The 45,926-nt window shown below is 42.6% G+C and carries 60 protein-coding genes (1 of these 60 only partly in view); 24 read left to right on the forward strand and 36 right to left on the reverse strand.

From position 1 onward, the window contains the following. The 26 genes from VXQ11_RS12460 to VXQ11_RS12585 all read right to left on the reverse strand — a co-directional run. Positions 1 to 141 carry the beginning of a hypothetical protein gene (locus tag VXQ11_RS12460; protein WP_416706161.1) on the reverse strand. The gene continues 165 nt to the left of window position 1, outside the view, so 141 of the gene's 306 nt are visible here — the first part of the coding sequence; it begins with the start codon at positions 139 to 141; its stop codon lies beyond the left edge, outside the window. Between the two features lie 7 nt (positions 142 to 148). Beyond that, positions 149 to 1,066: a phage BR0599 family protein gene (locus VXQ11_RS12465; protein WP_416706162.1), complete on the reverse strand. Its 918-nt coding sequence runs from the start codon at positions 1,064 to 1,066 to the stop codon at positions 149 to 151. Beyond that, a complete protein-coding gene (locus tag VXQ11_RS12470) occupies positions 1,066 to 2,277 on the reverse strand; it encodes a hypothetical protein (protein ID WP_416706163.1) in 1,212 nt (403 codons plus the stop codon). The genes VXQ11_RS12465 and VXQ11_RS12470 overlap by 1 nt, the downstream gene beginning before the upstream one ends. A 33-nt stretch (positions 2,278 to 2,310) precedes the next feature. Next, positions 2,311 to 5,826, reverse strand: coding sequence for a tape measure protein (locus VXQ11_RS12475; protein ID WP_416706164.1), 3,516 nt, complete (start codon positions 5,824 to 5,826; stop codon positions 2,311 to 2,313). Between the two features lie 58 nt (positions 5,827 to 5,884). Next, the gene (locus VXQ11_RS12480) at positions 5,885 to 6,403 is read right to left on the reverse strand and encodes a hypothetical protein (RefSeq protein ID WP_416706165.1); all 519 of its coding nucleotides are present in this window, start codon (positions 6,401 to 6,403) and stop codon (positions 5,885 to 5,887) included. A 220-nt stretch (positions 6,404 to 6,623) separates the two neighbouring features. After that, a complete protein-coding gene (locus VXQ11_RS12485; RefSeq protein ID WP_416706166.1) occupies positions 6,624 to 7,151 on the reverse strand; it encodes a phage tail assembly chaperone family protein, TAC in 528 nt (175 codons plus the stop codon). Between the two features lie 60 nt (positions 7,152 to 7,211). Continuing rightward, positions 7,212 to 7,748: a phage tail tube protein gene (locus tag VXQ11_RS12490; RefSeq protein WP_416706167.1), complete on the reverse strand. Its 537-nt coding sequence runs from the start codon at positions 7,746 to 7,748 to the stop codon at positions 7,212 to 7,214. A 51-nt stretch (positions 7,749 to 7,799) separates the two neighbouring features. Further along, a complete protein-coding gene (gp17, locus tag VXQ11_RS12495) occupies positions 7,800 to 8,165 on the reverse strand; it encodes a tail completion protein gp17 (RefSeq protein ID WP_416706168.1) in 366 nt (121 codons plus the stop codon). Next, on the reverse strand, positions 8,162 to 8,653 hold the full coding sequence (locus VXQ11_RS12500) for an HK97-gp10 family putative phage morphogenesis protein (RefSeq protein WP_416706169.1): 492 nt from the start codon (positions 8,651 to 8,653) through the stop codon (positions 8,162 to 8,164). The genes gp17 and VXQ11_RS12500 overlap by 4 nt, the downstream gene beginning before the upstream one ends. After that, positions 8,635 to 8,994: a phage head closure protein gene (locus VXQ11_RS12505; protein WP_416706170.1), complete on the reverse strand. Its 360-nt coding sequence runs from the start codon at positions 8,992 to 8,994 to the stop codon at positions 8,635 to 8,637. The genes VXQ11_RS12500 and VXQ11_RS12505 overlap by 19 nt, the downstream gene beginning before the upstream one ends. Before the next feature lie 7 nt (positions 8,995 to 9,001). Next, on the reverse strand, positions 9,002 to 9,241 hold the full coding sequence (locus VXQ11_RS12510; protein ID WP_416706171.1) for a hypothetical protein: 240 nt from the start codon (positions 9,239 to 9,241) through the stop codon (positions 9,002 to 9,004). A 1-nt stretch (position 9,242) separates the two neighbouring features. Then, positions 9,243 to 9,452 carry a hypothetical protein gene (locus tag VXQ11_RS12515; RefSeq protein WP_416706172.1) on the reverse strand — a complete coding sequence of 70 codons (210 nt, stop codon included), beginning with the start codon at positions 9,450 to 9,452 and terminating at the stop codon, positions 9,243 to 9,245. Position 9,453: 1 nt separating this feature from the next. Continuing rightward, entirely contained in the window at positions 9,454 to 9,756 is a 303-nt protein-coding gene (locus tag VXQ11_RS12520) for a head-tail connector protein (protein ID WP_086044501.1), read from the reverse strand. Positions 9,757 to 9,831: 75 nt separating this feature from the next. Further along, on the reverse strand, positions 9,832 to 11,136 hold the full coding sequence (locus tag VXQ11_RS12525) for a phage major capsid protein (protein ID WP_416706173.1): 1,305 nt from the start codon (positions 11,134 to 11,136) through the stop codon (positions 9,832 to 9,834). A 76-nt stretch (positions 11,137 to 11,212) separates the two neighbouring features. Continuing rightward, positions 11,213 to 11,950, reverse strand: a complete 738-nt coding sequence (locus VXQ11_RS12530) for an HK97 family phage prohead protease (RefSeq protein ID WP_416706174.1) — start codon at positions 11,948 to 11,950, stop codon at positions 11,213 to 11,215. Then, a complete protein-coding gene (locus VXQ11_RS12535; protein WP_416706175.1) occupies positions 11,940 to 13,226 on the reverse strand; it encodes a phage portal protein in 1,287 nt (428 codons plus the stop codon). Before VXQ11_RS12535 ends, VXQ11_RS12530 begins: the two co-directional genes overlap by 11 nt. Further along, positions 13,223 to 15,067: a terminase large subunit gene (locus VXQ11_RS12540; protein WP_416706176.1), complete on the reverse strand. Its 1,845-nt coding sequence runs from the start codon at positions 15,065 to 15,067 to the stop codon at positions 13,223 to 13,225. Before VXQ11_RS12540 ends, VXQ11_RS12535 begins: the two co-directional genes overlap by 4 nt. Positions 15,068 to 15,077: 10 nt before the next feature. Next, positions 15,078 to 15,593, reverse strand: a complete 516-nt coding sequence (locus tag VXQ11_RS12545) for a P27 family phage terminase small subunit (RefSeq protein ID WP_416706177.1) — start codon at positions 15,591 to 15,593, stop codon at positions 15,078 to 15,080. A 132-nt stretch (positions 15,594 to 15,725) separates the two neighbouring features. Beyond that, positions 15,726 to 16,169 (reverse strand): hypothetical protein, encoded by a 444-nt coding sequence (locus VXQ11_RS12550; RefSeq protein WP_416706178.1) that lies wholly within the window; start codon positions 16,167 to 16,169, stop codon positions 15,726 to 15,728. 91 nt (positions 16,170 to 16,260) lie between these two features. Then, positions 16,261 to 16,848, reverse strand: coding sequence for an HNH endonuclease (locus VXQ11_RS12555; RefSeq protein WP_416706179.1), 588 nt, complete (start codon positions 16,846 to 16,848; stop codon positions 16,261 to 16,263). After that, a complete protein-coding gene (locus tag VXQ11_RS12560) occupies positions 16,823 to 17,005 on the reverse strand; it encodes a hypothetical protein (protein ID WP_314102827.1) in 183 nt (60 codons plus the stop codon). The genes VXQ11_RS12555 and VXQ11_RS12560 overlap by 26 nt, the downstream gene beginning before the upstream one ends. A 178-nt stretch (positions 17,006 to 17,183) precedes the next feature. Further along, on the reverse strand, positions 17,184 to 17,654 hold the full coding sequence (locus tag VXQ11_RS12565) for a hypothetical protein (RefSeq protein ID WP_416706180.1): 471 nt from the start codon (positions 17,652 to 17,654) through the stop codon (positions 17,184 to 17,186). 325 nt (positions 17,655 to 17,979) lie between these two features. Continuing rightward, positions 17,980 to 19,752: a DUF5906 domain-containing protein gene (locus VXQ11_RS12570; RefSeq protein ID WP_416706181.1), complete on the reverse strand. Its 1,773-nt coding sequence runs from the start codon at positions 19,750 to 19,752 to the stop codon at positions 17,980 to 17,982. Continuing rightward, positions 19,749 to 20,654, reverse strand: coding sequence for a primase-helicase zinc-binding domain-containing protein (locus VXQ11_RS12575; RefSeq protein ID WP_416706182.1), 906 nt, complete (start codon positions 20,652 to 20,654; stop codon positions 19,749 to 19,751). The genes VXQ11_RS12570 and VXQ11_RS12575 overlap by 4 nt, the downstream gene beginning before the upstream one ends. Before the next feature lie 21 nt (positions 20,655 to 20,675). Further along, positions 20,676 to 21,164 carry a phage regulatory CII family protein gene (locus VXQ11_RS12580; protein ID WP_416706183.1) on the reverse strand — a complete coding sequence of 163 codons (489 nt, stop codon included), beginning with the start codon at positions 21,162 to 21,164 and terminating at the stop codon, positions 20,676 to 20,678. Between the two features lie 2 nt (positions 21,165 to 21,166). Further along, complete coding sequence (locus VXQ11_RS12585) at positions 21,167 to 21,406, reverse strand: ribonuclease D (protein ID WP_416706184.1); 240 nt, start codon at positions 21,404 to 21,406, stop codon at positions 21,167 to 21,169. 104 nt (positions 21,407 to 21,510) lie between these two features. Between VXQ11_RS12585 and VXQ11_RS12590 the strand changes: the two genes are divergently transcribed. The 11 genes from VXQ11_RS12590 to VXQ11_RS12640 all read left to right on the forward strand — a co-directional run bounded on the left by VXQ11_RS12590 (position 21,511) and on the right by VXQ11_RS12640 (position 25,403). Next, on the forward strand, positions 21,511 to 22,152 hold the full coding sequence (locus VXQ11_RS12590; RefSeq protein ID WP_416706185.1) for a LexA family protein: 642 nt from the start codon (positions 21,511 to 21,513) through the stop codon (positions 22,150 to 22,152). Positions 22,153 to 22,257: 105 nt separating this feature from the next. Next, entirely contained in the window at positions 22,258 to 22,578 is a 321-nt protein-coding gene (locus tag VXQ11_RS12595; protein ID WP_416706186.1) for a hypothetical protein, read from the forward strand. Further along, positions 22,575 to 22,736 carry a hypothetical protein gene (locus VXQ11_RS12600; protein WP_416706187.1) on the forward strand — a complete coding sequence of 54 codons (162 nt, stop codon included), beginning with the start codon at positions 22,575 to 22,577 and terminating at the stop codon, positions 22,734 to 22,736. Before VXQ11_RS12595 ends, VXQ11_RS12600 begins: the two co-directional genes overlap by 4 nt. Beyond that, a complete protein-coding gene (locus VXQ11_RS12605; RefSeq protein WP_336018791.1) occupies positions 22,736 to 22,897 on the forward strand; it encodes a hypothetical protein in 162 nt (53 codons plus the stop codon). Before VXQ11_RS12600 ends, VXQ11_RS12605 begins: the two co-directional genes overlap by 1 nt. Beyond that, the gene (locus tag VXQ11_RS12610; RefSeq protein WP_075167512.1) at positions 22,897 to 23,088 is read left to right on the forward strand and encodes a hypothetical protein; all 192 of its coding nucleotides are present in this window, start codon (positions 22,897 to 22,899) and stop codon (positions 23,086 to 23,088) included. Before VXQ11_RS12605 ends, VXQ11_RS12610 begins: the two co-directional genes overlap by 1 nt. After that, a complete protein-coding gene (locus tag VXQ11_RS12615; protein ID WP_174893593.1) occupies positions 23,085 to 23,378 on the forward strand; it encodes a pyocin activator PrtN family protein in 294 nt (97 codons plus the stop codon). Before VXQ11_RS12610 ends, VXQ11_RS12615 begins: the two co-directional genes overlap by 4 nt. Beyond that, the gene (locus VXQ11_RS12620; protein WP_416706188.1) at positions 23,368 to 23,877 is read left to right on the forward strand and encodes a hypothetical protein; all 510 of its coding nucleotides are present in this window, start codon (positions 23,368 to 23,370) and stop codon (positions 23,875 to 23,877) included. The genes VXQ11_RS12615 and VXQ11_RS12620 overlap by 11 nt, the downstream gene beginning before the upstream one ends. Next, complete coding sequence (locus tag VXQ11_RS12625; protein WP_416706189.1) at positions 23,874 to 24,488, forward strand: 3'-5' exonuclease; 615 nt, start codon at positions 23,874 to 23,876, stop codon at positions 24,486 to 24,488. Before VXQ11_RS12620 ends, VXQ11_RS12625 begins: the two co-directional genes overlap by 4 nt. Next, positions 24,489 to 24,857 (forward strand): hypothetical protein, encoded by a 369-nt coding sequence (locus tag VXQ11_RS12630; RefSeq protein ID WP_416706190.1) that lies wholly within the window; start codon positions 24,489 to 24,491, stop codon positions 24,855 to 24,857. Next, positions 24,857 to 25,186, forward strand: coding sequence for a hypothetical protein (locus VXQ11_RS12635; protein WP_416706191.1), 330 nt, complete (start codon positions 24,857 to 24,859; stop codon positions 25,184 to 25,186). The genes VXQ11_RS12630 and VXQ11_RS12635 overlap by 1 nt, the downstream gene beginning before the upstream one ends. Further along, complete coding sequence (locus VXQ11_RS12640) at positions 25,173 to 25,403, forward strand: hypothetical protein (RefSeq protein ID WP_416706192.1); 231 nt, start codon at positions 25,173 to 25,175, stop codon at positions 25,401 to 25,403. Before VXQ11_RS12635 ends, VXQ11_RS12640 begins: the two co-directional genes overlap by 14 nt. Before the next feature lie 30 nt (positions 25,404 to 25,433). Here the strand turns inward: VXQ11_RS12640 and VXQ11_RS12645 are convergent, their stop codons facing one another. Next, positions 25,434 to 26,468, reverse strand: coding sequence for a DUF4917 family protein (locus VXQ11_RS12645; protein WP_416706193.1), 1,035 nt, complete (start codon positions 26,466 to 26,468; stop codon positions 25,434 to 25,436). After that, the gene (locus VXQ11_RS12650; RefSeq protein WP_416706194.1) at positions 26,468 to 27,466 is read right to left on the reverse strand and encodes a tyrosine-type recombinase/integrase; all 999 of its coding nucleotides are present in this window, start codon (positions 27,464 to 27,466) and stop codon (positions 26,468 to 26,470) included. Before VXQ11_RS12650 ends, VXQ11_RS12645 begins: the two co-directional genes overlap by 1 nt. 319 nt (positions 27,467 to 27,785) lie before the next feature. Here VXQ11_RS12650 and dusA point away from each other — a divergent pair, with 319 nt between their 5' ends. Next, positions 27,786 to 28,814 carry a tRNA dihydrouridine(20/20a) synthase DusA gene (dusA, locus tag VXQ11_RS12655; RefSeq protein WP_416706195.1) on the forward strand — a complete coding sequence of 343 codons (1,029 nt, stop codon included), beginning with the start codon at positions 27,786 to 27,788 and terminating at the stop codon, positions 28,812 to 28,814. A 51-nt stretch (positions 28,815 to 28,865) separates the two neighbouring features. On the opposite strand, the gene VXQ11_RS12660 is transcribed toward dusA, so the two are convergent. Together VXQ11_RS12660 and coaBC are read right to left on the reverse strand one after the other, a co-directional pair. Continuing rightward, positions 28,866 to 29,378: a hypothetical protein gene (locus VXQ11_RS12660; RefSeq protein WP_416681887.1), complete on the reverse strand. Its 513-nt coding sequence runs from the start codon at positions 29,376 to 29,378 to the stop codon at positions 28,866 to 28,868. A 233-nt stretch (positions 29,379 to 29,611) separates the two neighbouring features. After that, positions 29,612 to 30,886 carry a bifunctional phosphopantothenoylcysteine decarboxylase/phosphopantothenate--cysteine ligase CoaBC gene (coaBC, locus tag VXQ11_RS12665; RefSeq protein WP_144725285.1) on the reverse strand — a complete coding sequence of 425 codons (1,275 nt, stop codon included), beginning with the start codon at positions 30,884 to 30,886 and terminating at the stop codon, positions 29,612 to 29,614. A gap of 113 nt (positions 30,887 to 30,999) precedes the next feature. On the opposite strand from coaBC, the gene radC reads away from it, so the two are divergent. Together radC and VXQ11_RS12675 are read left to right on the forward strand one after the other, a co-directional pair. Further along, positions 31,000 to 31,701, forward strand: a complete 702-nt coding sequence (gene radC, locus VXQ11_RS12670) for a RadC family protein (RefSeq protein ID WP_144725287.1) — start codon at positions 31,000 to 31,002, stop codon at positions 31,699 to 31,701. A 64-nt stretch (positions 31,702 to 31,765) separates the two neighbouring features. Continuing rightward, positions 31,766 to 32,677 carry a bestrophin family protein gene (locus VXQ11_RS12675; protein WP_064095227.1) on the forward strand — a complete coding sequence of 304 codons (912 nt, stop codon included), beginning with the start codon at positions 31,766 to 31,768 and terminating at the stop codon, positions 32,675 to 32,677. A gap of 80 nt (positions 32,678 to 32,757) precedes the next feature. Here the strand turns inward: VXQ11_RS12675 and VXQ11_RS12680 are convergent, their stop codons facing one another. Next, complete coding sequence (locus VXQ11_RS12680) at positions 32,758 to 33,609, reverse strand: PHP domain-containing protein (RefSeq protein ID WP_416706196.1); 852 nt, start codon at positions 33,607 to 33,609, stop codon at positions 32,758 to 32,760. Positions 33,610 to 33,653: 44 nt separating this feature from the next. On the opposite strand from VXQ11_RS12680, the gene VXQ11_RS12685 reads away from it, so the two are divergent. The 4 genes from VXQ11_RS12685 to mnmC are packed head-to-tail and all read left to right on the forward strand — an operon-like array spanning position 33,654 to position 37,049. Continuing rightward, positions 33,654 to 34,265, forward strand: coding sequence for a septation protein IspZ (locus VXQ11_RS12685; protein WP_064095229.1), 612 nt, complete (start codon positions 33,654 to 33,656; stop codon positions 34,263 to 34,265). A 28-nt stretch (positions 34,266 to 34,293) separates the two neighbouring features. Then, positions 34,294 to 34,596 (forward strand): YciI family protein, encoded by a 303-nt coding sequence (locus VXQ11_RS12690; RefSeq protein WP_416681881.1) that lies wholly within the window; start codon positions 34,294 to 34,296, stop codon positions 34,594 to 34,596. Positions 34,597 to 34,601: 5 nt separating this feature from the next. Then, a complete protein-coding gene (locus VXQ11_RS12695) occupies positions 34,602 to 35,111 on the forward strand; it encodes a hypothetical protein (protein ID WP_416681880.1) in 510 nt (169 codons plus the stop codon). 39 nt (positions 35,112 to 35,150) lie between these two features. Further along, the gene (gene mnmC / locus VXQ11_RS12700) at positions 35,151 to 37,049 is read left to right on the forward strand and encodes an FAD-dependent 5-carboxymethylaminomethyl-2-thiouridine(34) oxidoreductase MnmC (protein ID WP_416706197.1); all 1,899 of its coding nucleotides are present in this window, start codon (positions 35,151 to 35,153) and stop codon (positions 37,047 to 37,049) included. Positions 37,050 to 37,145: 96 nt separating this feature from the next. Here mnmC and VXQ11_RS12705 read toward each other — a convergent pair whose 3' ends face one another. After that, on the reverse strand, positions 37,146 to 37,460 hold the full coding sequence (locus VXQ11_RS12705) for a rhodanese-like domain-containing protein (RefSeq protein ID WP_416706198.1): 315 nt from the start codon (positions 37,458 to 37,460) through the stop codon (positions 37,146 to 37,148). A 91-nt stretch (positions 37,461 to 37,551) separates the two neighbouring features. On the opposite strand from VXQ11_RS12705, the gene VXQ11_RS12710 reads away from it, so the two are divergent. Then, a complete protein-coding gene (locus VXQ11_RS12710; protein WP_064095234.1) occupies positions 37,552 to 38,040 on the forward strand; it encodes a YajQ family cyclic di-GMP-binding protein in 489 nt (162 codons plus the stop codon). Between the two features lie 25 nt (positions 38,041 to 38,065). Further along, the gene (locus VXQ11_RS12715; RefSeq protein ID WP_064095235.1) at positions 38,066 to 38,569 is read left to right on the forward strand and encodes a DUF4442 domain-containing protein; all 504 of its coding nucleotides are present in this window, start codon (positions 38,066 to 38,068) and stop codon (positions 38,567 to 38,569) included. A gap of 56 nt (positions 38,570 to 38,625) precedes the next feature. Here VXQ11_RS12715 and VXQ11_RS12720 read toward each other — a convergent pair whose 3' ends face one another. From VXQ11_RS12720 to VXQ11_RS12730, 3 genes are all read right to left on the reverse strand, one after another. Further along, on the reverse strand, positions 38,626 to 38,997 hold the full coding sequence (locus VXQ11_RS12720) for an acyl-CoA thioesterase (RefSeq protein ID WP_218955192.1): 372 nt from the start codon (positions 38,995 to 38,997) through the stop codon (positions 38,626 to 38,628). Between the two features lie 74 nt (positions 38,998 to 39,071). Further along, complete coding sequence (gene trxC, locus VXQ11_RS12725) at positions 39,072 to 39,503, reverse strand: thioredoxin TrxC (RefSeq protein ID WP_064095237.1); 432 nt, start codon at positions 39,501 to 39,503, stop codon at positions 39,072 to 39,074. Continuing rightward, positions 39,504 to 40,400, reverse strand: coding sequence for an alpha/beta hydrolase (locus tag VXQ11_RS12730; RefSeq protein ID WP_416706199.1), 897 nt, complete (start codon positions 40,398 to 40,400; stop codon positions 39,504 to 39,506). Positions 40,401 to 40,527: 127 nt separating this feature from the next. On the opposite strand from VXQ11_RS12730, the gene VXQ11_RS12735 reads away from it, so the two are divergent. From VXQ11_RS12735 to VXQ11_RS12750, 4 genes are all read left to right on the forward strand, one after another. Then, positions 40,528 to 40,863 (forward strand): TIGR01244 family sulfur transferase, encoded by a 336-nt coding sequence (locus tag VXQ11_RS12735; RefSeq protein WP_064095239.1) that lies wholly within the window; start codon positions 40,528 to 40,530, stop codon positions 40,861 to 40,863. Continuing rightward, on the forward strand, positions 40,856 to 41,278 hold the full coding sequence (locus VXQ11_RS12740) for a beta-lactamase hydrolase domain-containing protein (RefSeq protein ID WP_416706200.1): 423 nt from the start codon (positions 40,856 to 40,858) through the stop codon (positions 41,276 to 41,278). Before VXQ11_RS12735 ends, VXQ11_RS12740 begins: the two co-directional genes overlap by 8 nt. Positions 41,279 to 41,481: 203 nt before the next feature. Continuing rightward, positions 41,482 to 42,678: a hypothetical protein gene (locus VXQ11_RS12745; protein WP_416706201.1), complete on the forward strand. Its 1,197-nt coding sequence runs from the start codon at positions 41,482 to 41,484 to the stop codon at positions 42,676 to 42,678. Between the two features lie 78 nt (positions 42,679 to 42,756). Beyond that, the gene (locus VXQ11_RS12750) at positions 42,757 to 44,136 is read left to right on the forward strand and encodes a dihydrolipoyl dehydrogenase (protein ID WP_416706202.1); all 1,380 of its coding nucleotides are present in this window, start codon (positions 42,757 to 42,759) and stop codon (positions 44,134 to 44,136) included. On the opposite strand, the gene VXQ11_RS12755 is transcribed toward VXQ11_RS12750, so the two are convergent. Then, the gene (locus VXQ11_RS12755; protein WP_416706203.1) at positions 44,102 to 45,721 is read right to left on the reverse strand and encodes a Na/Pi cotransporter family protein; all 1,620 of its coding nucleotides are present in this window, start codon (positions 45,719 to 45,721) and stop codon (positions 44,102 to 44,104) included. The genes VXQ11_RS12750 and VXQ11_RS12755 overlap by 35 nt on opposite strands. Positions 45,722 to 45,926 lie beyond the last annotated feature (205 nt).

Genomic DNA, 45,926 nt, shown 5'->3' on the forward strand with positions numbered 1-45,926 from the left:
CTTTTTCATTTCGAGGAAGGTGTAGACACCGACCGCTACAGATAGAGCAGCAAGCCCAATACCAACCGCGAGCCAAATAATTGCATCTAAGTGCTGCAGCTGATTCGCATCAAAACCAGCCAATAAAATATCAATATTCATTTTTATCCTACTTAATCAACTGAGTTTCCAATGGGTTTTCGGTCGGCATATTTGGATGACCACCAAAGCGTTTATGATTGTTGAATTTTTCATGACACATTTTCAGTGACTGATCGCAGCCTGGTGCCACTCGCACTACATCACCCACCTTCAGGCCGATATGCTGGCGATACAGTCGAGCACTATTGCTTCCACCGTTAATAATGAAGGTAAACACTCCATCCTTTTTCAGCACACCGCGATTTAACCAGCCAGACGGATAGGATTTGATTTCCATGATTGGATCACCATCTTCGAAAGTCGGATTGCCTTCACCATCCAAAACAGGCTGACCCAGATCATCGAGTACCGGGATCTGCTCAAATACCAGATTGCCTTCCTCATCTTTGACTTGAGTTGGATTCACCGTAAAAGCCACACTAAGGCCATTGATCGCGGTCACAGTCACATCAAATGACCACTCATCAAAATCAAGGCCGCAGTACTTGTCATAAATGGTATTTGGGCAGGTGCGCTGATATTTACGGGTCAAGATTTTGCGACGCATAAAACTTTCTGCGGTCGAGCAAACCAGCGTCATCGTATTGTCGCGGTCATCGAATTTTGGCTGAGTCACACGTCCTTTAAACAGCACCAGTGATTCAGATCCATCCAGTTCAATCAGGGTGAAATACACCGATTCCAGATAAATCTTGTTGAGAAAGACCTGAGTGAAATTGTCATCAGCATCATTGAAAAGCGGATATGGATGCGGAAAAGTCAGCTCGACTTCACACTTATCAATATCTGCATCTTCAATATTTCCCCGGCTTAAACCGCGCACCGGGTAATAGGTGATTTCATTGTGAGTAATCGCTTTACGTGCACTGGTGAAAAACCACTGCTTATCCCCATGCTTAAATTGATAAAGTTCTACACGTGCCATTAGTTATCAATCTCCACAATTGGAACAGTAATTCTTGATTTACCAGCACCTAAAAATTGAAACTCGATACGATCTGCATCCAGGCGGTGCAGCCCTAAATAACAGATGGTTTGAATATCATTTCGATGCGTATTGATTGCCGGCAAAACCGTGAGTGAGCCACCAGTCCGGCCGGTAATTTCATGCGCTGACCAGCTGCCATCCTTGCGCTTGACTGCAATATGTTTGCGGTCGGCTTCAACGATGTATTTGGTATTGGTGCTTAAACTGGTGGTGATGTTGCCGGTGTTTAAAATATTCAGATGTTTTTCATATAGCGGCATCCAGAAAGCCCGGGACCGGCCAGACCGACGAAACAAGAACCGGCGATAAGCATTGAACTCTAACCAGTCTTTCAAAACCGAAGTAAACGGCTTGAGATACTTGGGTTTTGCATGATGGGTATACTGCTGAAAGCCGCCAACTGAGCCATCCACGATGTTCTGGTGCTGCGTCAGTGTCATTTCCAGTGAACTACCATCTAAGATCAATGGTTTCCAGTACAGATCATTTCCCTTGTATTGATCTGGAACATCCCCTTCATGCTCTGGTAAATCCTCTGCCAACACCCGGAAAACGATTGAAGCATTGGACCAGAAACCACCCGCATTGATTGAGGCATCCCCATCAATGATGCAGATCCGTAGCGGCATAATCACCGCATTGGTCACAGTCACATTGTCAGCCAGTCGAAAGCCATCCTGGTATTCAGTAATGAGTTCCTGAATTACCTCATCCGTTTCCGGGTCCCGAATTTCTTCCTGGATGATGATGTAGCGGCCACGATCAATGATCTCGACCACCTGACCACCTTCACTGCTATCAATAAAAGCAAAACCGACTCTAAGGTCGGCTATGGTGTCTGCTGCATCGAGAATGATGTAATCATCATCAACGATATCTGGAATGCTTCGCTTCACCTGACGCAGCGGAATACCCCACTGCCCGCGCAAATTAGCATAGAGCATGTGGAACAGATCACCCATGGCTTTACGCAGCTGGGTGTAATTAAAGTTCAGGATCTGGCGTGGTGCTTCACGTAATGGATAACGCTCTTCACTACCATCAAATGATTCATGAACTTCGGTCATCCATTCCAGGCTTTCAGTTGAATCCAGTAGAGGGCAATTTGTTAATACGTGCACCTCGCCATATGACGTTTGTATTTTCATTTTGTCCTCATAAAAGAAACCCACCGAAGTGGCTCATATTTTGCTGCGATTACGCTTCATGTGATACAGGAATGCTTTCTCGCCATCTGGACTGTACAGCCAGTCTTTGGCTTCATCCTCATCCTTAACCATAATCACGCGTAGGTTGTTGTCGATAGTCTGAGGCTTATGGTTTTGATTCACAGCTGTACTCGGCAACCCATTCCCAACTTTAGGCGTCAATGCAGTACTTTGACGCTGTGGAATTTCGCCATAACGGTTCATATAGTTTAGATCCGCAATCCCGATTTTCTGGGTTGCCGCATATCGCATCATGAATTCGCCATTTGACGCACGGATTGGAATGTCATCACTGGTACCCGTTCCTGGTCCCGTAATCAGACCACCGGTGGCATATGCTCGGGGTGACAATGCAGATACAGCAGCTTGGAGTAATCCCGTTTCCATGGTCGCCATGCCGACTGCCGGCAGGTTATATGGAAACGGTGCTGAAGCCCATGCAGCAGAAATAGCTGTATAGCTGTTCATTGCTGTCGAAAATAAAGCTGCACCTTTTTGAATACCGCCCAGCACTGCATAAGCAGATGATGTTTCTGACACCATGCCTTGCATTAATCCAGCAAACTGAGCACCATAACCAGCTTGCAGCCCAATTGATTTCGACTGCCAGTCAGTCTCAATCATCTGCATCCGATCATGGTGTGCTTGCCAGATTGCTTCACGTTCAGCAGCTGTTTCAGCCAGAGCCATAGATGTATCAAATACATCTTGAGACTCATCAGTACGTCTAAAGCGGGTTTGATCCAAACTGTACTGATCACGAGTCCCGGTCATTTCAGAGAAAGTACCACCCCAGTTTGCAATCGCATCCTGATTCATCTGACGCTTTTCAAGATCCTGGGCAGCTTTCGACAATGCAATCAATTGTCGTTTTTCATCCTTGGCATATTCAGAATTCAATTCAATACGACGACGTTCATAATCATATTGAATATCTAGGTTCTGAATATCAGTCCTTAATGACTCCCCAGCATCACTGATCCGCTGCTGTACTTCCAATTTAGCCCAGGCAATATTTCGCTCATGCTCTTCATTTAAAGCTTTACGTCTTGTTTCACGCTCTCCTTTAAATGATTCAGCCATCAAGCCAATACGTCTATTTTCAATTTCACGCTGAACATTGAGTTTTTCCTCTTCATTCATTTTGAATGCATAGAGTTCATAGCCAAGTTCAATTTCGTAAAGCTGCTTTTCCGCATCATGCTTTTTCTGTGCCCAGGCAAGATAATTGGCCATCTGTGCTGGACTATCAGAAAATGCTTTTCTGATCTCGGACTTTTCCTTTTCAAGATCGTATTGCAACTGAACTTCACGGGTACTATAGCGATAATTCACTTCATACTTGAGTTGAGCAATTTCTTCATTAAGACGTTTCGCTTCTTCAGCCTGGCGTTTGGCTTCACTGGCATCGGCTTTTGCTGATGCACGTGCTAATTTTGAAGCTTCAGATTCTGCTTTACTTCGCTGTTCAGCAATTTTTCCCTGATTAGCGATTTCAGTAATGAGTTTTTTCTGCTCAATCGTAACGCCCTGAATGCCTTTCTTCTCGTTTTCACGATAAGCTTCCAACAATAAACTGGCTTCTTCTGCGGTCTTGCCACGACTGATAACACCATTTTTAAAGGCTGCATCAAATAATTTACTCTGCAGTGAAGAAGTGTATTCACGGTTAGCTGCTGCTGCATCACGCGTATTGGCTGCATCGGTGGTCATCGCATTGGCTTTACCACGGACAGCCCCAGCCGTACCATTGGCCGCTCTGGTAGTAATATCCAGCTGACTATTGACCAAGCCAGCAGCCTGAGTATTTTTATCCAGCCCAGCTTTACTTTGATCAAGCTTGGTTGTTAAACCTGCAATTTCTTCAATGATATTGCTACTTAAACCAAGCTTATTAAACTCAGCCAAAGCTTCATTGCCGGTGATTGCTCCATTTTTCAAGTCTTCTAAAATACTGTTGTATTTTGTCCACTTTGAAACATCAAAACCCAAATCCCAAGTGACTTTCAACTCGCCCAAAGATTGAATGGTCTGTTGAATTTCATCTCGATTTTCAGCCATGGCATTCTTGATTTTGGTACGTTCAGTAATCAGCTGCTGTTCATTGAGTTTTTGATAAGCATCAGTCAAATCACGTACAGCCGGAACCTGACTTGCCAGTGAATCAGTCGCCTTTTCTGTATTATCACGCATCATCAGATAACCCGCTGCGACCGTAGCAACGGCTATGCCCAAGCCCACAGGCCCTAGCAACATTCCCATCGACAGACGGCCAGCTGTAGCTAATCTGGTTTGTGATGCGGTATATACATCAGTGGCCACAGTTGAACGCTTGATTTGAATTTCGTGTGCAATTTCTGCAGCAGTCAGACGCTGTACAGCTGCTGCACGGGCAGTCGCAGTAGTCGCTGCATTATATTCAGCACGTGCCATATTGACTTCAGTAGCTGCCAAAGCGACCAATTGCTTTTGACGCAATGCTTCAGCACCAGCGGCTTGAACCTGTGCTGCTGTATCTGCAAGAGTAGCCTGGCGTGAGGCCATTGATGTGACAATATCTTCTTTCAAAGCCACAGTTTTCGTTACGATTGCAGTAGTTAAATAACCCACCCCAACTACTGCTGCACCACCAGCTACGACATCAATATTATCTGCAACAATTCCCAAACTATCAGCAAAGACACCTGTCGCACCTGTCCCACGGTTAAGTTCCCCAACAACACGTGAAATAGCATTTGATAGTTTTTGAGCACCATCGGCTGCACTGTTGACCATGGCATCCGCCAAAGCTTTATTGCCATCAGCACCAAGTAATAAGCCTTTGTGCAGATCTGTCGCTGCCAGCTTACCATCAGCACCCAGTTTACGAATCTCGGCCGTACTTTTACCAGTAGCCTTAGATACATCATTTAAAATGTTCGGTGCAGCTACCATCAAGCTGAACCAGGCATCTGCTTCAACCTTGCCTTTATCCAAAATCTTGCCATAGGCATCCATAGCCGACTGTGCTTTATCTACAGAAGTCGCATTATGTACAAATGAATAGGATAAAGAATCTGAAATAGCTAAAACCTGTTGGGTGTTATAGCCTAATTCTTGTAAGCCGCCCGATGTGGAAAGATAAACTTCCTGGGCTTCTTTTAATGAACGGAAAGTCCCATTGGCTGTATTGTACAAATGCTTTTGCACCATATCGTACTCTTCAGCACTTTTGGTGGCCTGGGAAATACGCGCTGCAGTCTGGGTATATTCATCAGCAATACGCACTACACTGCCAATCGAAATTGCTGCCAGTGATGCCTTTAAGGTTGTACCAAAGGCACCAATCGCCCTGCTGGTCTCTTCACTCTGTTTTTCAACTTTCTCCATTGAAGAAACAATGTTTTTACTGGAAGTACCGGCTTGCTGTTCTGCTTTTTTTAGTGGCTGTTCAAAGTTGACAGTTTTGGCAACCAGATCGAGAGTTAAAACACCTAAACTTCCTGACATCACTTTTCTCCAGGCATAAAAAAACCCCACTTATGTGGGGAGTTAATTTCAAAGAATCTCATTGAATTTGTTTAGAAAATCTCTGTAAGGCTTTAAATGCTAAGGTGTCTTTTCCATTATCAATTAAATATGTTTCAATGTAGCTACCATCAGTTCTATCAACCTTAAACCAAACTTTCTGAGCAGTAAGCAACTTATCAAAGTCCGATTTTTTAATAACAAACCGCTGAAAGGATTGTTTATATAATCCAGTGAGCTTTAAATCAGATGCTTCTGTCACTCTAGTTGCTCTAATGATCTCACCATCAATATTAATTAACAGATCAGACATAATTACAAAATCACGTAATACATGTAAATCTAAGCCAACTAAATCATTTAATGAGCTTTTCCATACAGCTCCAACAGATAGACATGTTTGCTTCATATTCAAGCATGAGGAAGATCCATAGGGTTTTAGAGATACCTCTTTTGTCCCATCAAATCCACTTGTTTTTATGCTCACGCCTTTGGGATCTGCATGTGCCGCTACAGTTAAAGAAGCAAGTAATAACCCTATACTTAATATTTTTTTCAAGACCCTAACCCCTTAATTATAAGAGGTTAGATTTTATTCTATTTTTTTGGATTGCCCTAATCTTCATCACCACCATATTGAGCAAAAGCAGCTTCAAAGGTCAGCTCTGGTGCATCGTGATAAGGCAAGAAATCCCATATATCGACATCAGTGACCCCATTGCTCTGCATGGCCATCAACTTCAATTCAGCAAGGGATTCATCCAGCCTCAATCCAAAATTCAGGCTTCCGCGTCTGTTTCGGTAGTTTTGCCAGAAGGCGTATTCCCACTGTGAGATTTTGCTTTTGATTTCGGTGATGCTGTTTCCACAGATTCCGTGGATTGCGAGTTCTGCAAAGATTTCGTTTCGTTCGAAGTCTTCGTCACTGACTTTCCCCAGAACAGGTTAATGCTATTTGATGCATCCCAGAAGGCACGACACATATCTGGCCCACACTGGAACACCTGTTCAATATTTTCAAAAAATGGCGTACCTTTTTCATCAGTACAAATTGTGGCAAAAATATGGGCAGCTTTTAAACGGGAAACATTAATTTTTTCAAGCTGCATAAGGCTTTCATCTTCTTCATGCGGCTTCCATGTATAGGCTTTTTCTAGTTCATCGGCATGGGTATAACTTATTTTTTTGACATAAACCTGACCAGGAATTTCCACACCCTGTTCAATAAATTTGACATTAACCAGAACAGGGAGCTGATTAATATTTTGTTTAATTTTTGCTTGTAATGCTTTCGGGTCTAAAATCATGGCAGTTTCCAATTAACAGAAAAGAAAGCCCCTAGTTCTAGGGGCAATATAGAGATTGAATTAAGGGCCAACTGGTGGCACCGGTACCGCTGTTTCACGAATCCATTCAACTTTTGACTGACGCTGAATAGTCACTGTGGTTTTCACAATGGTATTGGCATCAAAATCCAGCGGGAATGATTCAACATAACCTTTGAACTTGGTCCAGCTGCGCTGATTTGAAAGTGTCAAGTCACCTGTAGCTTCATCAAGAACAGGAACAATGTGCTTGACTGTGCCACGTTTCTTGCCTGGCCAACCCTGAACGAACACTGCAGATTCACCGCTATCCTGCATATCATATAAGCGGCCATGGCTTGCATTAGTCGGATCTGCATTAATTCCGAATGTAGCGGTACCGGTATCGGATAAACCACCTCCTTCGAGATACGTTTTATTGTGTTCCTCTTCCAAACACGTATCTTCAATTTTTTCTTTTGAATCGGTGCCCGGCTTAATATCGGTCGGACAACCAATTTTTACCAGTTCAAATTTGGTCGGATCAGCTACTGCCTGAACGACCATCCACAACATACTGCCTTGAGTACGACGCGACATTTTTGATACTCCAAAAAAAACCGCCTCAAGGGCGGTCATGTGATTAATAATTTAAGGTTCTTCAAACCATCGGGTGTCTAAGCGAATACGCCACAAGTTTGACGAATCACGTTCATTTCCTGTGAAACCTTCGACATAACAATGTTCTGAAATGGCATTTCTCAACAATTTGGCAATCTGTCGATTTTCTGCCTTACTTTTGCTGTAAACATCTATCTGCACCAGGGCTTCATCCATATCGGATGGATCGGACAAGTAGTGCTGGCCCTCAGCATGAATAATTTGCCAGCAAACATAAGGTGGGCTTTGATTGAGATCTGCATCAAACTCAGCGACTTTTAGGCCGACACTGTCTGTCAGTAGACCTCGTAATAAGGGTTCAGCAGAACAAAGTTCCTCTAGAGGAATAATAATCATGTTCGAATATCCTCTAAAATGCTTTTCTTTAAGTCTTCAGTGAAAATCTGTTCAGCCTCACCTTTTTTTGCAGCGAATGCTGGACGCAAATAAGGTTGAGCAGCAGTTTTTGCAGTTCCAAATTCGACCAGCCAAAAGTGCCGGGTATCATTGGTCAAGGGAGTATAGTAAGGGCTTGCTACTCGCCCCTTGCCTTTACGCTGCATCTTCTTATTAGTTTTCCAAAACTCACCCCCACCTTTGACCCCGACTCGTACTTTAATTGAGCCTTTATCTTTGGTTTTACCGGATCGAATGACAATATTTTTATGAATGGCAGCACTGGTATCAGGATCATCAATTTTTTTAGCATTCTCCCTAGCAGCATCTTGAAGTGTTTTAGCTGCTTTACGAGCTGCTTTACGTGCATGTTTTTTTTGAGTGTTTAATCTCATTTTTTCCATTTGTTTAAGGACTTCATCAAGCCCTGTTAAATTGGTTCTAACCATACCGCGCTCCCACTCTCGCAGGCCAAGGTTATCCATTCCTTGCCAGATTTATTATCGGGCAATGCCCCAATAATTTTATAAACCTGTTCATCACAAAGCAGTCGATAATCTTGCCACTGAATATTTTTTGGAACATCGCTAAAACGCATCACAATACGATGACTGACTTTGACCTGATTGGCTCGAGCACCGATAAACTCACTGACACTCACACCCTGAATATCAGCCCAGACTGGAAATTCGGTAACATAACCTTCCACCCGATCACCAGATCCATCCTTTGCCTGAACAATGGCCTTTTTTTGCACTTCGACATAATCGGTTAATTTGCCTGTTTGCATGGTTCACCTACCCTGTCATCAACTCTGGGTTTGAACCTTTATCATTTGGATCTGGTTCAAATGAAAATTTAACATCTAAAGGTTTTTCAAATAAAACAATAGTTTCGTATTTGTATCGGGCTTCTTTGTCTACATTTATGCTGATGCTTAAAATTTCTAAACCTTTGCGCTCTGCATGCTTATTTACAACATCTGCCAATACAGCAGCCGTTGAACATGCAAATTTTTCTAAGAATGTTCTTGGCATGCTAATCTCCCAGCTCATGAATACCAGCTGTCCAATCGAGTGATTCTTTAAGATCATGTTCAATATCGGCAAGAAGCTCATTGATACAGCCTGTTGAAACTACAACTTCGCCTTCTCTCATTTTCTCTTGAAAAACCAAAACCTTTTTTAATGCATTTTCTTGAGCAATAATTGAATGCATTGATGCTTTTTTTATTAAACGTTTTGACATATTAAATTCCCATTTTGCGGTAAGACATCATCAAGTTTTCCAGGGTTTTATTGGTGGTCATGATGGTGCCAACCACTTGAGATTCCCGGTTGTTATATAAATCACCAATAATCAGCAGGGCGGCATATTGCAGATCCTCAGGCAACACACCGTCCACACAAACATCCACCAGAGGTTTATCCAGGAAGTTTTCGATGTGTTTTAAAGCTGCTTTAATGAGCAATCGAATATGTGCATCTTCACGATTGTGCAGCACACGCAATTGAAACTTTGCGCTTTCAAGTGTGACCAGTTCTTCGCTCATGAAAATAGCCTTTTTTTGACGGAAAAAGAGGTATAAAAAAAGCCCTCAAATGAGGGCTTTTTTCACATTAACCAATTAAGGATCGGTTGGATCTACAACTGGAGCAACGACTTCTGGAAGATCACCGGCAACGTTAGCATCTGGCACGATCACACCACCAGCTGCACGCATTTCTGAACGGACAGTAGCAAGGTTTTTACGGAAGTTATCACCATCTTCAAGTGATACTTGCGTATCCACATCTTCACGAATGTAACCATCAAAACCAATTGATAAGTTACCACACCAGTATTTGCCTAAAGCCTGCACTGGACTGAAACGGACAGGAAGTCCCCATAAGTACGCTTGAACACCAGTTCCTGTCGGGACACCAATGATGTAGTGACCATCAGAACCTTTTAAGCGCTCAATATCACCCCAATCCTGCGGGTTTAATACATAGCATTCAGGCTGCAAGAATGACAACGCAGCTTTGTATTTTGCTTTGTTTAATACATCAAGTGCTGTATCACCGGCATCTACAGCCACAGTGTCATGGTTGCCAGCTTCCATTAAACCACTGAAGTTTTTTGGCTGACCTGGGGCTGGAATATGCCCGTTCACTACAAAGTATTCAAGTTTATAACGAATACCATAAGCTAAACGGGTTTCAATATAGCTGGCCAGCATTGGCATATCTGCCAAGACCTGATTTGATACCTTAATCCAGTGTGCAATCACACCTACGTTCAGTACCAATGGGCCAAATTCGAGACTTGATTCCGGCTTTTCTTCACCTTCCGGTACAATATCAGCCATCAAATCGTATGCTGTTTCACGCAATAACGTTACGATGTCATTGGTTAATGGTGCCCAGCTAATCAGATCAACCAGACTTAATGGCTGAAACGGCACACGATTTAGGTCATTTTTTGCATACTGGTAGTTTTCACCCAGGCTACCTAAAGTCACGATATTACGGGCTTTCACACCATCAAAAGACACAGAGGTATTCTTTTGACGTTTTTCAAGCATGGTTTTTGCAATTTCGATTGATTCAGTATTACGAATCAAAATTCCCGCAATGGTGTCCGATTCTTGTTTACTACGGGTTTTGGCCTGATTAACCAGATCTGTTTGCAACTGTTCAACTTTAGCTGACAGGTCCTTAATTTCTTTAGAACGTGCTTCAAGATCTGCTTTTTCTTCAGCAGTCAAATTGACCATACGCTGTTGACGCTCTTCGAGCATGGTATCCAGCTTGGCCAATTTTTCTTTAAGCTGTTTACCCAATTCATCCATTGAATCGCCCTGAGTATTACGCGCAAAAATCGGTGTTGATACTGCAGCTGCTGCTGACATACCCAGTGCTACAACGGAAGGGTTTAAACGTGAATTCATATTTTTTTCCTTGCAAGAAAAAACCGCCTCAGTGGGCGGTCATGTGATTAATTAAGTTTTAAAAAAATGTGGTGAATTAAAGCCAGCTAAGTGCGGCCAGCGGATTTTTTTCCGGTTCAGGCGGTTTACCTATAGTCTGCACACGCTGTATCAATTGATCAGCTAGAGCATCATCCAAATTGAAACGTTTCAGATACTTTTTGAGGTCTTCTTCTGTTTCAATGTTGCGTAGATCCGTATCGCTTAAACGGGCATTGCGGTCACTTGGTTCATCGCATGGACTGATTTCATATAAGCTCACACGTTTGATCAATACATGATCTTCAAAATGTTCAACATCCATCTGATCAGGCTGACGAAACGCAATAGATAATCCATCAACTGTTTTATGCGCAATCATTGCAGCTACATCTTTGGCAAGACTCATACCTGGTGTAGTTTCACCAACTACTTTCAGGCCAGTATCATCTTCAGTAAGTTCAAGCCATTTACCAATGCGCATTGCAAAGATTGGATTGATATACACAAAGTTCCAACCGTGGTTGTAATACATATGACAACGCTGGGCACCTACTTTGACCGCATTGATATAGTCAGCAAAGGCACCTTTTTGGAATTTTTCACCATGACTGTTGACGCTATCCCATTTGACCGCATAACCTTCAAAACGAAATGGTGCATTTGGGTCTTGCCCCTCTTCCACTCGAATTTCCAACTCTTGTAAAGGTACGAAACGCATCTCTACATTTGGTAAATTTCGATGATTACGAGCCTGAAGCGTCTTCAACTCATGCCGCAATACTTCATGATTCATTGGTTTTACCCCCTGTTTGCCCTTTCACGACACGATCAAGGGTGATTAAATTGGCTGCGACTAAAGGCTGATCACCCCAATCAAGTGGTAAATCACCTTCATCACGACGGATCTCATTAATAGTTTTCTGGCCACTTTCGATCAAGGTTTTATTATTTGCGACCCGTGCTGTAAATGAAGCACGAAGCAGATCTTTAATCTTGAACTCGAATTCGTAGTCATCCCAATCAGCACGATCCAACAAGTTCAAACGCGCTGATTCTTCAATCCGTTCAAAATAAGGACGCAATCCAAACTTATAGAAGGCTTCTACAAGTTCAAATATCCCGCTGCCCCAGGTGGTCGATCCGTTGGTGTCATTAATCAAAACACTCGGTACACCATAAAAACGGCAAACTTCTTCAACGGTAAACTGACGGGTAGACAGCAATTCGATATCTTCAGGTGTAAGGCTGATTTGTTCAAATTTCAAACCACCTTCGAGCACTGGTAAGAACCAGTCTTCACCCTCAACCATCGCGGTCATTTCTTGACGCAGTGCATCTCGCTGAGCCTGTTTAAGCGTTTTATCCGTACTCAGAGCACCAGACGGTTTTGCTCCATTCTCCATCACACGGCCAACCTTGTCGTCAGCAGCTAAACCGATACCAATCGAACGTGCCCCATAGGCCAAAGGTGACATCCCAACTAACCCAGTCCCAAATAACTTGAGATGCCAGATTTCTTTGTCGGTCAAAATCTCTTTTTTACCGTCAAAGTGCGTGATGTGATATTCCTTTTTGCCCTGGTCATTCAGCCTTGGATCTACTGAAGCATTGTTTATCACCACAAGCTGGTTCAGCTCTTTATGATAGTAATACTTGCGAACATAGGCATTTCCACCCATCAGGTTGAGCATCAGGGTTTCTTTGAACTCAACATTGGTCTGGTCATCATTCGGCTTATTCCGGAACAACTTGGCAAGCTGATGATCAAAAATCTGTGAACGGTTGCGCTTGGAATCAAAGATAAACATTTCAAGTGGCAAGCTTGCCACGGTTTCAGCCAGGATTTTATGACAGGCAAAAACTGCACTCAGTGTCATAGCCCGGTCAAATGTGGCAGTATTTGCAATTCGGCTGATACTTTTTGGAGAATCGCTTAATTTCCCCTTTCTAGGTCCCGCAGGACCTGTACTCCGGCTGTGGATCTTTTTGGCTTTATCCACAGCTTGCGCTCTGGCTGCATCATGATCGATGCATGCCATTACACGTTGTTTAGCAATTTTTGCACTCATCGTCTTACTACCACCATATTTGAAATATATTCATCTGCATCCCATTCATCTCCACCCTGACCCGGCACTAAATCAAATACCGATTCATCATCATGAAAACGCGCACGTGAGGCAGCAATGATGATTGCCACCATGGCATCAATCTTTTTCGCAGATGAAATCTTTCGCGGGAAAATATTTTCCTTAGCGTCTTCTTTCACCACAACGTTAGTTGCACACCAAGTAAACACCGGATCGCCACAATGATGAAAACGACCTTCGGCCATCAATACTTCAATCCAGCGCATGGCCGGACTTAAATGTTCGGTTTTTTGCGGTACTTCAACGACATTGATACCTTCATCTAGCAGATTTGCGGTCAACTGCTCTGCATGATATGGATCGTGCCCAAATTCATAGAACGGATTCTTGACATGGGCATCTTCAATATCCCGTTGAATGCGTTTGTAATCGGTAGATTCACCTGGTGTGGCAATCAGCCAACCGTTATCACGCCATACTGGATATTCATCTGGGCGTTTTTCACCGTTAATGGCTTCTTTGGTTTCCAGAACACGCTCATTGATATAAGAATGTACAAAGGCATACCAGTGAATCTTGCCATCGGCTTCCATACGTGGAATCAATTCACCCCAATCTGCCAAATCCAGACGGCTTGCCAGGTCATAACCACCGAAGCGGATCTGGCCATCCAGCTCTTTTAATTTGACATCTTTGTAGCAACGCTCCCAGACCGAAGGCGAAATCCATCCATTCAATGCCCCGACCCATTCATTCAAATGTTTTTGCCGGAAAAAGGCTTCAGAGGATGGGGAAATCAAGACTTTCTTGAATTTCGCTTCCAGATAATTGGTCGTGACCGAAATCCCGTAGTTTGGATTGGCTTTTGGCCAGTTTTTTGGGTCCTTCCAGTCATCACCACGGTCAAGGCAGAAAATCATCCCGAAGTACTGCTCATGCTTGGCTTTGCCACGTAATACGTTTTCTACCGTAGAACGTTCGCGGTAACACACGCCCAGGTTGTCATCACCGGCGGTACTGATTGCACCGACCAGGGGCTGATCCCGCGCTGCAATACCATCGGCAACAATGTCATACATGCTTGAATCTTTATGCGCATGTAATTCATCAATTACGCCCATATGGACGTTCAAGCCATCCTTAGTCCCACCCCGATCTTGAGATAACGCCTTAAAGACCGAATTGCTAGACGACTGAAAAATCGAATATTGCGCTGTTTCGATACCAAAACGCTGACGCATAAACGGTGAGTAATCCACCATCGTCTTGGCCGTACCGAAAATAATATTGGCCTGTTCCCGCGAAGTAGCTGCTGAATAGACTTCAGCACCCGGCTCACCATCAATAAACGCCATATACAAGGCAACGGCTGCAATCCATGTAGATTTTCCATTCTTTTTGGCCACCTCAATATAGAAGTAAATGAATCGTCGCAGCCCTTCCGGGTTCAACCAGCCAAAGATATTGACCGTGATGAATACCTGCCATGGCTCCATGACCAACATATGCCGTTTACCATTGGGCTGAATTTTTGCCAGAGTTCCCGTGGTATGCGGACAGGTTTCAATGAAGAAACAGGCATGTCTGGCACTTTCAATATCGAAGGTATAATCGAAATGAATATCGGCCGGTTTGGTCCCAACTTTCAGAGTTTTTAATAGTTCTTCGAGTTCTGGATCATCCGATACCACTGGATAGCCTGATCGGGTCAAGTCGTTTAAGAAGCGTTTGGCTGCAAGTTTTTCCAACTGCCCTGCAGTACGCACTCCGGATCGCACGTCATGGCAGTACTGGAGCGCGATTTTAAAATAATCACGCATAGAAACTCACTTATGAACGCGGCACATATCCCGCATAGGGGTCGTTGTCTACATTGGTGGCTTGGTCAGCACCCAACAAACTGAGCTGCTTGGCTTTATCCACTTTGACACTTGAACGGGCAGCTGGCGTTAAGCCAAATTCCCGGGCAGTTTTAATAATCAATTCTTGCAGTTTGTTGCGCACCTGAAGCCAGGCGGCCTGAACTTCAAAACCGTTCGGGGTTTTAGAAATCCAGTCGTCTATTTTTTCGAGCTTTTCACAAACCTGTTCATAGGCTGCAATGTTGTCGCAGTGAAGGCCAAAGACATCGCCATCCACCACACTCAGCAAACCGGCCTGAACCAGTTTTGGGCCTAATACGTCCCAGTGTTTTTTTGCCGCCCCCTTTATCCATCGTGGGCAAGGTGGCATTCCCAAATCGACTGCTGCATTTGCCACTTGAGCATTTGCATCACGGTCATCACGGATTCGTGCACCGCTTAAAATCTTTTCTTGCAATGATTTGGCCGGTCGTCCTGCTGTCATAGGAACCTCCAAAAGTGAAACTTCATAAAATCTGGAGGTATACCCCCCTATGGAATTTTGACCATGTATAAATTTGTCGGGGGGGCGGTCTTTTATATGAAGTCATTTTGGACTTTAGACCCCCTATCCCCTTCAAGGACTAGGAAATGCAGAAAATGAAATTATTAAAATTAATAAAATTATTATTCCAATCGCGACCCAGACCTGACCATCTGTTAGTGCATCATCACAGTCATCGCTCTCTGGATACTTAACAAGTGATTGCAGTCTTGGTGGAACTGGACGGATGCATGCTTCACCCTGTGGAACGATGATTGACTTGGGTTCACCATCACCCAATGCCGTGATATCTATTTCAACAAGTTCAGCAAGTAACTCCTCACGCTGTTGTTTCGATAGCTTTTCAGATGTAACGATGATTCCAGTTGGTCTTGATGCCAGCTCATACAATGCTTGAATACTTACAATCCGATAGCCGTCTGCATCACGGATGAACAACCGTTCACCGTGAATGAATGAGAGACGCTGGTAACTCGGTAAACTTTCTACAACTTTCCTAAATTCTTCATGCTTCATTTCAATTCCTTATTTTTATTGTTGTAAAGCAAAGCAGCCCACCCGAAGGTGAGCTGCTTGGTTCCGTTCACTTGTGGAGAGTACGAAAGGGTTAAGCTTCTGCTTTCTTGAAATGCGAATGGTGCAAGCGATGCGTCCATTCATCAAAGTCTTTCACAACAATGGATTTGCTGTCTGATTCAATCACCGTGAAGATATCGTATTCACTGCATTGCATGGTCTCAAAGGCCACACCAGTCGTTGCCTGGACTTGATCACCCGCAAAGAATGGGTTGATGCTGTTCAGGTTTGCTTTGCTTGGTGTGTACTGTGGCACCCATGCACCACGATCTTCTGTAGCAGTCTTGCGGTCATGGCATGGCTTGCACAGTGGCTGCCAGTTCAACTTATCCCAGAAGAGTTTTTTGTCACCCTTATGCGGAATAATATGATCGACCACGGTTGCCACTTCAATGTATCCACGCTTCTTGTGATCGACACACAACGGATTCGATTCCAGGAACACTGTGCGTTCCTTCTCCCAACGCGCATCATAGCCACGCTGGTGAGCTGTACCGCGATCACGATCACGCTGTTTGATCTTGCCTTGATGTTTATCGCAATAGCCTTGATTGGTTGCGTAACCGCTGCATGCTTGATACGAACAAGGTCGTTTAGCTTTCTGAGGTGCTTTCTTCATGATCCACTGGAACCAATTTGATTGAACGATTAAGAATCTTATTGCGTAATTTATCTGTGATCTTCAGATGAATGATTTTATCGACTGCATCTAGCGCAGTAAGTAACAGTACTCGACGTGTAGTCAGCTTTACCTGGATTCGAACTAATTGCCCCATTGAACCAATTCCTTTTAAAAAAAACTGTATGCCCAGCCCCACGCCAGACATACAGCCATAAAAAAAGAGCCTTTCGGCTCTTAGGGAAGTTACAGCGCTAAATTCAATTACTTGCTAGATACAGTTATTCATTATGGGGAAATCTATCTTAACTTTGTTTCAGTGTCAACATCTATGTTTACTTAGATTCATGGATATGAAAAATAACTCGTTCACACGCGATAGAAAATTCTCGCTCAATATCTTCAAATATCTGCGTGATCGAATTATTTAAGTAGCGATGGACAACCAGATGATGAACGCCAGCAAACAAAGCACGATTACGGACAGAAGGTTTATAGCTTGCTGGAACCATGCAGAACTCGACCAATGCAGTACGGATCACAGGCACATGGTACTCGATTGCAATTTGATGATGTTCAAGGACGCTTTTATATCGCGGTGTAAGCAATTTGCTGAATGAGTCTACATTTTCCAGTGTATTCGCGTTCAAGGACTTGAGACGCACCAGGTTATCTTGCAAAGGAGATAGCTTGGCATAGCTCAGCGCTACACATACATCCTGTGCAGTCAAAGCCCCATGGTTGCCACCACCTGTGGAGTCGAAGTTAGTTGTCTTAGGGTTTAATAAACGCAGGTACTTTTCCATGATTACCTCTTATTTTTTAGAAATGTTAAGGGTGTTAAGGGTGCATTTTGTACCCTTAACACTTGAAAGCCTTGTGGCTGTAGGGTTTGTTAAGGCGTTAAGGATGTTAAGGGTATATTTATGTCTCGCGTGAGAGAATTTATTAGTATCTAGTTTAATGTTTTTAAGGATTGTTGATTTTCTCTCACGTACGCGCGCGCGCGCTGTACCCTTAACATCCTTAACATGAGTGCTGTAAGCTTTGGTATGAGAGGCTTTGACCGTGTTAAGGGTAGCCGTTTGTACCCTTAACATGCCCTTAACGCCCTTAACATTTTTATAGTTTTTAGAGAGCATCAGGAACATCTCCGTGCACCTTATCACTAAAGCTATGAACTTGTGAAGTTAGCCAATCGATTAATTTAATATCCTCAGGTTTTTCACCGACATAGACCACCATCTTCTGAACTTCCTTGGTCGTTACTGCACCAAATTTCTGTCGCTCATAGAATCGACCATGCCGTTTAGATATTTCTGGCTGAGACGATAGCAGGCCCAGAAACTTGTTTGCAGGTAACGGTTTCTCATTGTTATGTCTACACCAGGCCATATAGGCGCTGAATAGATCCTGTGATAAACAGCACTGGTATGGCCACTGTAACTCTCTGGCTTTCCATTGCTGCAAAAACAATTTCCAGTTAGGCAAGCCATAGTTAATAATCTTTTCTTTAGCCTTGGTCATAGGTGGCTCTGTGTGTGATCCGAAGTCACCCAAGGGCAATTGCAGGAGATAGGTGTAAAACGCCTGCACACCGCCATTATCAAGGCATTGCATCACACGATTTTTAAGATCGTCATTCAGTTTCTTCTCTGGCCATACAACCAGGAAGCGACGGTCACGCTCCTCCAGTGGCAACGGCTGGGTATCATTCGATAAAAATACACAATTGATATGGTTAGACTGCTCATAACCAGACATAAACTTTTTATCGATGCGGATCGTCTCGCCAGTGATCATGTGTTTGATCAGACCCATCATGCCGAATTTGGATTTATTATTAAAAATTTCTTCAAACAGGCAATAAAGCTTCTGTTCAGCCCAGTCGGTATAAATACTTTCAAGACCATTCTGGCCGAGCGTTACACAGTACTTGCCATATATTTCACGCATGACTTTGCCAAAGAATAAAGATTTACCTGCACCCTGTACTTCACCATGAACCAAAATAGATGTTGCCATTTTTGCACCTTGGTTTTGAAGCGGATATGCTAACCACTTCAAGATCCAAATCACGACCTCTCTTTCACCGCATAGATGCATAAGCAATTCCATAAACGGCTTACACATATCATGCGCTTCCTTAAAGCCAATCAACTGGTCAACATCATTGAGCATTGGCCCCATTGGCAGGCCATCAAACATATTGACCTGACCTTCACGGATCTGCATGGTCGGATTGAATACCAAATCTTTGTGATAGATCATTTTGCGTTTATCAGATTTAATCCAGATATCAAATGCTCTATTGAAGTTTTCCTTAATAGTGGCATTCTTGACACGTTCACGCCGGACTGTATCCCACGACTCCAGAGTGCCTTCCAACATGATGAAACGGTCAGTAATATCTTCTGCTGTCTTATTATCGTCAGCACTCAAAATACTTTTAACTGCATCTGGATCAATCAGTTTTCGCTTAGAACTTTCAGACCATTGTTTGAATAATGGTTTCCCTAACATTTCAGTGAATGCCGTCTTTTTAATCATCCGCTGACGATGCATATCCCAATACTTGGAATCACCTTCGATTAGACAAAAACGTGCCAGGCATTGTTCCAGTGTTAGTCCTTCAGATACATCGGGTATATTTTCTTGCGAAATACCTCCCCCTTCACCCCCGGAGTTTTCCCAACCACTTTCAAAAGATTCAGGAACTGTATCATTTTCGAGCATTTGACCCTGAAAATTGTTGTCAAAGTTGTTAGGGGGTGCGGGGGAAAAAGCCAAAGCCGAAATGGCTGATTCGATTTGTGCCTTCACCTCCCCCAATCCGAAATTCACGTGAAGGTCATTAAAGTCAGTATATGAATGTGGCTGTGTCATGTGCTGTGATTCATTCATGCAGCTGCTCCTTGTTTAAATTCAGGCAGTAGAACGATACCGCCCGTTACAGCCACAGCTTCATTAGCGCAATTTAGGCCGGTATTTTCTTTGGCCGAGTCATCGTCCGCGCAATAGATCAAGCGTGCATGAGGGTTATTTTTCTGGATGGCCATTCCCACTGGAAGCAGGTTGCCGGCATTAAATGCCACTGCAACCGGATAGCCTGTGGCCAAATGAATAGATGCAGCAGTGGCATAACCTTCTGCAATACAGATGACCGGATCTTGCAGCTCGACAGTGCCAATAAAGTGAAAGCATCCCTTCACGCGACCACCTTTGAGGAAGGTTTTTTCACCATCATATTTGATGTATTGCAGGTTCCACATTTCGCCATTTTCATCAAACAAGGGGACAATCAAGTCACCTTCATGATTGATCAGACAGCCCAAATTTGGCACTTTCTTGCGCTCCAGATAAGCACATTCACTGCCTTGATGGGTGCTACGCCACAGGCTTTGTGCTTTACGTGCAGCATTTTTCTGGATCTTTGCTTCTTCTTCCAGGCGAATACGCTCACGCATATCGGCTTCTTTTTTCCAGCGTTTACGGTCAGCATCGGTGATTTTAGTGTCAGCTGTCAGTCCGACGATAGCAGCCACTTCTTCCAGGACTTGTGGAAAAGAAAGATGGGTACAGCGTGAAATCAGCTCGAAGCCGTCACCAGCTCCACATCCGTTACAATAGAAATCACCCATTTCTTTTTTATCGTCATAACGGAACCGGTCTGAACCACCACAGGCGGGACAAGGTGCATGACGCTTTTTAGGTGGCATGGCAATGGCAAACTGAGGGAAAATCATGTCCCATTTGCCCCGTGTATGCGCCTTCACGTCATCTAGTTGAAATTTTGGTTTACTCACAGTGACCCCAACAAATATAAATTAATCTTTATGACTTTCGACCATGGCCAGCAAGGTCAGCGCGACACGGATCAGATCCATTACGTCTTTATGAATGACATCGTATTCATCTGAGCAAATGTTTTTGTCCGCAATGGCTTCGGCAATTGACTGGGACAGTTCGCCCTGCTCTTTAGCCAATTTGCCAATTTTTTTCAAAAAATTCGTTTCTGTTATTTCATGCAGATGTGGCAACTCAAACCATGCAGCCTTACCGTGAATAGAACAGATACTGTCCATGATTCTTGGATCTTTGGTTTCTGCCAAAACTGCTTCTAGATGATAGATATTGGCCTTATGCGTATGTGTTGTCGGGTTTAATGAACTTCTAAAAGTATTAATATTAAAAGCATTTTTTTCCGCAATTTGCGCCATTAGAGAATCATCATTTGGACGGTATACCGCTGCTTTTAGTGCCATTTCTAAAGACATGACGGTTTTTTCACGTCGTTCATTGAGAGATAAAGTCATGTTTAGTTTTCCTCAATACAATCATTTTTTTTATCAGCTGCTTGATCTAAATTCTGTTTTGACTTAAGCAAGCGTTTTGGGGTTCGACCAGCTGCCAATTCCCTGACTTCATATTCGCGGTATTCAGGGATATCTGCATCATCGCCCCACTGAGCAATGGCAGATGTTGATAACTCAAGTAACTCCGCTAGTTGAATCAATTTTTCCAGACCCAATAACGTCACGGCTTCTTGGCGAGTCATATAAACCTCATAAATCTAAGTTGTCTTAGATTTAATTAGACACAACTTATCTTCGGTAGTCAATAGCTAAGATGGCTTAGATAAATAATGCGAGACTTTACAAGATGGAAACCCTCGGCTTTCGGATTAAGAAATTAAGAAAAGAAAAAAAATTAACCCAAGGAAAACTAGGCAATTTGGTTGGTGTCTCAGATGTCACAATTGGCTTTTGGGAGAAAGATGTAAATGAACCAAAGTATGAAAATCTAGAATCTTTAGCACAAATACTTGATACGACTATTGAATTCTTAAAATATGGTCGACATGAAATGAGCGAGTCTGTTAAAGACTTCAGACCAATCACTAGAATGCTGCCCGTTCTGGACTATGTTCAGGCGGGAAATTGGACTAATGTCCGATCAATAGAGCCGCACGAAATTGAACAATGGCTGCCCGCACCTCCAGCTGCTGGCAAAAATAGTTTCTATATGATTGTGCAAGGAACAAGTAATGCACCACATTTCAAAGATGGCGATTTTATTTGTATAGACCCAGATATTGACTTAAATTTCGTTCAAACTGGCGAAATGATCGTGGCAGTTTGTGAAGATGGAGCTACGTTCAAAGCACTGGTTAGAGAGCCTAATGTAATGTATTTACAAGCATTAAACCCAAATTTCCAACCAAACATTATTCCTTTAAAAGAAAACTGTATATATAAAGGAAAATATGTAGGTAAATTTGAACCTTCAAAAAAATTCCTATAATTCAAAATAATATATAATTTTTCTAAGTTAACCTAGAAAAATAGTTTGACTTAAAATCTAAGATGGCTTAGCTTAAATACATTCTAAGTCACCTTAGGTTTTTTTATGAAAACTCAAAATGTAAGTTTAAACCAACGACAATTCGATCAAATCGTGACAAGTCGCTTATTTGCTGCTGACTTCGCACAACCACAGATTCAAGACTTCGATTTTTACAAATCAAAGGCCATCACTCAGATCCAAAGCGCCATTCAATCTATTGCTGCTGCGAATAGTCCATTTGAATTTAACAGTGCAATTGCCCAGGCAAATGCATTTATCAATGCTGCCCTGGATTACGAATTCATTTGCTTATCTGAAAAAGCTGTCTGGCTAGACAAAGTTGCTCATGCCGTCCGCTCCCAAATGATTGAGGAGTCCGCATGAGCAATCCCCCACGCCAGGACATTGATGGCTGCGAACATCATCCTGAAAAATGCTGTGAATGTTGGCTTAAAGAAATGAATGAGCAATATCCAGATCGCATCTCCGATGAAATCAAATTCTTGGATGCTGCATTACTTTCAATTCGGGAGGTTTCTTAATGGAAATCCATCTTGGCCATGTAGCTGCTTTCCTTTTTGTTGCACTACCTTTGATTGTCATGGTCATTGTCGTAGCAGGATTTTTTTATAAATCGTACAAGCTGCAAAAGAACCTGAAAGCCCAATCAGATGCGTTATTTGAGAAATTGGAGAAACGCTAATGCTAGAAATTACCGACCTTCATCATGATGTCCACATGATCAATTTAAGTAATTTAAACAATGTGGTCTTCCGTCAAAAATCAGGTACTCACATCGTTTCTTTCCATATGCGTGACCATCATGCGGTTCCAATTACTGTGGATCATGCCACTGCTGAACGCATTAAAACTGAATTAAAGGTGATGAAATGAAAAATACACCTGCTGTTCTACCGACCTATACGTTGCTGGTACTTCGCTATATGTCACCTACTGTTTCACTTGAGGCAGTAGTAAAAGATTTCTTTCCTCAAATGAGCATGGTTATCGCAAAACGCAAGGCTGTCACTCAAGAACTACCTTTTCCTGTTTTGCGCATGGGTGAAGGTAATAAAGCTGCATGGATGGTCAATTTAGCAGACCTTGCTGTGTACATTGACCGACAGACTGCATTGGCTCAACACGATCATAAAGCAATGAATGGAGGTCAGTATGCGCACTAATCTGGACCACGATATTTTTCCAAAAAAAGCCCAATCTTTAGCACTGGAAGCTGAAGTGGCCAAATTCTTAAAAGCCCAGGGCAAAGAAGAACCGGAACAAATCAGTTTTGGCCGTTCACTCTATGTCGAAGAATGCCAGGCAAAAGGTATACAGCCTTTTAAATTTACGCTTAGAGATGTCATGACAGCCAGTGTCGAACAGGCTCATGCCGAACATCGGGAAAAAGAAGCCAAATCCAGAGGCAGAAAGCCCAAGGTTGAGCCGGTCTTTATTCCAGATACATCTTCAGATGAAAGCCGGGTTTTGTTCAATCGAAATGCACGTAAAGAAGCCTTTGAAGCGGGCCTTAAAAAGTTTCAAGGTCGTTGCAAACACCATGGGGAGCAGGTTTTTTCAATTCGAAAAGATGGCAATGATCACCTGTGCATTATGTGCCAGCGTAAATACAGCAGCGCCCAAAATGCGAAACGCAGATTATTAAAACTGGAGGCAGCATGAAAAATAAATTAATGGTGGATTGTGAAACCCTAGATATTGGTGAACGTCCTGTCCTGCTCAGTATTGGTGCTGTGGTTTTCGATGAAAATGGGATTTATCAATATTTTCAGGCTGATATCGATATTGAAAGCTCAAAGGAGCTTGGATTTACAGTCAGCCAATCCACCTTGGACTGGTGGGATCAACAAGATCCAATCGCCAAAAATATGGCCTTTGCTGGTAAAGAACGGATAGATGTCGTTTTGCGAAAACTGGTTGAATTTTATTCCAATCATGGCTGTACAGAAATCTGGAGCAAAGGTGCACTGGCTGATATCCGCTGGATCAATAACGCCCTGGATTATTTTGGCATTGAACGTCCATGGAAGTACTACAAAGAATTTTGCTTCAGAACACTTTTAAAGTCTGCACCAAGATTCAAGATTCCTTTTGCCGGTATTCCTCACAATGCGCTTGATGATGCAATTCACCAGGCTAAAGAATTTATTTATATCCAAACCATGAAACGAAATCAGATGAAAATCATGATCGAACAAGGTCAGCATTTTAATGAAATGGCTCAAAAAGTGGCTGATATGGAATTTAAATTACTGCAGCTGGAGGCTGTCTAAATGAAACTCGAACACGCACAAGAAGCACTTTTAAGCCAAAGCCCGTTGCAACTGAGCCAACAATTCAGTCGTGATGATTTAACGGATCTACGTGACCAGCTCAAAGCAAAACGTGAAGGCTTAATCGAATCAAAAGACAAATGCACGAATGGTAACAGTATTGCCCTGTTCAATGTTCATTTGAGTGAAGTCAAAACCATGAGCACCCGCGTCAATCAGACCATCTCATTGCTGGACGTAGATGCCAAGATCATGAAAAAAAATAAAGCTGCTGATCAGGAGCTGGCAATTCGTTTCTTTAGTGTCGCCAAGAAAGAACTTGATTCAAAGACCTTCAATAAAATTAAAGAAAAGGCGATGGTGGTGTGATGGATATTCAGAAAGAAAGAGAAGCGTTTCAAAATTTTTGTGAGCAAAACTTTGATGTTGAACGTCACGAGCAAACATATTTTGATGAACAAACTCAAAGTTATGAAAATGATCTAGGCGAATGTACTGAGTCTATAAATATGGCATGGAGCGCATGGCAAGCCAAAGCCCAAGCGGTGCCGGAAGGGTTTGTTTTGATGCCTCGAATCTGCACAAACAAAATGGCGCATGCTGCCAAAGCAATTGATGGTCGGTTGTCTGCATTTAAATATGCTGATGTTTATAAAGCTATGATCGAAGCACAGGCGCCAGACAATGACTCACATTGAAATGCTTAAAGACCCAAATTTTAAACGCAGCCTGGAAGGTCACATTGTGTCTCATATCAATGCTGAATATATGAAAGCAGGTATGAGTCCCCCACTTCCAAAATTCAGGGATAACATGGCCACTTATGACGAAGCCAATGTCACAAAAATGGCAAATCGTATACGTACTGGTGCAGTACTACTTGCACGGTTGCTGGATGAAAAAGCCTCTAAATAGAGGCTTTTTATTTGATAAGGATATGAACAATCAACCTAAATTTTGATTGTATATTTGTGCTCTTGGGTTATTCCAACATCCTGGACTATTACTTTTGAAAAAGGTTATTTTACTATTATGAAATTTGCGGCTGAGTATTTCAAAAATTTTATTGCAATAAGCTTGATCGTTTCCATATACAGATACAGCGAATTCCATAGCATGTGGAAAAGAATATCGATTTAAATTATCAAGAATATGTAAATCTTGCTCACCCAATCCCCAACCATAAATGATATATTTTTCTTTTAGTCCAGATTGAAATGCTTCTCTGTAAACTGTATGTAAATACCCACTACTTTTTATAGAGTTTATTTTTTGTTTAGCCGTTCCCTCACTTACAAATAATGGAATAACTTTTTCTGATCGCCACGCATCTAAAATAGAATCAAGAAGGTTGCTATCACCAACAGTAGAAACTTTAATTTCCCGCTCTACCAAGGTCTTTCCAAAAATTAAACTTCCATGCGGGTAAAATACTAGGCGGCTTTTTTTACCATGATATGGCCTTTGAAACTTTTTCCAGTTATCTTCAAACTCTCCATTAACAAAACAATCTTTAAATTTATATTCAAGATCATGATCATTGCCATACATTATTGCCCAATAAACAATCAGATCATAATTTAAACTAAAAATTCTTCTAAAATTTCTTATAAAGTCATGAATGTATGGTAAATGCGGCTCAACTTCCTCATATGAAGGATGTATAGCTCTCACTGTTTCAATTAGGGCATTTCTTATATTTAAATATGCTTGATAAGTTTTATTATCTTCAATTTGAAGTGATTTATTGACTTGAGCTGCTTGCCATACTATACGTAATATTAATTCAAAATCATTAGTATCAAAAGACTTAAAAAGTGTCTCAATATCACTGCTTAGAAGATTATTACTTTTTGCATAATCAACTAAAGATGTATAAGAGAACCGTGAATCAATGGCTATACTTGCGCCATTACCTATAATTAACATTCCATCAAAGAAATTATTTTCAATTTCTTGCCATTCCACTATTTTAAACATTACTCCCCCTTTTTAATGTTATCTATAATTGCAAAAATATCCGTAGTTTTAAATGTTATCATTGCTTGCCGATAGGTCAGCAAATCCTTTCGAATAATATCCAGATTCACATAGCGTTTAAGGCTGTTCCAGTCATCGTGTAGCGTATATTGCTGAATCTGGGGGATAGTCAGTCCTTGTTCTGCCAAACGTGTAGCAGCCTCATGCCGTAGGTCATGGAAGCGCAGGTCATCGATACCTGCCTGTTTCTTAATTTTCTGCCACTGCTTTGCAATATTATTCTCATGACATGGAATCAGCATTGATTCATCACCGCCACGTTTAAGCATACGATTACGGATCTCTGGCTGCAGTAGCAGATCAATAATTTCTAATGCCTGGTCTGACACTACAAACCACTTATTATTCGTTTTCTTGTTCGGATGCTTCACTGCTTCCAGGTACCACTTTTTATGTTCACGATCAAAGTTTTCAATTTTTAACCGCGATAACTCACCCAGCCGTCTACCGGTATAAATATCCAGCCACATAATCAGATGAATCGGCACACTGGAATGATTACGCAGATGAAAGTCGATATAGCCAAAAGTGGTCAGATCTTGCAGCTCTTTTGAAGTCGGCAATCGATCACGTTCTTCAGATTCAGAAATGACACGGGATTTTCTTAAACCTTTAATGGCCTTTTCATATTCATTAAAATCAACTTCCACACCCCAAAGCAGTTCGGCATGATCCAGGACGGATTTGATGCACTGAAATTCAAATAAGATCGTGCTGGGTTCTACCGGATCTAATTTATAACTTTCATTTTTATAACCATCTCTGCGACGTAAAGCATGACTCGCATAATCAGTCCGTTTCAGATCGCAAAGTGGTTTCTGGGAAATATCAAATTTTTTCAGCATCTCAAGGGTAAATGCTTTTGTACGGCCATAATCCGAAACTTCAGATTTATACCTGATAATTGCATATGCTAATGGCATCGCTGCAGAAGCCATGGCACCCTTGCTGGTTGACAACAAGTGAGGATTATTTTCTAATCTGTCCTCTTCTCTTTTTAGCCATGCTTTTGCTGACGCTTTCGAACTAAAAGTTTCTGTATCAAAGTATTCTATACCGTCACTTTTTCTGCGGATGTTAATGACCGCTTTATATCGGGTCCCTTTGGTTTTTGATTTTAACTCTGAGATATAGCCCATTTTTGCAACTATTTTTAAGTGACCTGAAAATGTGTTCAATTATAGTTGCAAGCGTTGCAAAAAGATTAGAAAAGATTAGGTAAAATTGTAAATGATTCAACTTATCACAGGTGCTTAAATGACTGATTTAAAACAAAACGTAGATATATCAAGGGTTCCGCGTATATCCGTTGCACCTATGATGGACTGGACGACCAAGGACTATCGTTTCTTTGCCCGTCTGTTTAACCCGAATATCATTATGTACACTGAAATGGTGACAACGGGTGCCATCATTCATGGTGATGCCAAACGATACCTGGATTTCAATCAGGAAGAACATCCGATTGTTTTACAGCTAGGTGGCTCAAATCCACAAGACTTGGCAACCTGCAGCAAAATGGCCCGGGATTGGGGTTATAACGAAATTAATTTAAATGTAGGTTGCCCGAGCGATCGGGTGCAGAATAATAAAATTGGTGCCTGTCTAATGGCAGAACCTGATCTAGTGGCAGAATGTATTGATGCCATGCGTCATGCAGTGGATATTCCAGTAACGGTAAAACACCGGATCGGGATTGATGACATGCAATCTTATGAAGAGATGCTACATTTTGTCGATACTGTGGCCAAAACCGGCTGCAACAATTTTATCGTGCATGCGCGTATTGCCTTGTTAAAGGGTCTATCGCCCAAAGAAAATCGTGATGTGCCGCCACTGCGCTATGAAGATGTCTACCGTTTAAAACAGGATCGTCCTGATCTGCTTATCGAGATCAACGGCGGAATTAAAACCTATGCCGAGACGCAGGAACACCTCAAACATGTTGATGGCGTGATGATTGGCCGTGAAGCTTATCACAATCCTTATTTGCTGGCAGAACTGGGACAATTGTGGAATCTGGATGCACCAGACCGTTTTGACATTATGCAGCAGATGTTGCCTTATATTGCCCAGCGTATGGCAGAAGGCGCACCTTTATCCATTATTACCCGTCATATTCTGGGCCTGTTCCAGAATTTGCCAGGCGCACGCAAATGGCGTCAAGCGCTAAGCGGTGGGAATGCAAAAACCTTGAAAGATGTAGAAACTGCCCTGTTTAATATTCAGGAAGCGATGCAGCGTACTGAAGATTACGTACGTGAACATCAGCAGATTGAATCTTAAAAAACAAAAAGCACCGGTTATCGGTGCTTTTTTATAAAGATGACGCATTGATCAGTGCGTATACGCCGTAATATTACCGACGGGGATCGGCTCCTCATCATAAGAGGCTGCCTGTACCACAGGCTCTATTGCTGGACGTATATTTGAGCTTAGTTCAACTCTTACCGGTTCTTCTACAGATTCCAGATCGTCTAGAGATGCAGACAGTTGCTCCAGTTCACGATCTAACTGCTGGCGATATTTTTCAATTTCGATTTCATCAATGAAGGCAAAAGCATCATCTTCAATGGACCAGCTATAGCCGCCATTAACCTTGATAATTTTGACATTAACGGGATATTCATGCCCCTGATAGTTCAGTTGTGAAACTGCCTCAAACTCATTGCCTTGGCGATGGACAATTTTTACATTCAGCACAGTGAGACGATAATGCTGATAGTCAGGATTAGCATTAAATTCCCGCTGTATCTGTTCCTGAATATTTCTGGCCAGCTCATCAATTGATACAAAGTAACTGCATCCGGCCAGGCAGGCGATCATCCATAACATCATGATTTTTTTCATATCGCCCCCTCCTTGTTGTTTCCAACCACATTCTATCTGTGTCACATTTTTTATCTTTGGTTTATTCTGTGATCTATTTTATACTTTTTCCCATAAAACAATATATAAATCCTTGGTCTATAAAGTCAGCCTATTTTGAAGCCAATTTGGTGATATTTAACTAAATAGTAGGCATAATCTAAAAAAGCCCTGATCATCTCAGGGCTTTTTTAATTTTCTCATATTGATTCAGTCTAGAAATCGTCTTCTGCCAAGGGATCGTGATGCAGAGCATCATGAATCGCTTCAACCAGCTGCTGAGCAATTTCCTGCTTGGAGGCTTTTTCCAGATCACGTTTTTCCAGCTGGTAATGCTCGGCAAAAAATACCGTCATGGCATTTTCATCTGAAGCAAAACCGATATCGGCACGTGAAACGTCATTGCAGGCAATCATATCCAGCTTTTTAGCCACCAGCTTTCCGGCAGCATATTCTTCAATATTGCGGGTTTCTGCAGCAAAACCGACCATAAACGGACGTTTTTCCTGTTGGGCTATAGTGGCAACAATATCCGGATTTTTGACCAGCGCCACATTCAGCTCATCCCCAGCTTTCTTAATTTTATGTTCGGCTACCTGTGCCACACGATAATCGGCTACCGCAGCGGTCGCAATAAAAATGTCACAGCCCTGCTCCAGCATATGCATACTTTCATTTAGCATTTGCACGGCAGAAGAGACATTTTTACGTTTTACGCCATTCGGCGTATCCAGACTGACCGGTCCTGCAATCAGGGTCACATTGGCTCCTGCCGCATAACAGGCTGCAGCCAGTGCAAAGCCCATTTTCCCGGTACTGTGATTGGAAATATAACGCACTGGATCAATTGCTTCTCGAGTTGGACCCGCAGTAATCGTGACTTGTTTACCCGCAAGCAAGCCAAATTTTTCCGCAATCGCACGTTGGGCTTTATGAAAATATTCAGTCACCTGATGCGCTAAATCTTCCGGCTCAGGCATCCGGCCCAAACCTACATCCCCACAGGCCTGTGAACCAGCATCCGGCATGATCACATGCACACCATCTTCGATCAGTGTCGCAAGATTGCGCTGTGTTGCTTTCGCCGCCCACATTTGCTGGTTCATGGCAGGTGTCACCCAGACGGGTGCTTTCGTCGCCAGATATAAAGTACTGAGCAGATCATCCGCCAGGCCTGCGGCAAATTTTGCCAGGGTATCACAACTGGCTGGCGCTACCAGCAACAGGTCAGCCCAACGCGCCAGCTCGATATGCCCCATTCCGGCTTCTGCTTCAGGATCCAGTAATTCGGTATGCACGGGATTGCCCGATAAGGCCTGAAAGGTCAAAGGTGTAATAAAAGCCTGTGCACCGTGGGTCATTACCACTCGCACATCAAAGCCGGCATCTTTCAAACGGCGGACCAAAATCGCACTTTTATAGGCGGCAATACCGCCAGTGACGGCCAGAATGATATTTTTATGAGGAATTACACTTAGATCAAAGCTCACAAACAGATTACCTTGCTGTTGCAGTGAGGCTCACAATAGCATTAAATAATCGCATTCCCAAGAGATCGGCTTGCGGGAAAACTGATAATTCATAATAAAAAAGTATAATCATCATGCAATTTTCTATTAAAAACTGGCCGGAGCAAGAGCGGCCGCGGGAACGTTTGATTCAATATGGGGCTGAGAGTCTATCCGATGCCGAGCTACTGGCCATATTTCTACGTTCAGGTTCACAGCAACATTCGGCAGTTGATCTGGCGCGTTTGCTGATTCAGCATTTTGGTCATTTGACTGCTCTACTCGATGCCCCTTTACAGGAAGTCAGTCAGTTTCATGGCATGGGCATCAGCAAATACACGCAGCTGATGGCTGTCAAGGAACTTGGACGACGTTATATTGCCGAACACCTCAAGCAGGATGCACTGGAACTTACCAATTCCAAGCGCTTGAGAGACTATTTACGCTTTGAACTGCTCGGTGAAACACAGGAAGTATTCGCTGTGCTGTGTCTGGATGCCAGTTTAAGAAAAATTGCATTTAAAAAACTGTTTTATGGTTCAATCAATGCATGTGATATTTCCATTAATCAGTTATTGCGTTATGCCATTAGCCAGCAGGCGACCTCAATTGTCATTGCGCATAATCATCCGCTAGGCCGGCCCTCTCCTTCCAAGGCTGACCTGACATTGACCCGGCAGATTCAGCAGGCCTGCCAACTGGTAGATATCCATCTGATTGACCATTGTATTATCGCCTTGGAAGGCAGTTTTTCCTTTGCGGAACAGCAACTCATCAAACCAGAAGTACAGTATTGAATAGCACTTGACAAAGCAGGCACAACTCAACAAGATCATGGAAAAATTGTGATGATTCTAATAAATGATCGTACGTGACCAGCCGAGTGTTTTTAAACTGCTGTTTTCCTGGCGAGGGACGATTTTGCCTAAAGTTTTGCCACCTTTGGGCGTGGTCATGCTGATTTCGGCCATCATCGGTGGCTTGTCACATATTGGCTATTTTCATTTTCCAGAATTACCTCTGGTCGGCTTTACCCTGATTGGGGTAGTACTGTCGATTTTTCTCGGATTTAAAAACTCAGCCTGTTATGACCGCTGGTGGGAAGCGCGTAAACTTTGGGGCATTTTGATTGCTAATTCACGCCACTTTGACCGTGATTGCCGGATGCTGTCTCAAGGTCGCCGGGAACGTGTGATTCAGCATGTGATTGTCTTTGCCAATGTACTCCGTGATCGCCTTCGCCATCAGACAGCCAATCCGACTGAGCTGGTAGAAACCAGTGGCATGAGCCAACAGGCTGTGACCCAGCTCTATCAGCAGGCAAATGCAGCGCAATATACTTTAAGTCTGATTCAGTGGGAGTTGATGCAGGCACTTAAAGAAGGTGAAATTTCCGACATCATCTATATGCAGATGAATAATCATGTAGCAGAACTGAGTATTGTCCAAACTGGTTGTGACCGGATTGCGACGACGCCTTTGCCTTTTGCCTATTCGGTCTTGCTCAACCGCACCGTGTATTTTTTCTGTTTTATTTTGCCTTTTAGTCTGGGTTCAACGCTCGGTCTGTTTACGCCTTTTCTGGTCGGCATTTTGGCTTATACCTTTTTAGGATTAGATGCTTTAAGTTCGGAAATTGAAGAGCCCTTTGGTACCCAGAGCAATGACTTGCCACTGGACTCGATGGTACGTACCATTGAAATTGAACTGTTAGGAACTTTGGGCAAACCAACACCTCCACCAATTCAGGCCAAAGATCATAATTTGCTTTAAAAGATTAGCCTCACTCATCCTTTGCTATCAGTGATAGCTAACTCTCCTTACAAATAAAGAAGATCAAAATAAAGAAATCCCTAGGTAAAACTCTCCCAAATCCCGATCTGCCCCGGTTTCAGGCTCGGGACATTGCCTAGTTTAATCCAAGGCATATGGTCGCCATGAAAATCACTACCAATCGAAACTTTCAGACCATGTTCAGCGATCATTCGATCCACCATTTGCCGGGTAGAACTTGGCTCAATCGCCGGTGGCAGTTCCACCGCATCTCCACCAAACTTGGCAAAGATCTCGATCAGATAACGGATATTGGTCGCAGATAAATCATATTTGGTCGGATGAGCCAGTACTGCAAAACCGCCACTTGCATGAATCACCTGAACCGTGTCTTCAAGACTTAAGCCATCAAATTTGACATAGGCCTTTTTGCCTTCCTTGATGTATTTATCAAAGGCCTGTTGCGGCCGGGTCACAATGCCCTTTTCTACTAGTGTTTTGGCAATATGCGTTCGTGTCACCCGATCAGGGATATTCTCCACTTTGGCGAGTACATCTGCGTAAATATCCTGGTCAATAAGAGGAATCAAAAGATCACAGATCTGTTTAGAGCGTTCAGCCCGGATTTTCTTTTGCTGATTGAGGGCTTTTTGTAACGGCTCAGGCTTCTGGATATTAAGTGCCACAATATGCACACCATAGTTTTTTTTGGTCGCAGGCCGCGACCACTGGCTGGATATCTCTACGCCGGAGATAATCTTAATCTCATGATTTTTGGCAGCTTCCTCCGCCAATACCAAACCGTCCATGGTGTCATGATCGGTCAGTGCCAAAGTATGGATGAGTTTTTCCACAGCCGCTTCGACCAGTTGCTGAGGACTGAAAGTTCCATCAGAAATATTACTATGTGTATGTAAATCTACGCCGTGCATCTCTATACTATGACATTTATTTGATCAGATTTAGATACTCTAACATGAAAGCACTTTTAGACTTTGTGCCACTCATTATTTTCTTTTATTTATATAAAACTGTAGATCCAAAAGACACTGACCATCAATTGCTGCAATTGATCGGTTCTGCGGGGGGTGTCGACAATAATAATATTCTTGTTGCAACCACAGGTCTGATTATTTCCATGCTGGTCGTCTATGGTGCGTTATTTGTCATGCAAAAATTCCGCCTGGACAAGCAGCAATGGATTGTCTTGTTTATGACCGTGATTTTTGGTGGCATTACCCTGATGCTCAGCGATGATTTCTATATCCGTTTAAAAGCGGTATTACTGAATCTGGTCTTTGCCGGTGCCTTTTTATTGTCCCCCTGGTTTAGCAAGGATAAAAAGCCATTGATTCAGCGTCTGTTTGGTCCGGTATTCAACCTAAGCGAAAAAGGCTGGGTTAAATTGAATTATGCATGGGTGGCAATGTTTGTGCTGATGTCATTTCTGCATACCTTTTTCGCCTATTTGTGGATGGATGGAAAATATTGGGGCGAATTTACCGCATTCGGTGACATGATCGTGATGTTTTCCTTTATCATTATTCAGTTTATTGTATTGCGCAAATACTTTAAGACTGCTGAATAAGTCCAACTACAAACGATTGAGAGTCATCATGCCATTATTCGTCGTTAGCTGTACCGATCGGGAAGGTACAGTGGAAAAACGCCTCGCGATTCGCCCACAACATCTTGCTCGTCTGGAACATTTAAATGCTGAAGGTCGCCTGATTGTTGCAGGTGCCATGCCTAAAGATCCGGCCAATCCAAAAGCCGGTTTTTACGGCAGTACCATTATTGTCGATTTTGACAGTCGTGAAGCACTGGATTCATGGTTACAGGATGAGCCATTTTTAAAAGAAGGTGTGTACGAACATATCGATGTCAAACCATTTAATAAAGCATTTCCTCAAGGATAAGGTCCATGCGTGTTGTTACTGCCAGTATCATTGGCCTATGTTTCATGATTTCTCCAGTATGGGCAGTCGAAGTTACGCCTGCTCCTGTGGCTCCGGAAAATCAGACAGCACCATCTCGAGCGACAGCAGCGACTGCACCAAACCAGTCGCCGCCAAAACCTGCCATTATTCCTGCAGTAGCAACTTCTGCCCAGCCGGTGCCACCTGCTGAAAATAAACCGTTAACCGCAGAAGAAATCGCCAAGCTAAAAGCCCAGCAAGATGCCAAGGTAAAAGCCTTGGTCAAAGATCAGGCCACCCGTTTAGAGCAACTGGAAAAAGCCAATCTGGACGCACTATCGCAAAACCAGGAATTACAGCTCAAGAATGATAACTTGGGCGTTCAGGTACAGGTACTACAAAGTGAACGTAGTGCCCAGATGTTCCTCTACGGCGCAGCAACATTGGCAGTAGGTGTACTGCTAGGCTTCCTGATAGCGAGCTATGTTTATACCAAACGCCGCCGTCAGTGGTAAGCTATAGTTCTTCCCGATATCTTTAAGGTTGTAACCGTTTTGTCGCACGCAATTCAAACTGCCGATCTGGACTGGCAATTGGTGGATGGCATTGATGTGCCTGTATCCAAGCAATTTGGTGATGTGTATTTTTCCAAAGACAATGGCCTGCTGGAAACCCGGCATGTCTTTTTAAATGGCAATGATCTCACGACGCGTCTGGCAGATTTAAAACCTTTTGAATATTTCTGTGTCGGTGAAACGGGTTTTGGTACAGGGCTGAATATTCTGGCCCTGTGGCAGCTCTGGCAACAGGTGCGTCCGGATAATCACAGTCATTTGCATGCCATTTCAGTGGAAAAATTTCCGCTCTCTAAAGCAGATCTGATCCGTGCCCTGAATGCCTGGCCTGAGTTAAAACCTTTGGCTGATCAGCTGATTTCTCAATATCCAATGCCAATTGCTGGCTGTCATCGACTCAGTTTTCCTGAAGAACGTTTCAGTCTGGATCTATGGCTAGGCGATGCCCACGATATCTTCCCGGTCATTGAAAAAACTGCAGCGGTGCATGCCTGGTTTCTGGATGGCTTTGCGCCTTCCTGTAATCCGGATATGTGGGAAGAAAATGTCTTAAACCATATTGTGCGCTTGTCGAAAACCGGAACGACGTTTGCCTCTTTTAGTGTCGCGGGTGTCTTAAAGCGTGGCTTAAAAAATCACGGGATTTCAATTTCCCGTCCACGTGGGTTTGGCCATAAACGTGAAATGTTGAAAGCAATCTGGAATCCGGCTGAGGAAATTAACCCATCTCCAGCTCAGGAAAGTACGCAAAAAAAAACTGAGTCAGCTTTAGAGATAAACGCCAGGCCTCGCCAGATCGCTGTGATTGGCGCAGGAATCGCAGGTTTGAGTACGGCATGGGCATTCGCTCAACGTGGTCATCAAGTCACGATTTACGACCGGTCGGCGCCTCTCTCTGGAGGTTCTGGCAATCCACTGGCCTTGCTCAATCCCAAACTCTGTCCGGTTGAGCAAAGTGCTGAACATTTGATGACCTTGTCTTGGCAACATGCCTTAAATCATTATCGGAAATTTAAGGCTTTCCGCCCGATTCAGGTCAATCAACTCGCCTTAAAAAATCCTGAACAGCTTCTAGGATTGGCAGACGAATATCCCGAAGGAATTCTGGCTGCACAAACAGTAAAAGATCAGGAGATGCAAACTGCATTTCCAAGTTTAAAACTGTTAGCAGCTGGCGCGGTTTCGCCGCATCAGTTACGTGATGAAATTTTGCAGCATCCTCATATTCAATATCAACAGGCCAAAATTAGCCATATTGAAGCTGCTACAAAACCTCAGCTATTTGCAGATGAACAGGATCTAGGTGGATTCGATCACGTCATTGTCTGTACTGCTCGAGAAACCCAGCAGTTTTTTGCAGATTATCCTCTCCTGAAACCGATTCGCGGACAGGTCAGCTGGGTGAATAATCAAACCCAGCCTTTAAGTCAAAATACTGCCTATAGCTATGGCGGCTACTGTATGCAACTCAATGCCGAACAACTCATTCTCGGGGCTTCGTTTTATCCCGGCCGAGATGATACAGAGGTATTAGCAGAAGATCATATGCATAATTATGAACTTATCCACGGTGTCTTTCCTGAATATGCGAAATCTCTTCCTTCTCTCGAGACTTGGCAAGGCCGTGCATCGCTACGTGCACAAAGTCAGGATTATTTCCCTCTACTCGGTAAAATGAAAGCGGAGGAGGAAGTTTATAGCTTTGCTGGTCTCGGTTCTAAAGGCTTTCTGTTTGCACCACTATGTAGTGAAATCTTGGCCGCCCAGATTCTGGGAGAAGTCTGTCTGATTCCATCTCATGTAGTAAAAAAACTCAGCGTGACCCGTTTTCAAAAGAAAGTGAAAATGAAAAAACCGTATTTAAAACCTCAAATATAAAATCCTATTTTAAGGGTGTTCCCTCTCCCTATGAGAGAGGGAAAAATATTACCCCCATTAAAAAAGCGCCTGACGGCGCTTTTTTTCACAAGGTTATTAGGCACCTTGCTCCAGCGGCATACCGGCATCACGAGCGGCACGAGTACCACCCATCAGAATGACGTATTCACGTGAGCTGTCAAAACCCTCTAATTTTTCAGCTGCACGTGGAGCTTTACTCCCACCACCACATAAAATATAAATCGGTTGATCCGCTGACACCTGAGTCAGGCTACCTGCTGAAAGATCGTTAATGGGCTGATTGACCGCCCCTTTAACGTGTGCTTCAGCAAAAGCACTTGCATCGCGTACATCCCAGATAATGGCATTTTCTGGGAACTCAAATGTTGTAATTTCTTGTTTACGGATCATTGTGCACTCCTTTGATGTAAACAACACTTGGCAAATGAAGAAAACATCCCTAGCATCTCAGATATTCTTTCCCTTTGTAAAGGTCTAAACTATGCCTTCTTTCGATATTGTTTCTGAATTAGAAATTTTTGAAGTAAATCATGCAGTTCAAAATACCCAAAAAGAGATTGCAACCCGCTTTGATTTCCGTGGTCAGGACGTTTCTATTGAACTGAATGAAAAAAACAAGGAAATCAAAATCAGTACAGAAAGTGATTTTCAGTGTGAACAGGTATATAACATGCTGGAAAACCATTTCTTCAAACGTAAGATTGACATTCAGGCACTTGATCCACAAAAAATGACCGCTTCAGGCAAAAATGTGATTCAGGTGATCAAGCTTAAAGATGGTCTTGACTCTGATACTGCAAAAAAAATTAATAAGGCCATTAAAGAAAGTGGCATTAAAGTGCAATCTTCTATTCAGGGCGACAAGATTCGTGTGACTGACAAAAAACGCGATACCTTGCAGCAAGTGATGGCATACCTGAAAGAACAGCAATTCGGTCTGCCTTTACAGTTTAATAACTTTAAAGACTAAGTCAGCAACGTCTGTAGAAGGAATTATGGCAAAGAACAACCGATTAGCCAGATTAGTCAAAGCCACTGCACGATTACCGCAAGGTATTCGTACTGCTTTGTTAAGTAAAACTTTTGGCCGGGTGGTCCCGATGGTCGGCTCTGCCAAGATTCGTTATGAGGAAATGAGTGCGTCCAAAGTGGTAGTCAGTATGGCCAATCATAAAGCCATGCAGAACCATATTGGACAAATTCATGCATGTGCAATGGCCCTGCTGGCAGAAACAGCAACCGGGTTTGTAACCGCAATGAATGTACCAGATAGCGCAGTGGTTTTGATTAAAAGTCTAAAAGTAGACTTTAAACGTCCGACCAAAGGTGCCCTGACGGCAGTTGCTACCTTGACTGCTGAACAGCAACAGCTTATGCAAAGTTCAGACAAAGGTGAAACACTGGTTCAAGTTATGGTAAGTGATGAATCGGGTGAAGCACCCATTCAATGCGAGATGCTCTGGGCGTGGATTTCCAAAAAGCAATTGAAGCAGACCTGATAGCAATACAGACAAAAGAATCCCAGATCATTAATCTGGGATTTTTATGAGACGAATTATGACTTCTGCTGAGATTCTAGAAACTTCTGCTTTGCTTCCTCTGGAATCGGACGTTTATTGCCCTTCACATCCACTGCCACAAAGGTAAATACCCCTTCAGTCACGCGTACAGGCGGACGTGAGTCGTCATGGCTATCCCATACTTCAATTTCCATCTGGATGGAGGTATTGCCGACCTTTAGAATTTTGGTATAGCAGCTAATCACATCACCGACTTTCACCGGAACCAGGAAGGTCATCTGGTTAATCGAAATTGTCGCACAGCGTCCTTTACTAAAGCGCTCTGCATGAATTGCTCCCGCCAAGTCCATTTGTGAAACAATCCAGCCACCAAATACATCTCCACTCCAGTTGGTATCCGCAGGCATCGCAATGGTCTGCAGGGAAAGAATTCCCTCTGGTTTATTATGAGAATCTGACACTTGAACTCCAGGCTTGTGAATTAGGATGGGGCATTTAACTGCTGATCAAGCCACTTTTGCAGCTCGCTTGAGCGTAATGCACCGCTTATTCTAGCAATTTCATTACTTTTATTCATTAAAACCAGCGTCGGAATACTGCGTACATTAAATGCTGCACTTAGCCGTGGATTTGCTTCTGTATCAATTTTGGCAAAAACCACATTGGGATAGAGTTTGGCAACATTGGCAAAGTGCGGTGCCATCATTTTACATGGCCCACACCAGTCCGCCCATAGGTCGATCAGGATCGGTAAATCACTATGCGTGACAAACTGGCTGAAATTCTGCTCATTCAATTCAATCGGTGCCAATGGAACCAATGCTTGATGGCATTGACCACAAGCAGGATTCGCGGTTAGTTTTTCTTCAGGGACACGGTTTTTGGCCAGACATTCCGGACATACAATAATCATCTAGCGCACTCCAATATGTTGATGTAAGAATTCTAATTGGGTCGAAACTGCTTTTTCAAACCATTCGCCATGATAAATATCAAAATGTCGCATATTCCATTCATGATATTGTACAAATGGTGCAATATTGGTGGCAGTTTCCCGACTGGATTCAATGGGAATCAGACTATCCAGTTTTGCTGCAATGAACAGAACTGGAATCGTGATTTTACGTACTTCCAGAATGGGACGATAACGCATCAGTTTAAAGAATGCGCGTGCAGGAATATGACCACTCCAGTAATAATCCGGGTTCACGATGGACATATATCCCTGATAACTGTCCTGGGTTGGCATAAAACAGAGTTCATGAGGGTCTACTACGGGCAAGGTTTTCGGTGCCATACCGACCTTGGCACCCATGTAGTCTTGGCTGGAAATTTTCAGGGCTTTAGGCAATTGCTGCAAAGGATAAAGTTTGGCACTTTCTGCTCCATCCACAAACGGTACCTGTGCCATTACTGCCTGAATATTTGACAGCTCTGCTGCGAGTGTCAGTACATGACCGCCACTTAAGGCCGTTCCCCAAAGCACAATTCTTTTGCTGTCAATCGACTTACGTGCCTCTAAATGGCTGATCATAGTCCGCCAGTCTTCAAGCTGAGCACTAATGGATACCAGTTCACGTGGACGTCCTGTACTCCCGCCCCAATAGCGATAATCAAACAGCACCACAGCATAGCCAGCACTGGCAAAGCGCTGTGCATACTGCACCAGTTTAAAATGTCGTAAAGCTGCCAGACCGTGGGCCATCAGGATCACAGCCGGTTTATCGACCTGTTGAGGATGATAAAAATCCGCAGCAATCACTTCCTGACCGCTTTTAACATACAGTGGTTCGACTGTATAAGCGTACATATGCGCTCCATTGCATTATTTTATAATTGTAATCGTATTTATAAATTTTTCAGAACTAAGCCGTCATGTTTTCAGCTTAATGCTATCATAAAGCATATCTAGATAAATGACATAATGGAGTGACATCATGAGCGAAAATGTAGGCTTTACTGGCCAAATTGGTCCTGAACATATCTCTCAAATAGTTGAAAAAGGTTTTAAATCGATTATCAACAACCGCCCAGATATGGAAGGTGGTTCTGAGCAGCCAACCAGTGCACAAATCGAAGAGGCTGCACGTGCAGCAGGTCTGGATTATGTATTCCAGCCGGTGGTTGCCGGTCAGATTACCGAGCTTGATGTCCGCACTTTTGCCAATCATTATAATGAATTACCCAAACCAATCTTGATGTTTTGCCGTACTGGAAACCGCTCAAATAATTTATATCAACTGGCAAAACAGATGGACTTGCTGGATGACTAAGTCATTTTGGAAAGGTGTAGTACTTGCAATCTGTTTTAGCTGTACTTCACCTGTTTTTGCTGCGCAGAATTTGAGTCGTGCTCTGACCGCGACGGTGAGTGTTACCGGTCAAATGACCTTGGATAAGTTTGAGCAATTGATTCAGCAGGGTTTTAAATCCGTGATTGTAAACCGCCCTGATCAGGAGTCTGGCAATGCCGTCACGGTAAGTCAATTACGCTCGATTGCAGAAAAGTCTCAAGTCAGTGTGATTTATCAGCCAGTAGTAAGTGGTCATATTTCTCAGGCCAATATTGAGGAATTTGCTCGATATTACAATGAGCTGCCAAAGCCTATTTTAATGGTCTGCCGTAGTGGTACACGTTCAGCATCTTTGTTTAACCAAGCTAAATCTCAAGGATTGATTCATGAATAAATTATTGATTATTGTATGTTGTAGTTTGGCTTTTACAGGCTGTAGCTCGATGAATTTGAAGCCGACTGTGGGTGTGAATGTAGGAACTTCCTTATAAGTCCGCCCACAAAAAACCAATGGCGCTCTTTGCGCCATTTTTTATCTATGATAATCTTAAAATAGTATAACTATAGTTTTTGTAAATAATTATTTTGGGGTAAAACATGAATTTCAATAAAAGTGCGCTCGTTATCACTTTATCAGGTTTTTTAGCCGCGTGTGGAGGGGGGGGTAGCGATGGCTATTATGATAAATCACCTTCAACTGGAACCAATAATGGCGATCATTCAAGTATCCCATCTGGTGAACAAACCCCTCAACAAATCTTGGACACCATAAAACGTGAAGGCCAGTTCTTATTTGGAAATTATGACCCAAATGATGCTACTACGGCTAAAGGTTATATTGACCATGCATTAGATACTTTCGCACAGGGTCCCCTACAATTAAGCTTAGACATTCGAAAAATAGATCTATCCACCTATAAAAATAGCTCATATTACCGCAACAAATGCTTTGCCTTAAGTAAAACAGATTACAGAGCTTGCTATGTATTCGTGGCTGAAGATATTAAAAATATCTTACCTGGTTACGATAACTGGGATTTTGATATTACAGTAGATGATTTAAAAAATATTAAATTACAACATGATGAAGTAACACCAAACTTAGAAGAATATGAATCAAATACACGTATTTATGTATTTGAAAACGAAAATGGAGATAAAAATTTCCATGATGTAACTATTACCGGTGCATTTTCATATCCCTTCCAACAGTCATGGGGAATTCAACAAACTCAACAAAAACGTTTTGTTTTGATTAATGGTAGTACTAGTGATTATAAGATCACGACAACAGCAATTGTAGCCGATCCAGAAACAGGTGAAGATATTGAACGAGAAATTACGACAGGCGCAATTAGTATTTATAAAGATTTAACCTCACGTGATGGTAGCTTATATAACATTCAATCAGGTTCAGGATTTAATGTACTGATAAATGATAATCCCAATATTCCTTTTGCTGAGCCAATTTCTTTAATACTAAACTCATCTCCTGGCACGACTAGTTCAGCTAATTACCGTGTGAGAGCTTCTGGTGAACAAGAGTTAATTCTACCGAGCATTACGACAATCGATGGTACTCGTGTTGAAAATGAAACTCCTGATCAAAATAAGCAAACTTTTACTGGTAGTATAAAGTTAACTGGCATAAACATTTTAAAATTTAAACAAGCAACAAGTGGTACGCTTAATTTTGAACATACTATTAATGGTACAATATTCAAAGGGACTTCAACAAATAATGGCGGTACAATTAGTACGAATTTGAGCTTACCAACAGGCATTAAATTTTAAGTGTAAATAATTGCAATAAAACCCTCTTTCTAGAGGGTTTTTTTATATAGTTATATTATTTTTTAAGATATTTATATTATGTACGACATAATTATCATTGGCGCCGGTACTGCAGGCATCAGCGCTTATAACGAAGCCATTAAATACACCAAAAATATTTTAATTATCAATGATGGTTCATGGGATACGACCTGTGCCCGTGTAGGCTGTATGCCCAGTAAACTGCTGATCTCATCTGCAAATCGTATGCAAGATATTCAATCCGCGAAAGATCTCGGTTTACTTCAGGATGTTGCGGTTAATACGTCAAATGTCATGCAACGTCTACATCACTTAAGAGAACGTTTTATTCGAGCAACCTTGAAAGGCATAGACCAATGGGATAATTCACATAAAATTTCTGGTCATGCGAAGTTTATTGATACTCATACAGTTGAAGTTAATGGACAATCTTATCAAGCTAAAAGTTTTATTATTGCAGTGGGTTCACGACCGCATATCGATAAAGCATTAAAGGAAGAATTAGGAAATAAATATTTAAGTTCTGACGAAATTTTTGAACTTTCTCAGTTACCCAAGTCTTTAGCAGTGATCGGGAGTGGCGTGATTGCCACTGAATTGGCTCAGGCTATGCAACGACTGGGGGTAAAAACCACGATGTTTGCGCGTAGTCAGAAAGTCGGTACTCTAAGCAGCCCTACTTTACAGTCATTAGCCCAAAAAGAACTCAGTGAAGAAATCAATATCAAGTTTAAAATCTTACCAGACCAAGTTAAAAAACAGACGAATCACATTAAAATTGATTTTACCGAAAATAATCAAGTTCAAAGTATTGAGGTTGACTATGTTCTGGGTGCTACAGGGCGTCAGAGCAATCTGGATCGCTTGAGCTTAGACCAGTTAGACCCTAGCTTTACTGATATAAAGAAAATGCCTATCAATAAAAAAACCAAACAACTCGCAGATATGCCAATATTTATAGTGGGTGATGCCGCCCCTGATGCCCCCATTCAACACGAGGCTGCTCATGCCGGTAAAGAGGTAGTTCATAACTGTTTAAATTATCCTGAAGTCAAACCGATTCCAGCACTCACCCCATTGGCAATCGTATTTTCTCATCCAGAAATGGCTATTGTCGGGCAAAGTTTTAAACAGTTAGAACAACAAAATATTGAGTTTATCCGAGGATTTGCCTCCTATGAAAATCAGGGCCGTGCACTGGTACTTGCTGAAAATAAGGGAGGCATTGAAGTTTATATTGATAAAAAATCAGGCAAATTATTAGGTGCAGAACTGTTCTGTTCTGAAGCCGAACATCTTGCCCATCTTCTTGCCTGGACCATAGATGCCGATCAGGATATTCATCAAATCCTTGCCAAACCTTTTTACCACCCGACGCTAGAAGAAGGTCTCAGATCTGCACTTAAACATGCTCGTCGTCAGCTTCAGCAACCGTAAGAGATTGTTGGCGCTCTTTTAGTACATTCACCAGACGGAGACTATGTGAAATTAGGCGTTCCAGCCAGCGATGAGCAGCCAACAACTCCAAGGTCTTGACTGCATTCAGCTGATAAGTAGAGGCATAACTATTTATTTTTTCTCGTAATTCAGCATGATGCTGTTTGCTCCATTTTTTTAAGTTTTCCAGCTCTATATAGAGTTGTTGAAGATCATCAGATGAAGACAGGCCCAGCCGAATATTTCCCTCATTTTCTACTATCTGGATAAGGTCCAGGGCAATCTGATAGATTGCAGGTTGGGTGCGGATATTTAATGCATACTCTAGATTTTCCAGATCACTACGTAATACTTTTAAATAAACCATGATCCTCAACAAGCTAAATAGCCGGGCTTGATCTTGACTATTTTCGGGCACTATAATTTTTTCTAAATAATCCTGTAATTTATAGATTAATTCATCCTGCTGTTTTAATTCATTCGCCGAAACCATTTCGGCCGACTTGATGGCTTTAAGTATCCAGAAATACTGGGTTGCTATTGTTTTAAAAATTACTTTTTCTGCTGTATTAATGGCTACCGCAGGTACAGCTAAACTGGCATCATCCAAAGCTTGTAATAATGAATCTTCATGTGCAGGAATATATTTAACCAACAGCCGTTCAAAAGGCCCGATCAATGGCATAAAAAATAAGGCACCAAATAGACTAAAAGCAGTATGAAATGCAGCCACAATTACCACATTATCCCAGCTGGATAAAAAATGCTGCGGTTGATGAAACCATAAAAATAAAGGAACTAAAATACAAAATGCAAAAATTGCACTCACGACATTAAAACAGACATGCACAGCAGCAGTTCGTTTTGCATTCGCATTTGCACCAATAGATGCGAGCACTGCAGTTGCAACAGTTCCAACATTCTGCCCAATCACGAGCATTAAAGCCTGATCAAGCTGAATGGCCTGACTTGCCAATGCAGCAAGTGTCGCCGTAATTGCAGCACTGGAAGACTGTAAAACCACAGTCATGACCAAACCAAAAAGTACCAACAATAATTTGGAAGCAACGCTTTTGGTGGAGAAAACTGAAAGGTCAAGATGCTCTGCGATACCTGACATTGCAACCTGAAGCAAGTCAATTCCAAAGAAAATCAGTCCAAAGCCTGCAAGTGCCAGGCCGGTGAGTGCTGTACGTCCATGTGCTAATATTTTAAGTAAAGCACCTAGGGCAATCAGAGGTAAAGCTATTTGCCCGATAGAAAACTTTAACCCCAGAAAAGCCACCATCCAGCCCGTACTGGTAGTACCGATATTGGCGCCAATAATGACACCAATGGCCTGCGAAAAAGTAAGAACTCCCGCGCTGACAAAGCCAATAGTTGCTAAAGTTGTGGCTGTAGAAGATTGCACTATCAAGGTTAAAGCAATCCCTGAAATCATTGCTTTAAAAGGAGAACCTGTAAACCGCCCTAACCACTGTCTTAATGTTTCACCTGCAATATCTTTAAGACTATCGGTCATTAAAGTCATGCCAAGCAGGAATAAACCAATCCCGCCACATAGCTGTGCAAATACCTCCAACACGCAGATTCCTAGGTTTTAAGCTTTAAACGATTAAAACACAATCAGGCTAGTTTAAAAATAGCAAATAACCTTGAGTAAATTCAGAATATTATTTTTACTATATTTAATTTTACTATAAACTCCAGGCCTAAAAAAACACCCCCGGCCTTTAGACCGGGGGTGTTTTGAATAATGAGCTGGCGATGACTTACTCTCACATGGGTAA

Origin of the sequence: Acinetobacter sp. 197 (assembly GCF_048148385.1) — a bacterium.
In the GTDB taxonomy this organism is placed as follows: Bacteria; Pseudomonadota; Gammaproteobacteria; order Pseudomonadales; family Moraxellaceae; genus Acinetobacter; species Acinetobacter pecorum.

Coding starts and splice junctions, on each gene's coding strand:
- trxC (WP_064095237.1), bottom strand. CDS start 39,503: ATGATTATTGTATGTCCGGAATGTCTGGCCAAAAACCGTGTCCCTGAA.
- VXQ11_RS12510 (WP_416706171.1), bottom strand. CDS start 9,241: ATGCCAAGAACATTCTTAGAAAAATTTGCATGTTCAACGGCTGCTGTA.
- VXQ11_RS12585 (WP_416706184.1), bottom strand. CDS start 21,406: ATGACTCGCCAAGAAGCCGTGACGTTATTGGGTCTGGAAAAATTGATT.
- VXQ11_RS12600 (WP_416706187.1), top strand. CDS start 22,575: ATGAGCAATCCCCCACGCCAGGACATTGATGGCTGCGAACATCATCCT.
- VXQ11_RS12570 (WP_416706181.1), bottom strand. CDS start 19,752: ATGAATGAATCACAGCACATGACACAGCCACATTCATATACTGACTTT.
- VXQ11_RS12555 (WP_416706179.1), bottom strand. CDS start 16,848: ATGAAGAAAGCACCTCAGAAAGCTAAACGACCTTGTTCGTATCAAGCA.
- VXQ11_RS12465 (WP_416706162.1), bottom strand. CDS start 1,066: ATGGCACGTGTAGAACTTTATCAATTTAAGCATGGGGATAAGCAGTGG.
- VXQ11_RS12710 (WP_064095234.1), top strand. CDS start 37,552: ATGCCTTCTTTCGATATTGTTTCTGAATTAGAAATTTTTGAAGTAAAT.
- VXQ11_RS12730 (WP_416706199.1), bottom strand. CDS start 40,400: ATGTACGCTTATACAGTCGAACCACTGTATGTTAAAAGCGGTCAGGAA.
- VXQ11_RS12580 (WP_416706183.1), bottom strand. CDS start 21,164: ATGACTTTATCTCTCAATGAACGACGTGAAAAAACCGTCATGTCTTTA.
- VXQ11_RS12535 (WP_416706175.1), bottom strand. CDS start 13,226: ATGAGTGCAAAAATTGCTAAACAACGTGTAATGGCATGCATCGATCAT.
- VXQ11_RS12745 (WP_416706201.1), top strand. CDS start 41,482: ATGAATTTCAATAAAAGTGCGCTCGTTATCACTTTATCAGGTTTTTTA.
- VXQ11_RS12595 (WP_416706186.1), top strand. CDS start 22,258: ATGAAAACTCAAAATGTAAGTTTAAACCAACGACAATTCGATCAAATC.
- VXQ11_RS12590 (WP_416706185.1), top strand. CDS start 21,511: ATGGAAACCCTCGGCTTTCGGATTAAGAAATTAAGAAAAGAAAAAAAA.
- VXQ11_RS12740 (WP_416706200.1), top strand. CDS start 40,856: ATGACTAAGTCATTTTGGAAAGGTGTAGTACTTGCAATCTGTTTTAGC.
- VXQ11_RS12645 (WP_416706193.1), bottom strand. CDS start 26,468: ATGTTTAAAATAGTGGAATGGCAAGAAATTGAAAATAATTTCTTTGAT.
- VXQ11_RS12680 (WP_416706196.1), bottom strand. CDS start 33,609: ATGCACGGCGTAGATTTACATACACATAGTAATATTTCTGATGGAACT.
- VXQ11_RS12520 (WP_086044501.1), bottom strand. CDS start 9,756: ATGAGCGAAGAACTGGTCACACTTGAAAGCGCAAAGTTTCAATTGCGT.
- VXQ11_RS12715 (WP_064095235.1), top strand. CDS start 38,066: ATGGCAAAGAACAACCGATTAGCCAGATTAGTCAAAGCCACTGCACGA.
- VXQ11_RS12675 (WP_064095227.1), top strand. CDS start 31,766: ATGATCGTACGTGACCAGCCGAGTGTTTTTAAACTGCTGTTTTCCTGG.
- VXQ11_RS12610 (WP_075167512.1), top strand. CDS start 22,897: ATGCTAGAAATTACCGACCTTCATCATGATGTCCACATGATCAATTTA.
- gp17 (WP_416706168.1), bottom strand. CDS start 8,165: ATGATTATTATTCCTCTAGAGGAACTTTGTTCTGCTGAACCCTTATTA.
- VXQ11_RS12540 (WP_416706176.1), bottom strand. CDS start 15,067: ATGCGTGATTATTTTAAAATCGCGCTCCAGTACTGCCATGACGTGCGA.
- VXQ11_RS12515 (WP_416706172.1), bottom strand. CDS start 9,452: ATGTCAAAACGTTTAATAAAAAAAGCATCAATGCATTCAATTATTGCT.
- VXQ11_RS12630 (WP_416706190.1), top strand. CDS start 24,489: ATGAAACTCGAACACGCACAAGAAGCACTTTTAAGCCAAAGCCCGTTG.
- VXQ11_RS12660 (WP_416681887.1), bottom strand. CDS start 29,378: ATGAAAAAAATCATGATGTTATGGATGATCGCCTGCCTGGCCGGATGC.
- VXQ11_RS12705 (WP_416706198.1), bottom strand. CDS start 37,460: ATGATCCGTAAACAAGAAATTACAACATTTGAGTTCCCAGAAAATGCC.
- VXQ11_RS12615 (WP_174893593.1), top strand. CDS start 23,085: ATGAAAAATACACCTGCTGTTCTACCGACCTATACGTTGCTGGTACTT.
- VXQ11_RS12750 (WP_416706202.1), top strand. CDS start 42,757: ATGTACGACATAATTATCATTGGCGCCGGTACTGCAGGCATCAGCGCT.
- VXQ11_RS12550 (WP_416706178.1), bottom strand. CDS start 16,169: ATGAAGCATGAAGAATTTAGGAAAGTTGTAGAAAGTTTACCGAGTTAC.
- VXQ11_RS12545 (WP_416706177.1), bottom strand. CDS start 15,593: ATGACAGCAGGACGACCGGCCAAATCATTGCAAGAAAAGATTTTAAGC.
- VXQ11_RS12560 (WP_314102827.1), bottom strand. CDS start 17,005: ATGGGGCAATTAGTTCGAATCCAGGTAAAGCTGACTACACGTCGAGTA.
- dusA (WP_416706195.1), top strand. CDS start 27,786: ATGACTGATTTAAAACAAAACGTAGATATATCAAGGGTTCCGCGTATA.
- radC (WP_144725287.1), top strand. CDS start 31,000: ATGCAATTTTCTATTAAAAACTGGCCGGAGCAAGAGCGGCCGCGGGAA.
- VXQ11_RS12625 (WP_416706189.1), top strand. CDS start 23,874: ATGAAAAATAAATTAATGGTGGATTGTGAAACCCTAGATATTGGTGAA.
- VXQ11_RS12685 (WP_064095229.1), top strand. CDS start 33,654: ATGAAAGCACTTTTAGACTTTGTGCCACTCATTATTTTCTTTTATTTA.
- VXQ11_RS12490 (WP_416706167.1), bottom strand. CDS start 7,748: ATGTCGCGTCGTACTCAAGGCAGTATGTTGTGGATGGTCGTTCAGGCA.
- VXQ11_RS12620 (WP_416706188.1), top strand. CDS start 23,368: ATGCGCACTAATCTGGACCACGATATTTTTCCAAAAAAAGCCCAATCT.
- VXQ11_RS12500 (WP_416706169.1), bottom strand. CDS start 8,653: ATGGTTAGAACCAATTTAACAGGGCTTGATGAAGTCCTTAAACAAATG.
- VXQ11_RS12695 (WP_416681880.1), top strand. CDS start 34,602: ATGCGTGTTGTTACTGCCAGTATCATTGGCCTATGTTTCATGATTTCT.
- VXQ11_RS12635 (WP_416706191.1), top strand. CDS start 24,857: ATGGATATTCAGAAAGAAAGAGAAGCGTTTCAAAATTTTTGTGAGCAA.
- VXQ11_RS12640 (WP_416706192.1), top strand. CDS start 25,173: ATGACTCACATTGAAATGCTTAAAGACCCAAATTTTAAACGCAGCCTG.
- VXQ11_RS12565 (WP_416706180.1), bottom strand. CDS start 17,654: ATGGAAAAGTACCTGCGTTTATTAAACCCTAAGACAACTAACTTCGAC.
- VXQ11_RS12530 (WP_416706174.1), bottom strand. CDS start 11,950: ATGAATCATGAAGTATTGCGGCATGAGTTGAAGACGCTTCAGGCTCGT.
- VXQ11_RS12470 (WP_416706163.1), bottom strand. CDS start 2,277: ATGAAAATACAAACGTCATATGGCGAGGTGCACGTATTAACAAATTGC.
- VXQ11_RS12505 (WP_416706170.1), bottom strand. CDS start 8,994: ATGCAAACAGGCAAATTAACCGATTATGTCGAAGTGCAAAAAAAGGCC.
- VXQ11_RS12690 (WP_416681881.1), top strand. CDS start 34,294: ATGCCATTATTCGTCGTTAGCTGTACCGATCGGGAAGGTACAGTGGAA.
- VXQ11_RS12605 (WP_336018791.1), top strand. CDS start 22,736: ATGGAAATCCATCTTGGCCATGTAGCTGCTTTCCTTTTTGTTGCACTA.
- VXQ11_RS12735 (WP_064095239.1), top strand. CDS start 40,528: ATGAGCGAAAATGTAGGCTTTACTGGCCAAATTGGTCCTGAACATATC.
- VXQ11_RS12525 (WP_416706173.1), bottom strand. CDS start 11,136: ATGAATTCACGTTTAAACCCTTCCGTTGTAGCACTGGGTATGTCAGCA.
- VXQ11_RS12485 (WP_416706166.1), bottom strand. CDS start 7,151: ATGATTTTAGACCCGAAAGCATTACAAGCAAAAATTAAACAAAATATT.
- VXQ11_RS12475 (WP_416706164.1), bottom strand. CDS start 5,826: ATGTCAGGAAGTTTAGGTGTTTTAACTCTCGATCTGGTTGCCAAAACT.
- VXQ11_RS12650 (WP_416706194.1), bottom strand. CDS start 27,466: ATGGCTTCTGCAGCGATGCCATTAGCATATGCAATTATCAGGTATAAA.
- VXQ11_RS12720 (WP_218955192.1), bottom strand. CDS start 38,997: ATGCCTGCGGATACCAACTGGAGTGGAGATGTATTTGGTGGCTGGATT.